Genomic DNA, 55,648 nt, shown 5'->3' on the forward strand with positions numbered 1-55,648 from the left:
CACTGCCCTTTTTGGGGCCAGAGGGTGCGATTGCCCTACGCTTTCTGACCGGCATGGCTCTGGCGGGGGTTTACCCGCCCGCCCTCAAGTTGATGGCAACATGGTTCGTACAGGGGCGTGGACTTGCACTGGGCTTCCTGATTGGCGCGCTGACGCTGGGGTCATCCATGCCGCATCTGGTGCGCGCAATGACCAGTGGGCTGGACTGGCGTGCGGTGGTCTGGGCAACATCGATCTCGGCTCTGGTCGCAGCCCTGATGTTCGCGACCCTGTTACATGAAGGCCCTCATCCTTTTGGCAAGGCCAGCTTCGACCCACGCAAAGCGTTGGCAGTCTTTTCCAACAGGCCGCTGCTTCTGGCCAATATCGGTTATTTCGGGCATATGTGGGAACTCTATGCCATGTGGGCGTGGATTGTGACCTTTGCCACTGCGGCCGAGGCGGGTCTGAATACCTTTCCTTTTGGATCAGCGTCCATGTTCAGCTTTATTGTCATCGCATCAGGTGTCCTGGGGTGCTTGTTGGGTGGCTGGCTGTCCGATCGCATAGGGCGCTGCCTGACCTGCGCAGGGATGATGCTGGTGTCGGCGGGTTGTGCAGCCCTGATCGGGCTGTTCTTTGATGGCCCCACGTTCATCCTCGGGCTTTTGGCTGTTGTCTGGGGAATTTCGGTGGTCGGTGACAGCGCCCAGTTTTCAGCAGCGGTGACAGAACTGGCCGACAGCGCATTTGTTGGCACCGCCCTGACATTGCAGATGGGGATCGGATTTGCGCTGACCGTGCTGGCCATCTGGGGCCTTCCTCTCTTTGCAGAGCTGATCGGCGGTTGGCAATGGGCCTTTCTCTTTTTGCTGCCGGGGCCGCTGGTTGGAGCATGGGCAATGCTGACTCTGCGTGCCCGCCCTGAAGCCAGAAATCTTGCCCAAGGCGCCCGTTAGGCGCAAAACGCCATGGCGTGCGTAAAGCCCTTTGCCAAACGCGGGACAAGATATGTGGGCACAGTCAAAGCCTGCCCTGCCGGATCAAGACCCCTGTCAGCAGAATCCCATGCAGGTCATTGCGACAGGGGTGGCAAAGCCCTGCCGCTGACATCCGGGCATTGAACATGGCCGTCGGTGCAACTGCTGCCTGTTCTGCCTATTGCGGGATTGTTTGATGTGACCCCATTTGCCGCCGCTTTTGCGGGGTACTGACGCCAATTGCAGCCACCGCAAGACGCACCGCAGCTTCCATCGCATCGATGACCACCACACGGTGTTTGCGGCACAAATACGGAACTATGTGAGAAACTTGGTATATCCGAGGTACGTTGGGTCAAGTTCTTGAGCAGAATTTCAGCGTGCGCTGTGCATAGCCCACGAGTTCGGCATCGTTGATCAGCACTGTTTGCCAGGCCGGATTTGTGTCGTGGTGGAAGCGGTTCGCATACCCAAGAAGCTGCTTTAGCTCCCTCACGTTCGCTTCCGACAGTATCTCGTCTTGAGCGCCGAGTTTCCGCTCGCATTCAAGAAGAAAATTGCCGAGAAGGCGCTCGGGCGGACAATGGGCGGGGCATGCAACCCGCATATAGCTCTCGAGGATATGCCGGAGGGCAGCGGCAACCTCGCGCTCCTTGGTGTGATCAGCGGTATGAAGGTAGTCCCGGACGAGCTTGTGCCGCCGGTCATGCTCGGTCACCGCGTCGGCCGAGACGTCCCATGCCAAGATCGTTGACCCCGGGTTTGAGCGTGCGATCCGCGCCGATGATCGGCCATTCTTGTCAGCCGACGCCCACAGGTCGCAAAGGAAGGGCTTCGAGTGGGACAGCACTATTATCTGCCGGACCTTGTCATACAGTTCCCGCATGACCTCCATTGTCGTGAGCGATCGGTGTTCATCCAGACTGGTCATGGGGTCATCGATCACGAGGATCTTGTCGGCCAGGTTGCCTGCCTGCTCCAGCGACGAAAAGAAGAACGCTAGAGCGAGCGTGTTTCGGTCGCCCGCGCTCAGCGTTGTTCGGAACGATGGGCCAGCGTCAGCCGTCAGCGGCACGTTCTCGTTGTTTATCACGACGTGGTAGTTCGCGGCAGAGCCGCCCCGGTTGTTGACCGAGGTCACTGATCCCAGCCGGAACCCCGCGTTGAATTTTGCGAGGTAGGCATTGATTGCGACCTCATAAGCCGGAAAAATCGTCTCGCGGTATCTGTCGAGGGCCTCCCTCGCCTTCGTCCTGGCCGCTTCCGTCCTTGCCTTCTCGGCCTTCTCTTTCAGGTAATCGTCGCACTTCGCCGCCACATCCGGCTCAAAGCGAGCCTTGATCGACTTCAGGCGCACAAGGTCGCCTTCCAGAGCCGATACGTCCGCCGAAGCCGCTTGCTCCTTCACCGTCTTGATCGCCTCATTGCAGGCTAGGAACTTGTCGAACGCCTCGGCTACCGACCTCCGCTGTTCATCGAAAGCGGCGACTGCCTCGACAGCCTGGTCGGGCAGCTTCATGGGCTCCAACGGCGACACTGCTTTGGCCCGTAGGATCTCGAGAACGCTTTCCCGGGCGGCGGTCCATGCCCGGACTACCGCGGCGGTATCGACGTGGATATCCGGAATCGGCGTGAAGGCCTTCCAAAAATCTCGGGTCTCCGAGACGTCCCGAATGGATCGCTCGAAGCCGGCCATCACCTCGCCGCCATGGTCCGCAGCGATCCCTCGGCCGAGGGTTCGAATATCGGCCTTCAACTGGCTGTAGGCATCGCTGAAGTAGGCTTGGTAGTGCGGGATCAGGTTGGAACCCGCGAGGTCTTGAGCGCAAAATGGGCACGCCTTGTGATCAAGCCCCGCTGAGGCCGCCTCTATCCGAGGCATGCCCTCGGCGACCCAGTTCTCTCCGTCCCGGCCGAGCTTCCGCAGATGCTCCCTTACGAGGGCTGCCGCTGCGGCCTCCAGCTCCGGAAGGCTCCGAGCCAGCACGGCGCGAATTCGATCAAGGTCGAAGCCTGGCAGGTTGAGGGACTGAAACGCAGTGCGCTGATGGATCGCACCTGCGGCCTTGGCCGCCGCCAGCCGGCGCTCGGCTTCCTCGATCTCCTGGTCGATGTCCTTTTTCGGGCTAAGGCCGCAGAAGGCGTCGACGCTAAACGGGCCGCGGGCCGCCGCCGGGATCGCATCCTGTTTCGCGCGCAGGTCTTTGTTGTGTTGCTCGATCCGTTCGACGTGGCCCTGAAGTGCTTTGCTCAGCGCCACGCCCTTCGCGCCGAGGATCAACTCGTGTAGATTTTGCCTATGACTGGTCTCGATCTCGATCCCTGAACACACGTTTTCTGCAACAAATGCGTCATCGAAGACATGTATCTCAGGTTGCGTCGCGGACCATGCGCCATTCTGGAAGATTGCCGATGCGCCAGAAAACTGAATTATAACATGCGGTTCATGCTGGGCCTTCAGACGCTTGCGATTCTGGATGAGGGAAGGATCGCCTGACGAGAGCGACTTTAAAATTGCAGATAACGTTGTCTTGCCACGACCGTTTTCCGCGTAAATCACCGAGAAAGGAGTTAGCGGCAACTGTGCGCCAGACGATACATTGTCAAATTGACCCACATTACGAAGTAAAGAAATTCGCTCAATCGTCATTTTTCTCGGTCATGTCCTTCGGCATCTTTCAGCGGCCTCGATGTCTTGAGAGGTGCTCGGTAGCCATAAGTCCCCAGCGGGCGGCCGCTATGTTGGATTGTGTGTGATGCTTGCCAGCGTTTCAAGGGCCACCTGGCGCACCGCCTCGGCCTATTCGCCGCTGATGCAAGACATGAGACGGAGGCAATTTTGGTCCCTCGTCCACCTGGTTGACTTCTAGTTAGCACCGGCAACGGACGACAACTTCTACGCCCTTCGTGTGATGCAACGGCTCGGCATCAACCGACCGGACCGCGCCGCCCCCTTGCTTAAGAAAGCGGCGCGGTCGTCTGCTACAAGGCTCCTACAGGCATCAAGGGCACCCACCTAACCGCTCCTTCCGAAACCCGCGCCCCCTTCCCTCTGCGCCCGCGCATCCAGAACCCTCTCCGCCGCGCTGATGCTGCCCTCGGCCCGCGCCGCCTCGGCCCAGACCGAGATCGGGAACCGCCCCTCGAAGTGCAGATCCCGCTCGATCCCCATGCCGAAAGGCAGCCGGATCGCCGCCATCTCGCTCAGCGACCAGGAGCCCAATTCCGGGTAGCCGAGATCGGCGAGGCCGAAGAGGATGTCGCCGTCTTCATCGAGCTCGGTGGCCAGCCAGGTGCCCTGGCCGAAGGGGTTGAAGAACTTCACGACGGGGAGGTGATCGGCGTCCGGCATCCGGCCATTGGCGAGAAGCCGGGCGCGCTGGCTGGGGGTCAGGAGGATCATGCCGCGACCCTCCCCTGTCCGGTTGCCTCGGCCGCGGCAGGCTCCGGCACATGGGCAAGCAGCCAGTCCGCGGCCTTGCTCGCCTGCGAGGCTGCACGGACGATGGCGCGGTTGTCCTCGCGCAGCACCTCGAGCCAGGAGCCGATGTAATCGGCATGGCGCACGGTGGGCACGATCCCCAGCGAGGCGCAGCAGAAGGCCGCATTCATCTCGGCAACCAGTTCCTCGAAGGCATAGGCCTTGGTCCCGAAACTCCCCGAGAAGTCCCGCCCAAGCCGCGAGGCATGGCCGGTGGCATGCCCGAGTTCATGGAGCGCGGTGCGGTGCCAGTTGATCGGCTCGAAATAGGCCTGCGGAGGGGGAACCTGGACGTAATCCAGCGCCGGGACGTAGAAGGCCCGGTCTCCCCCGATCCGGAAATCGATGCCGGTGGCGCGGATCAGCGCCTCGACCTGCGGCGCGATCATGCCGGGCGGCGGCGGGGGTGCCACGACGGCGATCTCCTCCGGCAGGCCCTCGCATTGGGCGGCGTTGAAGACGGTGAACCGCTTGAGGAAGGGGATCTGACCGGGCGTGTCGCCGGTTTCCCGGGCGCGGCGCTTTTCATCCTCGGGGGTGAAGCGGTCGGCATAGACGACGGTGGTGCCGCGCTCGCCCTTGCGGACATTGCCGCCGAGCGCCAGCGCCTGGCGGAAGGTCAGCCAGGCTTGCGTCGGAAAGCCCTGCTGGACCACGGCGCCCCAGAGGATCAGGATGTTGATCCCGGAATACGGACGCTGGGTCGCCGCGTTCCGCGGCAGGGCGAGCGGCGCCTTGGCCGAGGCCGTGCCCCAGGGCTGGACCCAGGGCAGCCGCCCCGCCTCCAGTTCCGCGATGATCCGGGAGGTGATGTCGTCATAGATGCTGCTGCGGGCGCCGCCGTCGCGGGGCGCGCGGTCCTGTCTGGCCATCGGGGTGATCTCCACGACGGGCGCCGGGGGCCTCTCCCCCGACCCTCAACCCGTCACGGAAATCCCGTCTGCACTCTCCCTCTGAGGGGGCGTTGCGGGGCCCTCCCCGCTCGAAGGGGGTGCGTCGGCAACGCCAGTGCCGACCAGGGGGAAGGCTTTCCCCCACAAACATCTTCGACCCTCATCCTATGGAAACTGTGCCACCTTCCTCCTCATCACGGCCCGGCACTGCCGTTAGCCTTAGCCTTACCGCCAGGGCTCCGGCTCATAGGCAGCCTTGGCCACGACCTTGCTGGCATCCCCGCGCGACCGGTAGCGGCCGATCATTTCACCGTTGGCGGCATCATCGACCGCCTGCACGCGGTAGAGGGTCAGGCTCTTGTCGCTATTGGGTTTGAGCTGGAAGACCCGACCGTTCTTGCGGCAATAGACGAATTTCGAGCCCTTGATCTGGGTCCAGGGACAATCGGCATAGGAGAGGAGCCGCCGCTCCCGCTCAAGCCGCGCCTCTTCCGAACGGCGCTCGTCCTCCGCCCGCTTTTCATCGCGCAGCCGCTGGAACTGCGCGCTGGTGTAATCCGACAGCCGCCCGATGATTGCGGGCATCTCCGTGCCCGCCTCCTTCTCGGCCTGATAGATCGCGAGGCACTCGGTCTCGAGCTTCGGTTCGGGATCCCCGAGATATTCCTCCTCGATCATCGATTTCATGCGCTGCTCGAGATCCGTCATCGTCAGGGCCGGTCCGGGCAGGCTGTTGAGGAAGTCGAGCATGTCCGCCTTAGGGATCCAGCACTCGATGGCAGCGCCGAGGATCTTGTCGCGCGGCCCTTCCCATTTCTTCCAGATGGAACTTTCCCGATCGAGCTTCGTGACGATCTCGAGCGCCAGCTTTGCGAGGGACCGCTCCTCCCGCATGTGGCGCAGAGAGGGGCTGCGCACATACTCGGCCAAAAGGCTGTAAACGACCTGGGTCCGCTGGTTCATGAACATGTCTTCCTCCTTGAATGCGCCATAGGTTCAACCACGGGTTCCCCCCGTTCAACGCCTTGATTCAGGAGTTTTCCGCGCTGACAGAGCAAGACCCCCCAGAAGACGGCCCGACCCAGCCAAGCGAATTCGAGGCGTTTCGCGAAAGCATGGTCTTCGAAGGGCCGGAATTGACCTTCACCCCCCATGGGTCGCCCGACCCAAGATTGATGCGCCTTGTCCGTCTTCTCGCACAGCAGGCGGCGCGCGAATGCTACGAAGAGGAGCTGCGACTGGCGCGGGAAAAGAGGCGCGAGGCTCCCCCCGCCTGAACGCAGGTCAGGGGCGATCGGCCGTCCCGCTTTCTGCGCACTGCAACGACGCGCCGCCGTGGCCACTGACAGGGCACCCGGCTCAACCCGGGCCCCGCATCATGCCATTTTCTGCATCGCGCGTTGTTATGTGCGTATTCCGGGGTGATGCGCCCAGCGATTCCGATTTGATGCGCCCACCCGTTCCGATTTCATCCGCCCATGGATTCCGGGGTATCCGCCCACCTCTGTGACATGCTGCTGCGAGGCAATCTGTAACCGGCTACCTTCTGCCCTTTTTGGCACGAAGGACGCCCGATGAAGAGATTGCCGATGCGGAAGATACGAGATGTTTTGCGGCTATCAGCCGAGGGGCTTTCGACCCGTCAGATTGCTGCGCGCCTTGCGATCGGTCGAACCACCCTGCGGGGTTACCTCGATCGCGCTGCCGAGGTTGATCTGAGCTGGCCATTATCGCCCGACATGTCTGACACTGACCTTGAGCGCCTGATTTACCCACGCATGGCACGTGATATTGCGAAGCGCGCGAGCGAGCCTAACTGGCCCTGCATTCACCGCGAGCTGCGCCGCAAGGGCGTGACGTTGATGCTCCTATGGGAAGAATATCGCGCTGATCATCCTGATGGGTATGGCTACTCCCGGTTTTGCGAGTTGTACACGCGATGGGAAGGCAAGCTGTCGCCGGTCATGCGCCAGCGTCATCCTGCAGGTGAGCGCCTATTCGTCGATTACGCCGGCCATACGATCGATGTGATTGACCCCGAGACCGGGGAGGTGCGCACGGCACAGGTGTTTATCGCTGTTCTGGGGGCATCAAATTATACGTTCGTCGAGGCGACCTGGACGCAATCCCTGCCGGATTGGATCGCAAGCCATGTCCGCGCATTGAACTTCTTTGGCGGGGTGCCTGCCCAGATCGTCTCTGACAACTTGAAAGCAGGTGTCACCAAGGCGTGCTTTTACAACCCCGTAATTAACCGCACTTACGCAGATATGGCCGCGCATTATGACACGGCTGTTGTCCCGGCCAGGCCATATAAGCCCACAGATAAGGCGAAGGCAGAAGGTGGGGTATTGCTGGCTGATCACTGGATACTCGCACGGCTGCGCAATCGTCAGTTCTTCAGCCTTGCTGAGTTGAACGCGGCCATCAAGCCGCTGCTTGACAGGCTCAACGACAAGGTCTCGCGTCATCTGGGTGCCAGCCGCAGACAGCTTTTTGAACAGTTGGACAAACCCGCCCTGAAGTCGCTGCCGGTAGCCTCGTATGTTTATGCTGAATGGAAGAAGTGCCGCGCCGGGCTCGATTACCACGTCGCCATCGACAAGCACTATTATTCCGTGCCCTATCAGCTGCTGAAGAAAGAGCTGTGGGCGCGGATCACTGACCGCACGATTGAAGTCTTCCATGTCGGCGAGCGTGTCGCCTCTCATGTGAGGACGTCCGGCAACGGGAAGCACTCGACGCTGCGCGATCACATGCCAGCACATCACCAATTCCGCGATGACTGGACGCCAGAACGCATCACAGCACGTGCGGCCCGCGTTGGACCAAACGTGGCCACCTTCGTCGAGGTCGTCATGCGTGATCGCAAGCACCCTGAACAGGGATATCGGTCATGTCTTGGGGTGATCCGGCTTGCCGACAAGTTTGGCCGCGACCGACTTGAAGCGGCCTGCAGCCGCGCGCTTGCAATCAACGCCAGATCCTATTCGTCACTCCTGTCCATTCTCAAGAATGGGCTCGAGAGCAGGCCCCGCACCCGCGCCACGGACGAGCCTGCCATCAACCACCCCAACATCCGTGGCGCTGATTACTTCCATTGAAAGGAACACAATGCTTGATCATCCAACTCTTCATCACCTCAAGGCTCTCAGGCTGGACGGCATGGCCCAAGCTTTTGCCGAACTTCAGATGCAGGATAGAGCTGCCGATCTCAGCCCCGCTGAATGGCTTGGCCTACTCGTTGACCGTGAGGTTGCAAGCCGAGAAACAAAGCGGTTTGAAGCCCGCATGCGCACAGCCAGGCTGCGCCATGTGGGCGCCAGCCCAGAAAATGTCGATTACCGCGCACGCCGGGGCCTCGATAAGGCGCTGTTCCAAAGCCTGCTCACAGGCAGATGGATCACCGACAAACGTAATCTGATCATCACTGGCCCCTGTGGCGTCGGCAAGACCTGGCTTGGCTGCGCACTGGCGCAAGCGGCCTGTCGTGACGGCCTGACTGTGGTTTACAAGCGGATGCCGCGCCTCTTTGAGGAATTGGAGCTGTCCCATGGTGACGGACGCTTCCCCCGCTTGTTCCGAAACATCACGAAGGCGCAATTGCTGATCTTGGACGACTGGGGCCCAGACAGGCTGACATCACCGCAACGCCGCGATCTCATGGAGCTTGTCGAAGAGCGTTACGGGCGCGCCTCAACGATGATCACCAGCCAATTACCCATCAAAGCATGGCATGATGTCATCGGCGAACCAACCTTCGCAGATGCCATCCTCGATCGCATCGTACACAACGCCTACCGCCTCGAACTTGAGGGCCAGTCCATGCGCAAGACCATCACCAAAATGGGTGACGAAACACATCAGGACTGATAACCAAAAACGCTGCCTCACGGCAACGCGTCACAGGTGGGCGAATACCCCGGAATAGGTGGGCGGATGTTGTCGGAATGGGTGGGCGCATGCGCCGGAATACGCAGTTATGACGGCTTTTCGACGTTCGTGATTGATTTTCGGCGCGATGGGCGTATAAGGATTTTCGACACTGGCCCATGATTTGCGGCCATAATCCGCGCACATGAGGCCTTTTCGACGCATGAGACCCGAGAGCCTGACGCCCTCCTTCTTCCAGGATGAGCCCCTTCCCGAGGGCGCCAGCCTCGCAGGTTGGGCCGCGCTGGTCTCCGCGTTCGGCATTCCTGCGCCGGTGCGCAACCCCACCTGCATCTCGGAGCGACATGTGCGCGGCAACGTCCGCGCGGATGGGATCTGGCAGGTCTATGACAAGCGATACCTGCCAGATGCAACGCTGGAAGGCCATCTCGGCTTTGCCCTGCGGCACGAGAGCATCGACCTCCTGATCCTCAAGCGTGTGTTCGACGCCGTTCCGCAACAGGACATCGAAGCGATTGTCCGCGCCACGCCGACCGGCGCCTTCTCCCGGCGGCTGTGGTTCTTCTTCGAGACCCTGACAGGACGGAGGCTCGATCTCGAGGATGCGCCGACCGTCACGGCGGTCCCGGCTCTGGACCCCGCCCTCTATTTCACCGGCAAGGAGCGCTTCTCGCAGCGCCACCGCGTCCGGGACAATCTGCTTGGCACCGGCGCCCTCTGCCCGGTGATCCGGCGCACAGAGAAGCTCGAGGCGTTGATCGCGCTCGATCTGGCCGCGCGGGCCAAGGAGACCATCGGCAAGACGGGCGGCCATGTCGTGGCGCGCGCGGCGAGCTTTATGCTGCTGGCCGACAGCCGTGCGAGCTTCGAGATCGAAGGCGAGCGCCCGCCCGTCAACCGCCTGGAACGTTGGGGACGCGCGGTGCTCGAGGCCGGCAAGCGCCCCCTCAACCAAACCGAGATCTACCGCCTGCACCGCATCCTGATCGGCGACGATCGCCTGACCCCGATCGGCTATCGCGACGACGGGGTTTTTCTGGGCGAACGGGACCACAGCAACGACCCCTTGCCCGAGTTCATCGGCGCGCGGCCTGAGGATGTTCCCGACCTCATGACGGCGCTGAACGATTGCAACAACCGGTTGCGGCTGACGGATACCGAAGAGGTCGATCCCGTCTTGCAGGCCGCCATCATCGCCTTCGGCTTCGTCTACATCCACCCATTGGCAGACGGGAATGGCCGCCTGCACCGCTGCCTGATCCATCACGTTCTCGCCGAGCGGAAGTTCACCCCACCCGGGATGGTCTTCCCGGTCTCGTCCGTGATGCTCGACCGCATCGACGATTACCGGGCGGTGCTGCAAGGGCACTCGGCACCGCTGATGGACCACATCGCGTGGCGCGCAACGCCCACCGGCAATGTCGAGGTCCTGAACGACACGGCCGACCTCTATCGCTTCTACGACTGCACGGCGGAGGCCGAATTCCTCTATGACTGCGTCCGCAAGACCATCGAGGAGGACCTGCCGCGCGAAATCGCCTATCTCAAGCGCCACGACGCGGCGATGCGCGGGATCATGAACCGCATCGAGATGCCAGACGCTCTGGCACGGCAGGTGATTCTGTTCGTCACCCAGAATGACGGGCGGTTTCCGAAGCGCAGGCGCGACCGCGACCCCTTCCTCAAACTCACCGATGCTGAGATCGCCGATCTGGAGGAGATTGTGACGACGGCGTTCTCGAATTGAATTCAGCCCGCCCCCCGTACGGTACCCGACCCAAAGACGCGCAAACATCCGATTTGACGGCCCTCGAGAGCACAGGACAGCAGTAATGGCGAGATTCAACCCGCACCAGAAAAGCGCCGCATTGTATCCTGTGGTCTCGGACTTCGCCGACCGCTGCTTGCTGCAGGATGGCTCTATCCTTCAGCCCGACCTTCGTCTTTGGACGGCCGAGAACCTCTCGGAGCTGGACCGCACATTCGTCCAGAATCCCGATGAAGGCACGGACAGCTACTATCAGAAGCTCGAACAGCAGATGTCTTCAGGCACGCCGGAAAGCCGCCAGTTGATGGCTGAGCTGCACTGGATCCTGTTCACCTTTCCGAGCGACATGGGCGCGGCGACCAAAGCGCAGAGGGTCAGAGAAATCTGGTCCTGGTCGGGCACCCCGCTTCCCGAGGGCGTTGCAGCCTTGAGCCCGGAGGTTCTGGAAGGCATCGGGCACGCGGGCACGGCCTATAACACGCACAGATGGCGGGAGCTGAGTTTCCTGATTGAACTGGTTCGTGACTGGAAAGCGCAGCCGCCTGAGATGCAGGCCCAACAGCGCAAGGACCATGAAGCGTTCTGCGCGTTCCTGGACAAGGTGCCCAGTGTCGATGGCCGCCAACTGCGTCAGATCCTTCCTCATCTCCTGTTTCCAGATCACTACGAGCGGATTTCAAGCCCGCGGCACAAGCGAGAGATCCTTGAAGGCTTTGCCGTGGCAACGCGGAAGGACATCCGGAAGATGCGGATTGCCGAGCTGGATGCACATCTCTTTGCCCTGCGGCGCAAGCTCGAGACCGAGCTCGGCCGGGAGATCGATTTCTATGAGCCGGACATTGAACAGCGCTGGCGCGACGGCGACGCAACCTATCTGATCAGCTGGAATCCGTCACGCTGGGACTGGGAGACGTTCGCCGAGGATCGCCAGCAGACCGCGTCCGGAGGCACTGTAGTCCATCGGTGGCGCACGAGTTCGAAAAAGCCGAAGCCTGACGACACGGTCTTCCTGATCCGAACCGGCGATGAACTCCGCGGCATCATCGCAAGGGGACGGGTTGCGAAGGCCGCCTACACCGACCTCCACTGGGACTCAGAGCGCGCCGCCGCGGGTGAGACCACGGATTTCATCGATGTGGAGTTCGAGGACATACGGGACCCAGGGAAGGATGCCTATATCCCGCATGCGACCTTGACGAGCAAGATCAGCGGACAGGACTGGAGTCCTCAGTCTTCCGGAATTCTGATCAAGCCCGCTGCAGCGCGGGCGCTGGAAAAGCTTTGGGAAAACGCGGAACCCGCGAAAACAGACGTCGAAAGGGCCGTGCCGATCATGGGATCAACCCCTCACAACATCATCCTTTACGGCCCTCCCGGTACCGGAAAGACATACCGGACCGCTGAGGAGGCCGTTCGGTTGTGCGGGGAACCTGTCCCGGATGACCGCGCCACTCTGATGTCATCCTACCAACGCCTCTTGGCCGCCGGTCGGATTGAATTCGTCACCTTCCATCAGTCGATGGCCTATGAAGAGTTCGTCGAGGGTCGCCAGCCGATGACCGGCGCAGATGATGGCGAGGACACATCCTCGGCCGGCTTCCGGCTGGAGACGGTGCCCGGCATCTTCCGGCGCATCACGAAACGCGCCGAGACCAGCCGTGGGCATTCATCCGAGGAGGACTCGACACGTGTTGAAGGCCGCCAGGTCTTCAAGATGTCGATTGGCGAAGCGGACAACCCCGAAGACGCACATCTCTTCGAGGAGGCGATCAAGGGCGGTTATACCCTTCTCGGCTTCGAGGACATCGACTGGTCGGATGATAAATTCGCCAACCGTGACGCCATCATCGAGGCCTGTAAGGCGAAGGACCAGCGCCATTCCAACGTCGATGCACGCTCCGGCGTTGTGCAAATGCCCTTCAAGTTCCGGAACGATGTGAAGGAAGGCGACATCGTCATTGTTTCAAAAGGCAATTTGCTGTTTAGAGCCATCGGCGTGTTCACGGGCGGCTACGAATTCGTTCCGCGACCCGAAGGCGGTTATGCCCATCGTCGCTCCGTCCACTGGCTTTGGATCGACCGCGATGGCGTATCTGTGAGCGAAATCTACACACGTAAGTTCTCGCAGAAATCGATTTACGGGATCGATGTGGTCGAACTAAACGTGCCGGCCCTTGAACGCTACATGAACAGCCAGAGGAACGAGGGGCCCTCAGAGCCTGAACCTTTCGTCCTGATCATCGACGAGATCAACCGGGCCAATATCTCCAAGGTGTTCGGCGAACTGATCACGCTCCTGGAACCGGACAAGCGGCTCGGCCAGCCCAACCAGCTCAAGGTGCGCCTGCCTTACTCGGGGGATGAGTTCGGTGTTCCGTCGAACCTGCATATCGTCGGCACGATGAACACGGCAGACCGCTCCATCGCTCTGCTCGATACGGCGCTGAGGCGGCGGTTCACATTCCGGGAAATCATGCCCAATCCGTCCGTGCTGAAGGACGCAGCCGACCGTACGGGCATCGATCTGCCGAGCCTTCTAACCGTCATCAATGAACGCATCGAATATCTATACGATCGCGATCACCAGATTGGTCATGCCTATTTCACCGGCTGCGACACCCGCGCGGATGTCGACGCGGTGATGCGGCACAAGGTGATCCCTTTGCTGGCCGAGTACTTCTTCGAGGACTGGGGCAAGATCGCCGCGGTGCTGGGCGATCTCGAGACGCATGACAGGCCCATCGCGGGGGGCTTTCTGAACAGGTCGGTCCTCAAGGCACCACCGGGGCTCGACAATGGTGAGGCGATGCCGCGTTTCCGGTGGGACGTGCGCGACGACGGCTTCGATTACGCGCGGCTTGTCGGCTCATGATCCGCCGCACGCTCCGCGAATGGCAGCGCATCGGCTATGGGGATGACGACACGACCATCCCGACCGCCGAGGGCGATCAGATCGCCGCCGTGGCGGCGCGCTCGAGCTTCGCGGGGCGTGGCGGCGAAGGCGTGCTCGAACACGGCCGCAAAGGCCTGCGGGCCCGTGGTGTCGTCGGTGTGATTGCTGCGCCCGGCTGTCAGCTGGAGATCCTCCCCAAGATCGAGGGGCTTGGTGAGCATGACGCATCCGACGAAGCTCTTCGTCTTCGCCTCATCCACATGCTCGCGGTGGTCCACGATCTGCGGATCGATGCAGGCGCGCTGGCCCAGCTTGGATGGCAAAAGGATTCGATCCTCGAATTGTTGATCCGCTTGTTTTGCGCCCGCCTGATGGAAGCGGTGCGGATGGGTCTGCCGCGCCTGTATGTGGATCATGCAGACGACCTCCCCGCCCTGCGCGGCAGGCTCGACGTCACCCGACAGTTTTCCCGCCATGCGGTTGCGCCGCAGCGGCTTGCCTGTCGGTACGACGAGCTGTCCTCTGACATCGCGCTGAACCAGGTGATGCGCGCCGCCGTGACCCGTTTGCAGCGTGTGGCTCAGGCCCCCGACAATCAGCGTATCCTGCGCGAGCTGGGCTTTGCCTATGCGGATGTGACCGAGGTTCCGGTCCCTGCGCTGCGATGGGACCAGATCACCCTGGATCGGACCAATCAGCGGTGGCGCGAGCTTCTTTCCTTCGCGCGTCTTCTTCTCGGCGATCGGCATCAGCAGACCAGCGCAGGGGCCATGGATGGTCATGCGCTCTTGTTCGAGATGAATGCCTTGTTCGAGCAATACGTCGCCCGACTGGTCACCCGCGCTCTGGCCGGAAGCGGATACCGGGTTTCATCGCAGGGTGGCCACCGGGACTGCCTGTTCGAAGCCGATACGGGGCGGTTTCGGACCAAGCCGGACCTCATCATCCGGCACGGGGATCAAGCCGTCCTCGTCGTCGACACCAAGTGGAAGCGGATGGCCCCTCGCATCGACGACCCAAAACAGGGGATCAGCCAGGCAGACGTGTATCAGTTGATGGCCTATAGCCAACTCTATGGCTGCCGGGACGTCATGTTGCTCTACCCCCATCACGGCGATCTCCCGCCAGAGCCGATTTGCACCCGCTATGCCATTGCACGTGAAGGCGCCGACGAGGCCCTGCACGTCGCGACACTTGTCATGACCGGTCCCTCGGGATCGCATGTCGATGCGCTGAAGAAGCTGTTTGCCGGGATGTTGCCGGCTGCAGAGCCGGCCTAGCCAAAGCACCGGGCGCGACCAACGAAGTGGCTACCTTCGGGGCGGTCATCATCCCGCCTTCACGATGGGCATGCGCCGCAGGTGTGCGTCGATCGCCGTGACGACTTCTTGGTGCATGGGCAGATGATGCTTTTCGGACGCCCATTTCTCGAGAAAGAGACCGACGGTTTCGCGCGCCGTGGCCAGAACAACGGCTGTCGGCAGCGCTGCTTTTGCCGAGAGGTGCTCCAGCTCGTCCAGCGTAAAGCCTTCGAAATCCTTCGTGCGGCTGAAGTTCAGCGCCGCGCGGTCTCCCGGGATGTAGGGGATCGTCGACACGAAATCATAAGCGGGCGCAAGGCGGGCACGGTGGCCATCTGGGTAGATCAACGACCAGTTCTTCAGATGCATGTCACCATTGCCGATCAGCGCCGTGAAGGTCAGCCGCCGGATGAACTCGGCGGTGTCGGTGACATCCGACTCCGTCGCAATGACGCGAGCGATGTTCGCTGCGCTTGCGCGTTTGTACTTGTCCTCTGCAAAGACCCCAAAGACCTGCGCGAAATCCTCGATATGGACTGCAGCCTTCTCTTGTGTGCGATCGAACCGTTCGATGATGAAGGCCTTGTCGCCGAGCCTCTCGACTCCTGCTGGAAGATTGCCGATCCGCGTCACGTCAATCAGGTCGACAGCCGGGACGTCGATGCCGATCATGCGGGCAAGGGTCATCATCGAGAATTCGTTCTCGGGGACGCCGCGATACTCCTGGGACGGCAGCTTGACGATCCAGTCGCCGCCGACCCCGCTGGCGGGGATGGTCAGGCCGCCAGCCTTGTCGCTGACAGCTGAGAACTTGAGCTGCACACCGGCCAGCGAGAACCGCAAGACGTCGTCATGCGCGCCGACCGGCTCCGCCGCGTCAAGGTCCTCGTCCGTCACCGGTGGCCATGCATCTCCATCCGCCGGCTCGACGACAAGCGCGCCGGGCAGATCACGCCCCAGCACCCACATGAGGAAGAATTCACGGTCGGGGTGGATATCGACCCTCTCGGCCAGATATCTTCGCAGATGACCTTCAGGAAGAAGATTAGAAAAGAACGGTAACAGTTTGATTTTATATGGTCGATGGTCAGTGATCAGATCGCCGTTCTGGTCCTTGAAACTCAGGCTCAGGGTCTGCCGCTGCGGGTTGGCAATGTAGTCGTCAGTAAAGGCAAAGACGGTCCTCTCCCCGCCTAGATAGGTCAGGGTCCCGATCTTATGGCCATGAAGCAGGACGTTGAGGACCGAGACATCAGGCATCGTCTTCGTCCAGCGAATAGGCTGGCCTTGGGCTCGCGTCCTCCGGCGGAACAAACGGTTGGTGCGCCAGCTGGTTGCGCAGCTTCTGCATCGCATCCTGGCTCCGCGTGAGAGCCTCAATCTGGAAGCTCGGCACCTCGATGCGCTCCAGCGCCTTGCGCAGGGCTCTGAGGGTTTCAGGTTCGATCGTGGGGAGCTGAAAGCGCTGAAGGTCAGCAAAGGTCTTCTGCAGACGCATGACCCCATCAAGGTTCGGCATCGCCACCTGCAGCCTGCTCAGGGTTTCCGCGATGCGGGTGATCTCCTTCTGCGACGGGCCGCGCGTTGGGTCCGCCTGCCCGCCGGACTGGCGCACGATGGACTTCACGGCCGGGACGGCCTTCCGTGGAACGAGGGTCAGTTCCAGGTCGAGTGCATTTGCCATAGCGATGAGGCTCGTGACGCGCGGATCTACGGTCCCCGCCTCGATGCGCGAGATCTGAGCCTGCGGGATACCTGCAAGCGCACTCAGATCGCGCTGGCTCAACCCCTTCGCGGTTCGGGCCGCCCGGAGGCTAGCGGCGATGACTTGCGTGGCGTAGCTCATACTTGATGTTCATTTCTGCATCAGACATATATCATGATGCACAATTCTACATCGTCCAGCTTGTCACTTCAAGTTCGATACAGACTAGCACATCAAAATCAAAAATCGATGCATTATTCTACATCGAACACTGTCCACGCCTAGACAGCAGAGACTACCACTCGGAACCGGGCTTGCGTCGTCTTGGTGAGGAACAACTCCGTTGTGGCTAGCAAGCGGAGTATCTCCGGGGTCACGGTCTCTACCGTCGTGCCAGGCTGGACCAGCACAACCTCAAAATCGACGTCAGACCGCCGCGCCTTTTCCTTGAAATAGGAAAGTAACTTCATGTCGCCCTTTAGAAAGCGCGATGCACCTTGTTTCAACCATGTCTCATGGCGCCTCTTTAGGTCTGCATAGAGCCGAGGCAGTCCGCCATGCTTAACCGCCATGCTTTTTTGTGCTTGGCCGCAAAGCGTGTAGAAATTCCGAATGTCGGCCGAGATACGCCCTTCATGGGCATTCTTGCAGTGGACGAGACAAAGCCTAATTCCGCCGTCAGTATCCTTCAAGGCGACAAGGTCGGCGGCTTCACCGTGCCCGTCATCGTTGAAGATCAAGTCAAACTCGTCCTCGATGTTTTGAAAGGCCCGATACTGAATCGTATCCCGGTCAGTGGTTTTGTTCATCGACTCACGGTTGAGTGGAATACCGGTCCAGTCCCACGCCTCAAGTGACTCCCTTGGAAAGGTCGCGGGTTCGAGCGGGGTCGGTATATGGTAGCAGTTGTAGGAGTGCGTTCCGTCAGCATAACGGACGATGAAAGGATCGGTGAGGAGATACTCCTCCAGCGGCACAGCTTCAGCAGAATGCGACTTCTTGAATTTCAGGTGGGGACCTGAGACCCAGTCGTGGCTGTATCCGCCGGGCAGGTCTGCCGCGATGCGTAAACGATAAGTCGAACGGAAGCCCTCGGTTGCGATTTCGATATCGATTGCGCCATCATCGTCCACAGCCGCGATGCCAAGGTCGATCAGAAAGACCGGCAACTCGATGCTATCAAACAGGATGAACTGCCTGTCACTGAAACGCATCTGGGCCTGTTCGCCCCATTGCACCGCGATCGGATACGCGTCGTGTGGAGCGGTCAGCTTCTGTGGTCGTAAGAAGTCACGTGTGATGTTGGAATCCAGTTCGATGTCCGAAGTTACCTTGGTCCAGGTGCGATCGCACCATTCCATCCAAGTGGAGATCGTGCCTGATTTCTGCTGCCAGATTTTCCCTTTGCGCTGCGTGCCACCCCAAAGGACTCGTTCGCCGTCCTCGTAGCCAATACAAGCGATGTTGTTGAGCTGCGATTCCGCCTTCTCGATGCTCGCCAGCCCCTCGGTGACGTTTGGCCCGAAATATGACGTGAAGCTGATTGCGCCAATGCGCGATGATCCCATGCTCTTGACGAGAGGCATCTCAACATTGTTGAGAATGCGAAAGACCGCCGGGCCGCTGAGGAGCTCCGCTTCATCAGAGGTAATCGCCCGGGCCAGGCGTTCCGTGCGGAGCCCCTGGTAATCGCTAGCATAGATAAACAGCGCGCCGGCGGCCTGATTCCAGCGAACAAGGATAAGATCGTAGACCGAGTTCTCTAGGTTTTGGTAGTTTCCCCAGTCTACGGTCGAAGTGCGGTGCACCACCGCGACAAGCAGGTTGTTCTCCTCGTCAAGGGCGTACCAGCTCTCGGCGCCGCTCGGCAGAACCGCCTCATAGGCAAGCGGCGACCACGACTCGCATCTTGTACGGAATATCTGGGTCGACAGAGCCGGGCGAAGATTCCAGAGCGACAGCTGGGAATGAAGGTCGCCCCGTTCCTTCAGGCTCATCACGACATCCTGAAGTCGCAGCTCCTCGCGGATACGCTCTTCGCTGAGCCGCTTGATGAGCAAGTCCCAGTCAGCCCCTTCGGCATATAGAGCTGCTAGTTTGGTTTCCGTTTCGGGGTCCGCGATGTTCGCGACGACGGTTGCTTCCCCGATCGTACCGGTGGCGCCCTTTCGCGTGAACCGTCCGATGAACTGAAGGGTGACCGCCAGTGATTTATGCGTGTCGTGCAGAGCGGCGATCTTCAGATTGGGAAGATCGAACCCCTCACCGAGCATGTCGACGCAGACCACGATGCGCGCGCCGTCCGCACTCCGGTCCAGGACCTTATCTAGCGCGGCGGCATTCATTTGTCGTCGCCCGGGGCCGGAGTAGACGATTACCGGATGAAGCTCAGGCGCTAGCTCCGTGTATAGGGCCCAGACGGCATCCGCGCGATCCTTGTTGCGCGTGCGGGCCATGAGCAGGTGGTCCAAGCCCAGCTCGTCCCGATCCTTGCGCAGGACAGCGACCGCCTTCTCGGCGATCGCGCGATCACGGGTCGCCTCATCACCATATTCTTCGACTGTCCGCAGATTGATGGGCCGGTAGTAGCCGGCCTTCTGAGCGTCACCGAGCTTGTAGTTGAAGATGATTTTGCCATCGACGCGTTTACCGTCTCGACGGAAAGGTGTTGCTGTGAACTGCAGAATTCGCCGGTCGAGAAACCTGTCCCGCACCGCCGCCCAAGTCGAGGCAGTTACGTGGTGGGCCTCGTCAACAAAGATATCGCTGCAACGGTCGAGCAGATACTCGAGAGCTTCTGGCGCAAAGGTGCGTAGGCTGTCGGGCAGCGTCACTATCACATTGGCCTTTTCGACGAGCGAACGGCATTCTTCTAGCGTTTGCAGACCTGTAGTGATTCTTGCGACATGCGGGCCAGGAAGTTGGCCGGGGACGACGCCCGCGGCGGGCAGCACGCCCAAAGAGAGAAACTTTTCGGATATCTGGGTTCGAAGAGCGTCTGACGGCACAAGTACAAGGGTCCGCTTCAACTGCCTGTAGACCAGGGTGGCCAACATGGTTTCAGTCTTGCCGGTACCGGTAGGTAGAACGACTGTGGCAGGCTCGAACCTTTCGCCTACTGCGAAATGCGCTGCAATTGCGTGCAGAGCTCCGATCTGCGGCATGCGCAGCCCCGGTTCGTGCCCGTCCTCGCTCTCGACGCGGAACCGAAACTTGTTTCGCCAAAGCGCCAGAACTTGCTCCGGGGTCTCAGCATAATGCTCAAGCTTTCCCGCAGAGTCCCAAAATAAATCAGTGCTTTCAGTCAAATCGCTAACGTCGGACAGTTGCCTCGTAGTCAGAACCGGAAATGGTGAGTCAACGCGCCGGGCACCCTTTTGACGCAGGAGTATTTGGTCAAATGGCGCAGCTAGGTCCGTCTTTATGAGATCATGCCCCTTGTATTGTGACGGCGCAATCTCCGCTCTACAGCGGGAGCCCCTAAACGGACGCTGGCAAATCATATTTCCGGCTATTTTTTCCCTACGCTCAGGTAGTGGCGGCAGTATCAGGTAACCTTGCCAAGCCGGAAACAGTGTCATGTGCTCTCCACACCAAAAATGATGCCGCAGGAAACCAAGCGCGTCGAAAGGCCGTTAGCCAAATCGCATTGCGCATACCGGAAATTTTGGATCATGCCACACGAAAGGGCTATTGAACAAAACGGAGCAAGCTTATCTCCATTCCCAGTTCAGGGACACAATCGAGCGAAAGATGATCTAGTCTGAGGCGATCAAGACGCTGCGCGAGTGATACTAACATTCCTACTCCTGGGAGATAACGTCCCACATAGCCAGCATTTCCCGCATCACACGTTTGTCCGCATCGGATACAACGTAATCATCGTAGAACTGTTGCCCATTGAAGCGCACCACGACGCGGTCGGCTTCGGCAATTCGGCGCGCAAGGGACACGGCCGCATCACCGCGCAAGCTCGCGAACTCCCAAATCTCGGTATCGTTGTCGCGAAACCACTGACCGACCGGTACCCGGGTTGTCTCGCCATCGATATTGATCGATGCGCTGTCCACAAACAGCCAACCACTCCGGGAGGTGTAGTTGAAGAACAGTTCCATGGTCTGCTGACCGGTGCCGGATTCAATCAGGTACAGGGTCACGTAGTTTCGGATATCCTGATAGCGCGGCGAAGACGGATGCCGAGCCCAGGAGGATCCATCGAACTCGGCAGTTGTCCTGACCAAGCGCCCCTCCAGCGCTCTGGCGGTTCTTTGCAACTGCTCGCGTTCGGCTTCGATGGCCTGCTCGTAACGCGCAACTCTGTCTCGGTAGGTCTGGTCTTCTGGATCGATCCTTGCCAGCGCCTGATAGGCGACCAAATTTCGCTCAGCCTGAGCGGCGGGAATGGGCCGGACGTAAGCGGTGACGGCCGCCTCAAGCGCGTCACGCTCAGGACTTGGGGATGGGGCGAACGTCTGATCTGCCGCGATCTCGCGCACAACCGCGTCGATGTCTGCCCCATCTGCCTGAAGCCGAGTTAGGTAATCTGCAAGCCGGGAATCGGCCTCAGGCAATTCTGCAGGTGATGCAGGCGCCTCTGTCGCGAACGTCCGGTCCCCCTCGTTGGCCAGAGCGGCGGCGCGTTCGCGAGCCGTTTCTAGGTTCGCTCCTTCAATTGTCTCGGCAAACGCGAGGCACAGTTCAACTTCTCTCGTCCACTCAGGGTTCTGGAGCGCGCCCCAAGCAATCATGGATGCTGCCGCGTCCATATAGGCTTCAGCATCCCGAGCAAGAAACGCGTCGCGGCACTCTGAACGAGCAGCGTCGATATCGTCCTGAGAAGGATTTGCGCCAGCAGGAAACGCGAGAAACGCCATCGCAGGCATTGAAAGCATGAACTTGCGCATCGCTCTAACAACTCTTCTTTTTCCGATCCCTCGTCAGGCTAGCGACGCCGGTTTCAACCATCAAGCGAACATGGCCGTTCGGGCGCGGGTCCCTGTCCGAATTTGTCACCCATCTCGTCATGGTGCATCCCTCGGCCGGAACGAGGCCAAGGGTCGGTGTTCGCCCCCCGCCTATCGCATGAGACAGGTTGACCAGCCGTCTCGGCAGGACAGCGCGGCTTCGCAATCCACCCGGTCCGTTTCGTAGGAACATCACTCGGGTCGGAAGCGGGAAAACCGGGTCGGAACTACCCATCTCTCGGCCTTCACAAAAGCCCGGAAATGCCGGTCGGTCCAGTCATCCAAAAGACCTACTCTTGCCTACGCCAGAGCGCGAAATTATGCGATCAAAACGGGAACATCCAGTGCACACGCCGCTTTGCAAAGCATTGTTTTTTATATGAAATCCGTCCAGTCCATCATGGGCGCAACCGACAATCGATGCGCGTGATCCGCGGTCATGGCTCCGGCGCCCTTCCTGCCTTTTGCCCGGAACCTGCGCCCGGGCCTGCCGCCTGCATCCCGCAGGCCCGCCCCCTATAGCCGAACTCCGCCCGGCAGGAAAACCACCCCCGCCACCCTCCGCGCGGCTCAGCCCGCCTCGCGCGCGGGCCAGCGAAAGGTATTGCCCCGCACGATCACCGGCGCGATCTCCACCGCCTGCGCCGCCTCGCGCTCGGCCTGCGTGCCGATGGCCGCGCAGGCCGCCGCCTCGCCGACCCGCCGCACCGGCACCTCGAAGGTGGTCAGCCGCGTGCGCAGGGCATTCTGCAGCGACGTCCCGTTGAACCCGATCACCGACACCGCCTCCGGCACCGAAAGCCCCGCCGCGAACAGGCTCCGCAGGCCGCCGATCGCCATCGCATCGTTCAGATAATGGATCACCTGCGGCAGGTCCCCCGCCCGCAGCAGCCGCTCGGTCAGGATCTGCCCGCCTTCCGCCGTCCGCGTCAGCTCCGGATCCTCCACCACCTGGCAGGCGACGCCCGCCATGCCAAGCTCTGCCACGAACCCATCCCGCCGCCGCGCGGCGCACAGATCGCGCTCCAGCTGCGCCCCGACATAGCAGGCGCGCGAAAACCCCGCCTCAAGGCAGATCCGCGCCGCCGCGCGCCCCGCCGCCTCATGCGACAGCCCCACCGTCACATCCGGCCCCGCCCTGTCCCCATCCCAAAGCCGTACCGGCCGCAGCCCGCATTTGCCCAGAAGATGCGCCGTGGCCCCCGTCCGCGGCAGCCCGCCCGCCAGGATCAGGCCTGCGGGTTTCATCGACAGCATCATCCGCACCAGCCGCTCTTCGGTTTCGCCATCGAAGAAGGTCTCGCCGATCAGGCTGGAAAAGCCGCGCGGGGTCAGCACGGCATTGATCCCCGCCAGAACCCCCGAATAGACCTGATCGCTGACCGAAGGGATCAGCACCCCCACCAGCGAACTGCTCTGCTGCGACAGCGCCCCCGCCAGCGAACTGGGCACATAGCCCATCGCATCGGCGATCTCGGTCACGCGCTGGCGGGTGGCGGCGCTGATCCGCCCGGTGCCGCGCAGCACCTTCGAGACCGTCATCCGGCTGACATTTGCCGCCTCGGCCACGTCCGAAAGCGTGGCGGGGCCGCGGCTCGATTGGGATTGACTCATGGATTTGTTATCGTTACCACCGTGGATTAACGATAACCCAAAACGACCAGGCGCGCAAGATGAGGAGGCGCCGGTCGGTCGGGGTCACGGGGGGAACTGCCAATGAAACGCCTTGCCAGGCGCTTGTGGTCGATTGTCGACATCGTCATCGCCACCCTGCTTGCGGCCATGATCGCGCTCGTCTTCGCCAATGTCGTGCTGCGCTACGGCTTTGCCTCGGGCATCCGGCAATCGGTGGAACTGGCGCGGCTGTGGTTCGTCTGGTCGGTCATGCTGGGGGCCGCGGTCGTGCTGCGCCGGGGCGAGCATCTGGCGCTGACCGAGGTTTCCGAGGCGCTCTTTCCCCGCGCCATCCCCCTGCTCAGGCGGCTCTGCTGGGCGGTCGTGATCCTTGCCGTCGTCATGCTGTTCATCGGCGCGCTGAACCAGACCATCGCGAACTGGTCCAACATCTCGCAACTCACCGGCCTGCCCTCGGGGCTGTTCTACCTCGCGGGCGTGGTCTCGGCGGCGATGATGGCCGCGATTGCCCTCCTGCGCCTGATCGACCCGATGCAGACCGGCATCGCCCGGCTGGAGGACGGGGAATGACCCTGCTGCTTTTCCTCGGCGTCCTCTTCCTCGCCATCCTCGCGGGGCTTCCCGTGGCCTTTGCCCTGCTGCTCGCCGCCATGGCGCTCATGCTGCAACTGGACACGTTCAGCCCCGACATCCTGGCCCAGGGCCTGATCAACGGCGTCGACAACTTCCCCCTTCTCGCCATTCCCTTCTTCCTCGTGGCGGGCGAGGTGATGTCGAAGGGCGGCCTGTCCGAACGCATCGTCCGCCTCGCCATGTCGCTGGTCGGCCATCGCCGCGGCGGTCTGGGCTATGTCGCGGTGCTGACGGCCATCGTGCTGGCAGGCCTGTCCGGCTCGGCCGTGGCGGATGCCGCGGCGCTGGTCTCGATCCTCTATCCCATGATGCGCAATGCGGGCTATCCCGAAGGCCGCAGCCTGGGCCTCCTGGCCTCGGGCGGCATCATCGCCCCGATCATCCCGCCCTCGCTGCCGCTGATCCTCATCGGCGTCGCGGGCAACATCTCCATCGCCAAGCTCTTCATGGCGGGCATCGCGCCGGGCCTGATGATGGGCCTCACGCTCATGCTGGTCTGGACGCTGATGATGCGGAAGGAAGACATCGCCACCCTGCCCCGCGCCACCGGCGCCGAACGCCTGGCGGCGCTGCGCGATGGCATCTGGGCGCTGCTGCTGCCGGTCATCATCATCGGCGGCATCCGCACCGGCATCTTCACCCCAACCGAGGCCGCCGTCGTCGCCGCCGTCTATGCCATCCTCGTCTCGGCGCTGGTCTACCGGACGCTGACGCTGGCGATGCTCTATGACGTGCTGCTCGCTGCCGGGCGGTCCACCGCGATGGTCATGTTCCTCGTCGCCGCGGCCATGGTCGCCGCCTGGCTGATCACCGTCGCGCAACTGCCCCAGCAACTGGCCCTGACCCTGCAACCGCTGATCGACAGCCCGCGCCTGCTGATGCTGGTCATCATGCTCATCGTTCTCGCGGTCGGCATGGTGATGGACCTGTCGCCCACCATCCTGATCCTCGTGCCCCTGCTCATGCCCGTCGTGCAGATGGCCGGGATCGACCCGGTCTATTTCGGCCTGATGTTCGTGATGAATTGCTCCATCGGCCTGCTGACCCGGCCGGTCGGCACCGTCCTCAACGTCATCTGCGGCGTGGGCAAGGTGCAGATGAGCGTGGCCGTCCGCGGCGTCACGCCCTTCGTCGCCGCCTATGCCGCACTTCTGGGCCTGTTCATCCTTGTTCCGGAACTGATCACCGTTCCCGCCGCTTTCCTCGGCGGATGACACTGCATCTCAAAGGGAGGACCACAGCATGAAACTCTTCAAGACCCTCGGCCTGGCCTCGGCCTTCGCCCTCGCCGCCTTCGCGGCCCAGGCGCAGACCGAACTGAAACTCGCCCATGCCGCCCCGGAAACCGATCTGCAGCAGACGCTCTCGCTCTTCTTCAAGGAACAGGTCGAGGCGCGCACCAACGGCTCCGTCACCGTGACGATCTTCCCGCAGGGCCAGCTCGGCAATGACGCGGCCATGATCGACGGCGCGCGCTCCGGCATCATCGACATCGCCATGTCGGGGCTGAACAACTTCACCGGCCTCGTGCCGCAGGCGGGCGCGCTGGAACTGCCCTTCATGTTTCCCAGCCGCGACACCGCCTATGCCGCGCTTGACGGCGAAATCGGCCAGGGCATCTCGGCCGAATTCACCCAGCACGGGCTCAAGGTGCTGGGCTTTCCCGAAAACGGCTACCGCAACATGACCAACAACCGCGGCCCGATCCGCGTTCCGGCCGATCTGGCCGGGCTGAACATGCGCGTGAACAACTCCAAGGCGCTGAACGACATGTTCGCAGCCCTCGGCGCAAACCCGCTGCAACTGCCGGTCGCCGAACTCTATACCGCGCTGGAAACCGGCGTCGTCGATGCGCAGGACCATCCCATCGGCATCGTCCTCTCCTTCAAGTTCAACGAGGTTCAGAAATACCTCAGCCTCACCCAGCATGCCTATTCGGCCCTGGCGCTGGTGATGAACGATGCAAGGTTCAACGCCCTCACCGCGGAAGAACAGAAGGTCATCGCCGAAGTCGCCGCCGAAGCCATCGCCATGCAGCGCAAGGCGGTTCAGGAAAAGGAAACCGGCATGATCGAGGAACTGAAGGCCGCCGGGATGGAGGTGAACACCGATGTCGATGCCGCCGCCTTCCAGGCCGCGGTCAAGCCGGTCTGGGACAGCTTCATCGCCGAAAACGGCGATGCCGTGGTCAATGCCATCATGGCCGCACAGCAGTAACCGCCCCTCACGGGTCAGAATCATCGGGGGGGGGCAGGCAACTGCCCCCCTCTCGCCCTTCCGGCCCCGCGCGGCTCAGCCCAGGGCCTGCGTTCCCGCCCAGACCAGCCCGATCAGCACCGGCTGATGGATCAGATAGAGCAGCAGCGAATGCCGCCCCGGCCAGGCCAGCCGCCGCAGCCCCGGCCCCGCCCGCAACCCCGCCGCCCGGGTCCAGAGCCCCGCCCCCGCCGCGATCTTGGCCGCCCCCATCCCCGCCAGCACCGCCCCCAGCCAGGGAAAGACCGGCACGAAATCCACCGCCAGCGGCGCCACGCTGCCAAGGCCCGTCCAGGCCAGCCAGCGCGGGTTCATCACCTCCAGCGCCACGCTGCGATCCACCGCCACCACCGCCACCGCCAGCGCCAGCAGCACCAGCCCCGGCAGCCGGATCAGCGCCAGCCCGATCAGGCTGCACAGCGCGATGGAATGCAGGATGCCAAAAAAGACGAAGGCCTGCGGAAAGGCCAGCCATGTCGCCCCCGAAACCAGCGCCGCCGCCGCCGCCAGCCGCCCCAGCCGCCGCCAGACCCCGGGCCAGCGAATCGCCTCGCCATGGGCCAGCACAAGGCTCACCCCCGACAGGAACAGAAAGCTTCCCGCCACCAGCCGCGCAAAGATCGCCCAGCCGCCGCTGACCGTCGTTCCCGGGGCAAGATGGCCGAACATCTCCAGATCAAAGGCCAGATGGAACACCGCCATCCCCAGCAGCGCCGCCGTCCGCGCCAGATCGACCATGACCAGCCGATCCCCCGTCCCTGCCGCCATTTTCCGCCCCTTCACACCGCCCGACGCGCCCTTTCTGGGCGCAAACCGCGCCCCCGGCAAGCCATGCCGGCAGGCCCTGCCCCGGCAGGGCGCGACCATTCGCTGATTGACTTCCGGACCTGCCTATGCGCCCATCATGCAGGGAACCGGAACGGGGCAGGCGTGCCCCTCATATAAAAACAAGCTCATGTCGGCCGAATACGACGATCAGGGAAGAGGTGCGGGGCTGGCGGAGACCGGCCTTCTCGGCATGGTCAAGGTGGATCACCGCGACCACGTCACCGCGCTCGCCTCCGAAGTGCTGCAGCAGGTCGCCCGCCGCGCGGGCGAGGTGCGCCGCAGCCGGGATCGCCAGGCCATCGTCACCGCAGCCTTCGCCCTCACCTCCGGAACCGAGGACGAGGCGAATGCCGCGCTTGAAGCCGTCGATGATCCGCTGCGCGAACTGGACTGGTTCCTGTCCGAACGGCTTGGCCCCATCGCCAAGGAAATCGGCGATCTGTGGAATGCCGACAAGATCTCCTTCCTCGAAGCCACGGTCGGCGCCGCGCGGATCTATTCCTTCCTGCGCTATCGCCGCCGCCCGCCGCTCCTGGCCGATCACGGATTGCGCAAGTCGGCCACCTTCGCGCTCGTGCCGGGCGACATGCACAGCCTCGGGATTTCGGCCGCCACCGATGTCTTCCGCGCCCGCGGCTGGGACATCACCCTTCTCGTCGGCCACAGCCATGCCGAACTGACCGCCCATTTCGAAACCTCGCGCGACGTGATCTTCGGCTTCTCGGCGGGCTCGCTCCATTCGCTCGAACCGCTGGGCAGGCTGGTCGTCGCGCTCACCGTGGCGCGGCCGGTCTGTTCGGTGCTGGTCTCGGGCCAGATCGCCACCGATCCCGGCGCCGTGCTGGCCCTGCCGGGCATCGACCATTGCGATGCCGATCTCGAAGCCGCCTATCGCTGGTTCGAGGCGCGCACCCTCGCCCAGGCCGCGCCCTCAACCTGATCACGCCCCGGCCTGATCCGGCCTCACGCCTCTGCCGCCGATGCCCCGCCATGCCGCGCCGAAAGCCGCCGGGGCGACACGCCATAACGCGCCCGGAACGCCTTGGTGAAGGTATTCGTCGCGTTGAACCCGCAGCCATAGGCCACTTCCGCCACCGGCAGATCCGTCTCCGTCAGCAATCCCCGCGCCCGCTCCAGCCGCAGCCCGTTCAGATACTGCTTCGGCGACATGCCCACATAGCGCTGGAACAACCGCTCCACCTGCCGCCGCGACACCCCGAGCGAGGCCGCCAACCCCTCGATATCCACGCCCTGTTCCAGGTTTTCCTCGAACTGCCGGATCACCTCCACCAGAACCGGATTGCGGATCCCCAGGGTCGAGGACAGCGACATCCGCTGCCGCAGGTCCGCCGGGCGCTGCTGGCCATGCAGGCACATCTTCAGCACCGCATCCGCCAGCCGGTCACCGAAATTCTTGGCCACGATCTCGATGAACAGATCCGTCGCCGCCGCGCCCCCGGCACTGGTCAGGATGCGCCCGTCGATGCAGTAAAGCTGCTCCAGCGGGCGCAGATGGCCGAAGGTTTCCATGAAGGGCGGCAGGTTCTCCCAATGCAGGGTGAAACTGCGCCCCTCCAGGATCCCCGCCTTGGCCAGCGCATAGGCCCCGGTGCAAAGCCCCCCCACCGTCCGCCCCTGCCGCCATTGCCCGCGCAGCCAGTCCGCCACCCTGCGGCTGGCCGATTTCTCCGGCTCCACCCCGGCGCAGACAAAGACCATCGTCTTGGGCCGCGTCTCCCCCAGCGCCCCGTCCACCTGCAGCTTCACCCCGTTGGAACAGGCCACCGCCGCCCCCGTCTCGGACAGCACCTCCCACTGGAACAGCGCCTGCCCCGCCAGCTGATTGGCAATCCGCAGCGGCTCGATCGCCGAGGAGAAGGCAATCAGCGAGAAATTGGGCAGCAGCACAAAGGTCATGCGCAGCGGCTCCGCCACCGGGGCCACGGCCACATGCGCTACCCCCTTGGGAATGAAATTCGCCGTCATGCCCTTCTCCGTCACCCCCGCCTCCATCACCCCCGTCTCCATCACGCCTGCCCGATCCCGTCCCGCGCCGCGAAGGCCCAGTCGCGAAAGGCCCGCGCCGCCTGCGCCTGCCCCGCCTCCACCCTCTCCCCCGTCACCAGATGATAGCCGTGATCCTCAAGCACCGACAGGTCCGACAATTGCACCAGCCGCCCCGCCTCCAGATCCGGGCGGATCATCGCCAGCGGGCACAGCGCCACCCCCTGCCCGGCCAGCGCCGCCGCGCGCAGCAGGTTGAAATCCTCGAACACCGCCGCCCCCTGCTCCACCGGCATCGGCACCCCCGCCCGCCGGAACCAGGCCGCCCAGCCCGTCAGGTCCGTATCATGCAGCAACCCCAGAGACAGGAATTCCGAAGGTCGCCCCGGCCGCGTCCCGCCCAGGATCGCCGGGCTGCAGACCGGCACGCTCGCCCCCGGCAGGAAGGGCTCCGTCATCGCCCCCAATCCCTCGGGCCGCCCGCGCGCAAAGACAAAGGCCATATGCACATCCCGAAAATCCACGTCCCGCCCATGCATCGCGTAAACCACCCGCGTCTCCACCTCCGGATGCGCCGCCCGGAACCCCGCCAGCCGCGGGATCAGCCAGCACACCGCCACCGACGGGATCGCCGCAATCACCAAAGGCCCCGCCCGCAGCCCGGCCCGCGCCCGGTTGCAGGCCGCCTCCATCTCGGCCAGCGACAGGCTCAGCGCCCGCGCCAGCTCCGCCCCGTGCGGCAGCAGCCTCGGCCGCCCGCCCGCCCGATCGAACAGCGGGCCGCCCAGCCAATCCTCCAGATGCCGGATCTGGTGGCTGACCGCCGACTGCGTGACGAAAAGTAAATCCGCCGCCGCCTTGAAGGAACCCGTCTTCACCACCGCCTCGAACGCACGCAAGGCATTCAACGGAATCTGCATCATGCCCCTCCCCGCGTCGAATGAGTATTCCTCACCCTTTCCATGAAAAACCCTCCTTTGACAATCCCGCCCCGCGGCCCGACCTTCCGCGCCACAAACAGCCGCGACGCGGAACAGACAGAGGGCCTCCGATGGAACGTGAAAGACTGCAGAACTACGTGGGCAACGGCGACCGCCCCACCCCCACCTTCTCGGATGCCGAAATGCAGCGCCGGCTTGACGCGATCCGTAAGGTCATGGCCGAGCGGGGCATCGACGCGGCGCTCTTCTCCTCCTACCACAACATCAACTACTACTCCGATTTCCTCTTCTGCCAGTTCGGCCGCCGCTATGGCCTTCTGGTCGATCACACGATCTCCACCTCCATCTCGGCAGGCATCGACGGCGGCCAGCCCTGGCGGCGCACCTTCGGCGGGCGCAACGTCACCTATACCGACTGGCAGAAGGACAACTACTTCCACGCCATCCGCCAGCTGACGGCGGGCGTCAAACGGCTGGGCATCGAATACGATCACATCACCATCGACACGCTCAACCTCTTGAAATCCGAATTCCCCCAGATGGAATTCGTCGACATCGCCGCCCCCGCCATGCGCCTGCGCATGATCAAGTCGGCCGAAGAAATCGCCCATATCGAAAAGATGACCCGCATCGCCGATATCGGCGGCGCCGCCTGCGTCGAGGCAACCCAGGTCGGCGTCCCGGAACATGAGGTGGCGCTGCATTCCACCGCCACCATGGTGCGCGAAATCGCCAAGGTCTGGCCCGCGGGCGAACTGCTCGATACCTGGACATGGTTCCAGTCCGGCATCAACACCGATGGCGCGCATAACCCGGTGACCTCGCGCCGGATCGAACGCGGCGACATCCTCTCGCTCAACTGCTTCCCGATGGTCGCGGGCTATTACGTGGCGCTCGAACGCACGCTTTTTGCCGAAACCGCCACCGACGAACATATCCGGCTGTGGGAATTCAACTGCAAGGTCCATGATCGCGGCAAGGAACTGCTGGTTCCGGGCAACCGCTGCTCCGACATCGCCAAGGAACTCAACGCCATGTATGCCGAGGCGGGCCTGCTGCAATATCGCAGCTTCGGCTATGGCCACAGCTTCGGCGTCCTCTGCCACTACTATGGCCGCGAGGCGGGCCTCGAACTGCGCGAGGATTGCGACACCGTCCTCGAACCCGGCATGGTCATCTCGATGGAGCCGATGATCACCATCCCGAACCACCTGCCCGGCGCGGGCGGCTACCGGGAACACGACATCCTCGTGATCACCGATGACAACAACAAGGGCAACCGCAACATCACGGGCTTCCCCTACGGTCCCGAACATCTGATCGTCGGCAAGCGCGGCTGATCCCGGCCCATTCACGCCCGGAAGGGGCCGCGCCCGGCGCGGCCCCTTTTGCCATCCCGGGGCCGAATCATGGCATGGTTAACGCCCGCTTCGTGCAGCGTGCGTCTGCACCGGCTGCTGCACTGCGCCGCTGCACCGGCCGCGGCACGCCCATTTGCCGTGCAACCCGCCTGTTAATCCAGCGTTCTCAGGGGCTTGGCCCGGATCACTCCAGCCAGACCGGCGTCACGCCCAACCCTTCCAGGAACCGCAGCAGATCCGCGGGCCGCATCTCCAGCGTCCGGTCATTGACCAGCGGATGTACATAGACCACCTCCGCCGCCCGGATCGCCGCATCCAGCACCAGCGTCACCCCGGTTTCCGCCCCCGTCACCATCGCCAGCGGCGTCACCGCTCCGGGCCGAATTCCCAGGAATTCCAACAGCCTGTCCGCCGATCCGAAGGACAGGTTCACCGCCCCGATCCGCTCTCCCAGCGCCTTCAGGTCGATGGGGCGGTCCTGCTCCACCGTCACCAGAAAATTGCGCTTCTTGCGGTCGCGCAGATACAGGTTGCGCACATGCAGCCCGCCCTGTGAACGGTCACGCATAACCCCTTGAACCTGCTTGGAATCCTCAACCGTCATCAGGGGCACATGGTCAAACCGCCGATAGGGGATCCCCGCCGCATCCAGCCGCGCCAGCAGCGCATCCGATGACACCGGCAGGTCTGCCCCGCCCGCCCCGGATCCCGCCATTTCCGCCCTGTCCATTCCCCGCCCCCGCCTTGCAACGCTGCCTCAACCGGCTGAAAACCATAAGGATTTCCGCGCCCCGCACAAGCCCGCGCATCCCCCCGGAACGCCCCGCGCAAATCAGTTGACAGGGCGCCCGACCCGCCCGCAAACTCATGTGCATACCAACAATCCCGGTCCCGGCATGAGCTATGCACGCCCCCAGACCCTGACCGAAGCGATCCGCCTCCTCGCCGGATCGCAGATCAGGCTTCTGGCCGGCGGCACCGATCTCTATCCCGCCACCCAATCCGCCGCCCTGTCCGGCCCGATCCTCGATCTGGCCGATATCGCCGAACTGAACGGCATCACCCCATGGAATGGGGGCCTGCGCATCGGTGCCACTACATCATGGTCCACCATCGCCGAAGCACCCCTGCCGCCAGCCCTGCGCGCCCTGCAGCAGGCGGCGCTTCAGGTGGGCGGGCGGCAGATCCAGAACGCCGGCACAATCGGCGGCAATCTCTGCAACGCCTCGCCCGCCGCCGATGGCGTGCCGCCGCTTCTGGTGCTGGATGCCCGGGTGGAACTGGCAGGCCCGCTAGGCCGCCGCGACCTGCCGCTTGCGGCCTTCCTCACCGGCCCGCGCCGGACGGCGCGCGCGCCCGATGAAATCGTGACCGCGATTTTCATTCCGGAACAATCGCTTGCCGGTCACTCCTCGTTTCTGAAACTGGGCGCGCGGGCCTATCTGGTCATCTCCATCGCCATGGTCGCCGCCCGCCTGACCCTTGCCGCCGATGGCCGCATCGCCAGGGCCGCCCTCGCCGTGGGCGCCTGCGGCCCGGTCGCCACCCGCCTTGCGGCGCTCGAACCCGCGCTGACCGGCCTCACCCCGGCGCAGGCCGCGCAAAGCATCACGCCCGAAACCCTCTCCCCCCCTCTCGCGCCCATCGACGACATCCGCGCCACCGCCGCCTATCGGCTTGAGTCTGCGGCAGAACTTCTGCGCCGCGCCCTGCTGGATTGTGCCCCATGACGCGCTTCATCCTGAACGGCACCCCCCGCCATTGCGACAGCCCCCCCACCCGCCGCCTGTCCGATGTCCTGCGCGAAGACCTCGGCCTGACCGGCACCAAGGTGGGCTGCGATGCCGGGGATTGCGGCGCCTGCACCGTGCTGATCGACGGCCGCGCCACCTGCGCCTGCCTCACCCCCGCCGCCCGGGCCGAGGGGCGGCATATCCAGACGGTCGAGGCCCAGACCCCCGAACTAACCCGCCTCCGCGCCGCCTTCCTGCGCCATGGGGCTGCGCAATGCGGCATCTGCACGCCCGGCATGCTGATGGCCGCCGCCGAACTTATCGCCCGCAATCCCGCCCCGACCGAGGCAGAGGCCGAAGCCGCCATCGGCGGCGTCCTCTGCCGTTGCACCGGCTATCGCAAGATCCTTGCCGCCATCTGCGACGCGACCGATGCCCCCGCGCCAAGCCTGCCCCAGGGCCGCGCTACCGGCCAGCCCATCCCCCGCCTTGACGGGGCGGAAAAGGTGGCCGGCGATCTCTTCGGGGCCGATGTCCTGCCGGAAAATGCCTGTGTTCTCAAGGCGATCCGCTCTCCCCATCCGCATGCGGCCTTTACCTTCGGCGATCTCGCCGCCTATGCCGCGCGGCCCGGGATCGCGGCCGTCTTCACCGCCGCCGATATCCCCGGGCGCAATGCCTTTGGCGTCATCCCCCCCTTCGCCGATCAGCCCGCCCTTGCCGAAAGCCCCGCCCGCTTCCGGGGCGAGGCGGTCGCCCTCGTCGCCTTCGCGCCCGGCCATGATCCGGCGACCGATGATTTCCCGATCACATGGCAACCGCTTCCCGCGCTGACGGATCCCGATGCCGCGCTGCAGGCAGCCCACCCCCTGCATCCCGGTCGGCCCGACAACATTCTCGTCCAGGGCCTTGTCCGCAAAGGCGATTCCGCCACAGCCATGGACCGCGCCGCGCATGTCGTCTCGGCCGAGATCACCACCGCCTTCGTCGAACATGCCTATATCGAACCCGAGGCCGGCGCCGCCTGGCTTGAGGGCGAAACCCTCTGCATCCGCGCCTGCACCCAGGCCCCCGTGATGGATCGCGACGAAACCGCCGCCATCCTTGCCCTGCCGCCCGACCGTATCCGCATCCTGCCCAGCGCCGTGGGCGGCGGCTTCGGCTCCAAGCTCGATCTCAGCCTGCAACCGCTGCTCGGCCTTGCCGCGCTGCGGCTGCGCCGCCCGGTGCGGATGGTCTACAGCCGCGCCGAAAGCATGGCCTCCACCACGAAACGCCACCCCGCGCGGATGCGTGGCCGCATCGGCTGCGACGCGCAAGGCATTGTCACGGCGCTGGAATTCGACGGAACCTTCGATACCGGCGCCTATGCCAGCTGGGGGCCCACCGTCGCCAACCGCGTGCCGGTCCATGTGACCGGCCCCTATCACACCCCCCATGTCACGGCCATCGCCCGGGCCGTGCATACCCATAATCCCGTCTCGGGCGCCTTCCGCGGCTTTGGCGTGCCGCAGGCCGCCATCTGGCAGGAAACGGCCTATGACCGGCTCGCCGACAGGCTCGGCCTCGACCGGCTGGAATTCCGCCTGAGGAACGCCCTGCGCGATGGCCAGAGCAGCGCCACCGGCCAGGTCCTGCAGGCCACCGGCATCGCCCCCTGCCTGACCGCGCTCCGCCCCCACTGGCGGCGCGCGCTGGCCGAGGCATCGGGCCAGCCCGGCCGTGGCGTGGGCCTTGCCTCCTGCTGGTATGGCTGCGGCAACACCTCGCTTCCCAATCCCTCCACCATCCGCATCGGCATCACCGCGCGGGGGGAACTGGTCCTGCATCAGGGGGCCACCGATATCGGGCAGGGCTCCAACACCGTGATCGCCCAGATCGCCGCCGATGCGCTGGGGTTGCCCGTCGGGCAGATCCGCCTGATCGGCCCCGATACCGCCCTGACGCCGGATGCGGGCAAGACCTCGGCCAGCCGCCAGACCTTTGTCACCGGCCGCGCGGCGCTGGCCGCCGGGGCCGAACTGCGCGCCGCCATCCTGCGCCGCGCCAATGCCTCCGACGCGGCCCGCCTGTCGCTCGACGGCCCCCTCCTTGCCGTCACCGAAGGCGCCACCCGGCACGAGATCGCGCTTGCGGGCCTGCCCCCCGATGACATGGGCTATGTGCTGATGGCCGAAGCAAGCTATGATCCCCCCACCGCGCCGCTGGATGAAAACGGTCAGGGTCGCCCCTACGCCCTTTACGGCTATGGCGCGCAAATGGTTGAACTTTCCGTCGATCCCGCGCTGGGAACGGTGCGCCTGCACCGCATCACCGCGGCGCATGACCTTGGCCTTGCGATCAACCCGCTGCTCGCCACCGGCCAGATCGAGGGCGGCATCGCCCAGGGCATCGGCCTTGCCCTGATGGAGGAATACCTCCCCGGCCGGACCGAGAACCTGCATGACTACCTCATTCCCACGGCGGGCGACGTGCCCCCGATCACCTCCCTCCTGATCGAGGTGCCCGATCCCGAAGGTCCCTTCGGGGCCAAGGGCCTTGGGGAACATGTGCTGATCCCCACGGCCCCGGCCATCCTGAACGCCATCCGCCATGCCACCGGGGCCGAGATCACGCAGCTTCCCGCCCTGCCGCACCGCATCCTTGCCGCGATGAGGGCTGCCCGGCCATGACCCTGATCCCCGATCCCGCCGCACCCCCGGCAACCGGGGCCGCCCCCGAAAAGATCCGCTGCGATGCCTGCCCGGTCATGTGCTACATCGCCCCCGGCCAGACCGGGGCCTGCGACCGCTATGCCAACGATGCGGGCCGCATCATCCGCACCGATCCCGTCACCCTGCTGACCAGGGCGCTTGACCATGGCGGCCGCATCATCCCCTTCGCCGCCGCCACCTGGACCGATGGCCTTGTCCCCGAGGATAGCACCGTCACCGGCATCGGCTCCGGCACCACCTATCCGGACTACAAGCCCGCCCCCTTCATCGTCAGCCAGCAGATCGACGGGGCCGACATGGTCACCGTGGTGACAGAGGCGATCTTTTCCTATTGCGGCGTCAAGGTGAAGATCGACACCGACCGCCACCTTGGCCCCGAAGGCGCCACCGTCCGCCATCAGGGCGAACCCGTTGGCCATGTCACCACCGCCGAATACGGCTCGCAGATGCTGTCGCTCGGCGGCGTCCATCACCTGACGGGCGGCAGCAAGGCCGAAGGCCGCCTCACCTGCGCCGCCCTCCTTGCGCTCTGCAATGGCGAGGCGGTGGATTTGACCATCGACGAAGGCTCCACCGTCACCGTGCAGGCAGGCAAGCCCCCCATCGTGGACGGCATCCCCGAACGGCGGATGCGCGTCGGCTGCGGTTCGGCCACCATCGGGATGTTCGCCAGCCAGTGGAAGGGTCTTGTCGACGAAGTCGTCGTCGTGGACGACCACATCACCGGCGTCGTGTCGGAACATCAGGCGGGCAAGGTGATCGGCTGGGAACCGACAGGCATCCGCATCAAGGGCCACCGCTCCACCCCCGGCCGCTATTTCCGCGTCTCCGAACCCGGCCTGGGCTGGGGCGGCACGCGGCTTTCTGATCCGCTGGAGATATTGGGCGACTGGAACCCCAAGAAAGGCGCGCGGCCCGGCCTGCGGCTGCTGATGGTCTCCACCACCGGCGAGCAATATGCCTATTACGAACTCGACGACGAATTGAACCCCCGGGCCATGCCCCTGCCCCCGGCGCTGCTGCCCACCGTCGCCCTGATCGACGAGAATTGCGAACCCTCGCTCTGCACCGTCCTCTTCATGGGCGGTGCGGGCGGGTCGCTGCGGGCGGGCGTCACCCGCAACCCCGTAAGGCTGACCCGCTCGGTCCAGTCGGGGGAAACCCGTCTCACTTCGGGCGGGGCCGAGTGCTTCATCTGGCCGGGCGGCGGGATCACCTTCATGGTCGATGTCACGCGCCTGCCGCAGGGCGCCTTCGGCCATGTCCCGACCCCGGCCCTTGTCGCGCCGCTGGAATTCACCCTGCCCCGCGACGCCTATCTGCGCCTCGGTGGCCATGACGATGCGATCCGGTCGCTGCCCGACATCATCGAGACGGGCGGCGAATACCCCATCGCCGCGAAGCTCCACCCGAAAGGCGGCCCGGTATGACCGCCCAGATCGCATGGCTGCCCGGCAACCGCCTGCACCTGAACCACGGCCCCATCGACGTGATCCTGCAAGGCTGGGGCGATCCCCGCGCGCTGGCGCAGGGCTACGCCGCCGTGGCGGATCGCTTTCCCGCGATCCTGCCCGAACTCTGCGCCGAACTTCCGGCGCTGCGCGCGCCCGATGCCGCCCTTCACGGCCCCGTCGCCCGCCGCATGGCCGCCGCCGCCGCCCCCTTCCGCCCCGCCTTCATCACCCCCATGGCCGCCGTCGCCGGTGCCGTGGCCGAAGAGATCCTGCGCGCCTTCCTCCGCCCCGGCATCACCCGCGCCTATGCCAATAACGGCGGCGACATCGCGCTGCATCTCGACCCCGGCGAAAGCCTGACCTGCGCCATCGCAGCCCGCCCCGGCATGACCGACCGGCTCACGATCCGCCACGCGGATCCCGTCCGCGGCATCGCCACCTCCGGCTGGCGCGGCCGCTCGCATTCGCTAGGCATCGCCGATGCCGTCACGGTCCTTGCCGCCACCGCCCCCATGGCCGATGCCGCCGCCACCATGATCGCCAATGCCGTCGATCTACCGGGCCATCCCGCCATCACCCGCCGCCCCGCCCGCGACCTTGCCCCCGACAGCGACCTTGGCCCGCGCCGCGTCACCACCGCAGTCGCGCCGCTTGACCCCACCGAGATCGCCGCCGCCCTTACTGCCGGCGAGGCCGCCGCGCGCGCCTTCCGCCAACAAGGACTGGTTGAGGCCGCCGCCCTTTTCCTGCACCCTGAATTGCGCATCCTCGGTCCCTTCGCGCTGACCGCCCAATCACCGGAGCCCGCCCTTGCCTGACGCCTTCCCCCTTCGCCGCATCACCCTCCAGATCGAAGAGGTCCATCACGAAGGCGGCCCGCCGGCCGCGACCCCGCATCTGAAGGGCGCGATCATGGCCGTCTGCGCCAATCCCTTTGCCGGCCGCTATGTCGAGGATCTGCAACCCGCGATGGAAACGCTCAAGCCCCTGGCGCTGATGCTGACCGACCGCCTCGTCGCGGCGCTTGGCGGGCGCGAGGGGATAGATGCCTATGGCAAGGGCGCGATGGTGGGCGAGAATGGCGAGGCCGAACACGGCGCGATCTGGCATGTCTCGGGCGGTTACGGGATGCGTGAACGCCTTGGCGAATGCCGGGCCATCGTGCCCTCGGCAATGAAGGTGGCGGGCGTGGGCGGGATGCTGGACATCCCGCTTGGCCATCTGAACGCGGCCTATGTCCGCTCGCGCTTTGACAGCATCAACATCCGCATCGACGATGCCCCCCGCGCCAATGAGGTGGTCTTTGCCCTCGCCATGGCCAAGGGCGGGCGCATCCACAGCCGGATGGGCGGGCTGGAGATCTGGCAGGTCAAGGGCGAGGACGGGCTGAGATGACGGAACGGCGGCAGCCATGCGGCCCTGACGGCCCGCGTCCCGGCCTTTCCGGGATGCTGGGTCGGTCAGCGCTGCCCGCTGCCGCCCTGCTGCTGCCCACGGCCGCCTTTGCCTGCGCCCTGCCGCCCTCGGTCATCCTGACGCTGCCGACCGGCTGGTATATCACCGGGGCGGCCATCACCGTGGCCCTGACGGCCCTTCTGGGTGGCATGGCCCGCACCCTGCCCGATCCGCAACCCCGCCTGATCCTTGAACGCCCGGTGCTGCTGCCGGTCACCCTGACCTCCTACCTGTCCTGCCTTGCCTTCCTGGGCCTTGTCTTCGTCGGCTGGTATGGCTCGCGCGATCCGATGCACAACCTGATGACGCTGGTCTTCTGGACGGGCATCTGGATTGCCCTGCCGCTCGGCTCGCTGCTCTTCGGTCATCTCTGGCGCCCCATCAACCCCTGGACCGGCCCGGTCCGCATCGCGCGCCTGCTCCTGGGCCGTCAGGGCGGCATCGGCCTGTCGCGCCTTGGCCATCTGCCCGCCCTTGCAGGCTATGGCGGCTTTGTCTGGTTCCAGATCGTCTCGATGTCGCCCGATGATCCGGCGGTCCTCGCCACGGTCGCGCTTGCCTATTGGGCGGTGATCCTGGCCCTCGCCATCCTCGAAGGCGAAGACTGGCTGGAGCAGGGCGAATTCCTGACCGTCCTCATGGGCTATCTCGCGCGCATCGCGCCGCTCTGGCTGGAATTGCGGGGAACACGCGCCCGCCTCATGCTGGGCTGGCCCGGGGCACAGGTCCTGCGCATGGCCCCGCTCGGCCCCAGCGCCATCGCCTTCGTCACCATGGCGCTGGCCGCGCTGACCTTCGACGGGTTGGCCGAAACCTTCTGGTGGCTGGGCCTGATCGGGGAAAACCCGCTGGAACCAACCGGGCGATCCGCCGTCATGGGGGTGAACACGCTGGGCCTGCTGGCCGTCTGGGCGCTGACGGCGGGCACGATCCTGGGCGCGATCCGGCTGGGTCAGCGGCTGGGCGGCGGCTTTGCCACGGGGCCCGTGATGCTCTCTTTCCTGGCCATCGCCGCGGGCTATCACGCCGCGCATTACTTCGTGACGCTGCTCACTGCCGGGCAATACACCCTAGCCGCGCTGAACGATCCGCTCTTTCGCGGCGACAGCTACCTCGGCCTGTCGGAATTCTTCGTCTCCTTCGGCTTCCTCACCGATCCCACCCTCATGCCCGCCATCTATGGCACCCAGTTCGCCGCCATCCTGCTGGCCCATCTCCTTGCCGTCTTCCTGACGCTGAAACTGGCAGGCCCCGTCACGCGCGCGCTTTCGCATCTGCCGATGACGGCGCTGATGGTGGGCTATACCAGCCTCGGCCTCTGGCTCCTGTCCACGGCCCGCAGCCTATGACGCCCCCTTTCACCACCCCGAGACGCGCAACAGACGCGCCCGGCCAACAGCGGAGAGAACGACCATGACGAAACACCTGATCGGACACGCGCCGAGCCGTCGCTCGGTCCTCAAGGGGATGGGGGCGGGCCTTGTCGCCGCCTCGGCCTTCCCCGGCTATACCTGGGCGCAATCCTCGGCCCCCATCAAGCTGGGCTTCCAGTTGCACCGCACCGGCATCGGCGCGGCCTATGGGCGCTGGTACGAACGCACCGCGCAGGCCGCGCTCAAGGTGCTGAACGATGGCGGCGGCATCAATGGCCGCCCGGTCGAGATCGTCTTCGAGGATGACGCCACCGATCCCAAGCGCGGCGCGGAAGTGGTGGAAAAGCTGGCCTCGCAGGCCGGTTGCGACGCGATCTTCGGGCCGCTCTTTTCCCATGTCGTCATCGGCTCCGCCCCCCGGGCGGGCGAATTGAAGATCCCCTATCTGGTCTGTTCCGAAGGCTATCACGTGGCCTCGGGCATGCTGAACCGCTGGACGCTGCAGCCCGGCATCACCGATGTCCGCGCGCAGGTGTCGTCCATGGCGCCCTGGGTGATGCAGAACCTCGGCAAGAAGGTGACGATGGTCTATCCCGACTACGCCTTCGGCTATGACCACCGCGATTTCTTTACCGAAGCCGTCAAGGCCCAGGGCGGCGAGGTGATCGCCCAGATCGCCATCCCGCCGACCGAGACCAGCTTCACCCGCTATCTGCCGCAGATCCCGGCCGAGACGGAGGTTCTCTATCACGTCATGGTCGGCCCCGCCGTGCTGACCTTCGTCAAGGAACTGGGCGATTTCTACGGATCGGGCGCGCGGCCGCAGATCTTCGGCTTCATCGACAGCCTGGAGGCCGTCGACACCGCCACGCCCGGCCTTGAATTCCTCGAAGGCACGCATTTCTGGGAAGGCCACAACCGCGTGAAACAGGCCGATGCGTCCGAGGCGGAAACCTTCTACCGCGCCGCGGTGGGGGTGGATGACAACGGCGCCTCGGTCAGCGATGCCAAGGATGTCTCCACCTATGCCCATATGTTCAGCTGCTGGGAGACGCTTTTCATCATCAAGCAGGGGATGGAGGCGGCAGGCTATCAGGGCCCGGCAGACCGCCAGAAATTCGTCGAGGCGATCGAGGCGATGACCGCCTTCGAGGCCGGCAACGACCATCCGCAGGGGGCAAAGATGTTCAACGGCAAGACCCATCAGGTCTTTGGCCATCAGTTCATCTCAAAGGTGGAAGGCGGCAAGCTGATCCGCGTGCATCAGACCGCGATCGAGGACGGCATGTATCCCGACGCGGTGGATTACACGACCCAATCCTTCTGATCCGCGGTCGATCCTGCCCATCGGGGGGGCGCCCCGCGCCCCCCCGAGCCCCCCCTTGCGCGGAGTGCGATCCTTGGGTTTCGGTCCCTTCCTGTTGCTGGCGCTGATGGAAAGCGCCGTCACCGCGGCGACACTGGCGCTGACGGCGGTCGGCCTGTCGCTGGTCTTTGGCGTGATGCGCGTCGTGAACGTGGCGCATGGCGAATTCTTCATGCTGGGCGCGGTCGCGGCCTGGTTCATCACGAATTTCATCGGCGGCCCGCCCTGGTTCGCCTTCCTCATGGCGCTTGCCCTGGCGCCGCTGGCCGTTGCGGCCATCGCGGCCCTTGCCGACCGGCTGATCCTGAAGCGGCTGGATTACGAACCCGAAGCCACCATCGTGGCCACCATCGGCCTGCTCTACATCTTCCAGCAGGCGGCGCTCTCCTTCTACGGCCCGCAGGCCATGCCGGTGGAGCCGCCCTTCAACTTCCGCATCCAGCTGCCCTGGTTCGGCTATTCGGCCTACAAGCTTTCGGTGATCCTTCTGGCCGCACTGGTGCTGATCGGCGTCTGGCTGTTCCTGACCCGCAGCAAGGCGGGCCTCGTGATGCGGGCAACCCAGGTGGATCGCGAAACCGCCCAGGCCTTCGGCATCGACACCGACCGCGTCTATGCCGCCGTCTTCGCCCTTGGCGCGGGCCTGGCGGCCATCGCCGCCGTGCTGATCGTGCCGATTGCCCAGGCGCATTACCTGATGGGCCATGATCCCCTGCTGCTGGCCTTCATCACCGTCATCGTGGGTGGCCTCGGCTCGCTGCGCGGCACGGTGATCGCGGCCATCCTGATCGGGCTGTCGGACGGGCTGATCGCCTTCTTCTGGTCGCCCACCCTGGCCAAGATCCTGGCCACCCTGCTGGTCGCCATGGTGCTGGTCTTCCGCCCGCAGGGCCTGTTCGGGGCCAGGACGACATGAAGGTCTGGATCCTGCATGTCGCGGTGCTGCTGGCGCTTCTGGTGCTGCTGCTGGTCCTGCCCGCCTATCACGCCACCAATCTGGCGCGGATCATGGTGCTGGCGGTCTTTGCCATCGGCTACAACCTTGCCTTCGGCTATACGGGCCTGCTGTCGCTGGGACATGCGCTGTTCTTCGCGGCCGGGGTCTATGGCGCGGCGCTGCCGGTCACCTATCTGGGCTTTGCGCAACTGCCTGCGCTGATCGCGGGGCTTGTCGCCGGGGCCGTCATGGCCGGGCTGACCGGCCTTCTGGCCCTGCGCACGGCGGGCGTCAGCTTCATGATCGTCACCCTGATGTTCGCGCAGGCCGGCTATCTGTCGCTTCTTTACTTCGGCGAGGTGACGGGCGGCGACGAAGGCCTCGTCCTGCCCGGTGCCGCGGGCCTGATCCCCGGGCTTTCCGCCGATGCCGCCCGCACCACCATAGCCTATGGCCTCTTTGCCCTTGCCCTGATCGCCTCGCTCCTTCTGGTGCGGGGCCGCTTCGGGCGGACCATGGTCGCCATGCGCGAGAATGAGGAACGCTCGCGCATGCTGGGCTACAACCCCTTTGCCGTGAAACTGGCCGCGCTGGTGCTGTCGGGCCTTTTCGCCGGGGCCTCCGGCGCGGCCTATGCGCTGCTTTTCGGCTATGCCGGGGCCAGCTTCGCCACCATCCAGTATTCCATCCTGCCCATGCTCTGGGTGCTGATGGGCGGGGCAGGCACCGTGCTGGGGCCGCTGATCGGCACGGCGGCGATGTTCTACCTTGTCGACATCGCGGGCAGCTATACCACGGCCACGCTTCTCTTTGTCGGGGTGGCGCTGGTGCTGCTGATCCTCTTCGCGCCCAGGGGCATCCTCGGCACGATCCGCGAAAGGTGGCTGCCATGGCTGCCGTGATCCTTTCCGCCCGCGCGCTCACGCGGCATTTCGGGGGCCTGCGTGCCGTGGACGGGGTAGATTTCGACCTGCATCAGGGCGATATCCACGCCCTGATCGGCCCAAATGGCGCGGGAAAGACCACCTTCGTGGGCCTGCTGTCGGGCCGCATCCCCGCCCAATCCGGCACCATCACCCTGGCGGGCGAGGATATCACCAGGCTCCCCGCCCATGCCCGCGTCCGGAAGGGCATCGCCTATACCTTCCAGATCACCTCGGTCTATCCGCGCCTGTCGGTCTTCGACAATGTCGCCCTCGCCGTGCAACAGGGGACAGACCGCGACCTCGGCCCCGCCGTGATGGCGGCGCTTTCCCGCGTCAACCTTGCCGACCGCGCCGAGCAGACCGCAGGCACCCTGTCCTATGGCCACCAGCGCCTGCTGGAAATGGGCATGGGCCTTGCCCTGCGCCCGCGCATCCTGATCCTGGACGAGCCGACACAGGGCCTTGCCAGCGGCGAGATCGCCAATTTCAAGGCCCTGATCCGCAGCCTCGTTCCCGAAACCACCGTGCTGCTGATCGAACACAACATGGACGTGGTCATGGACCTTGCCACCCGCATCACCGTCCTGAACCTGGGCCAGCACCTCGCCACCGGCACCGCGGCCGAGATCCGCGCCAATCCGGCCGTGCAGGATGCCTATCTGGGGGGCCATCATGCTGCGGATTGACGGCCTCTCGGCAGGCTATGGCCCCGTCGGCGTCCTGCATGACCTGACGCTGGAGGCGCGGGCGGCGCAGATCACCTGCATCATGGGACGCAATGGCGCGGGCAAGTCCACGCTGATGAAATGCATCATGGGCCTTGTTCCGGCCTCGCGCGGGTCGATCACGCTGGACGGCGTCGCCCTGCACAGCCTGCCCGCCCATCGCGTGCCGGGCCATGGCGTGGCCTATGTCCCGCAGGGGCGCAGGCTCTTTGGCCCGCTGACCGTGGCCGAGAACCTGCAGATCGGCCTGATGACCCGCAACATGGGCGACGAGACGCGCGACCGCGTCCTCGACCTCTTCCCCCGCCTGCGCGAAAGGCTCGATCAGGTGGCGGCCACGCTTTCGGGGGGCGAGCAGCAGATGCTGGCCATCGGGCGCGCGCTCTGCCTTGAACCCAAGGTGCTGCTCCTCGACGAACCGACCGAGGGGCTGCAACCCTCGATGATCGCGCTGATCCGCGATGTCGTGCTGCGGCTGAAGGAGACGGGCGTGGCCACCATCCTTGTGGAACAGCGCCCCGATGCGGTGCTGCAACTGGCCGATCGTGTGGTCTTCATGGCGAACGGAACCGTGGCCGATTGCAGCGAAAGGGCCGATCTGTCGCCCGACGCACCGCAATTCATGGCCTATGTGGGGGTTTGAATGGGCAATCTCGTCGCCGGGGTCGATGTCGGCGGAACCTTCACCGATCTCGTGATCCTGAACCCCGATACAGGCGCGGTCCGGCTTGCCAAGGTGCCGACCAGCCTGCCCAATCAGGCGCCCGGCGTGCTGAACGCCTTCGATACCGCTGGCGCAGACCTGGCCGATCTTGCCCTGATCGTTCACGGCACCACCACCACGACCAATGCGGTGCTGGAACGCGCGCTCTGCAAGACGGGGCTGATCACCACGCTCGGCTTCCGCGACGTGCTGGAACTGGGCCGCCGCACCCGGCCCCATCCCTATGGCATGACCGGCACCTTCACCCCCGTCATCCCGCGCGACCTGCGCCTTGAAATCCCCGAACGGATGGATGCACAGGGCCGCGTCCTGACACCGCTCGACGAAACCGCGCTGCGCGCCGCCATCGCCAGCCTGCTCGACAAGGGCTGCGAAAGCCTCTGCATCCATTTCCTGCACGCCTATGCCAATCCGGCCCACGAAATCCGCGCCGCCGAAATCGCGCGCGAGCTCTGGCCCAACCCCTACATCACCTGCGGCCATCACCTTCTGTCGGAAAGCCGCGAATTCGAACGCGGCGTCACCGCCGCCGTCAACGCCGCCGTGCAACCCCTGCTGGAGCGCTATGTCTCGCGCCTTGCCGGCGAACTTCGCAGGCGCGGCTATCCCCGCGACCTTCTGGTGATGAACGGCAATGGCGGAATGGTCGAAGCCTCGAAGGTCAGCCGCGAGGCGGTGAAAACCGTCATGTCCGGCCCCGCCTCCGGCGTCATGGCCGCCCTTGCCACAGGCCGCCGCGCCGGTTTCCCCAACCTTCTGACCTATGACATGGGCGGCACCTCCACCGATGTCGCCATGATCCGCAATGGTCGCGCCCCCGTCTCGAACGAAATCGAGGTGGAATATGCCATGCCTATCCATGTCCCCATGGTCGATGTCCGCACCGTGGGCGCGGGCGGCGGGTCCATCGCGCGGGTGGATGCGGGCGGCATGCTGCGCGTCGGCCCCGAAAGCGCAGGCTCCACCCCCGGCCCCATCTGCTATGGCCGGGGCGGCACGCGCGTCACCATCTCGGATGCCAACCTGATCCTTGGCCGCCTGCCGCCCGACCGTTTCGGCCAGGCGGCCGAAGATGCCCGCCGCGCCCTGCAGGACCAGATCGCTGCCCCCCTTGGCCTGTCCGTCGAAGCCGCCGCCGAAGCCGTCATCCGCATCGCCAACACCCATATGGCGGGCGCGATCCGCATGGTCTCCATCTCGCTCGGGGCCGACCCGCGCGACTTTGCCCTCTTCGCCTTCGGCGGCGCGGGGCCCCTCCATGCCACCGCCCTTGCCCGCGAACTCGCCATCCCCCGCGTGCTGATCCCCGCCCGCCCCGGCATCACCAATGCGCTGGGCTGCGTCGTGGCCGACCTGCGCCACGATTTCGTGCGCACGATCAACCGCCCGCTCGACAGCGCCGACATGGACGCCGTCCACGCCATCCTTGCCGCGCAGGAACAGGAAGGCCGCCGCCTGATCGCGGCCGAACGCATCGCGCTGACGGGCGTCACCGCCGAATTCTCGGCCGACATGCAGTTCGTGGGGCAGACCCACCTCCTGCGCATCCCCCTCCCCTCGGCCACCCCCACACGGGCAGAGTTGCAGGAGCGTTTCGAAGCCGCCTATCACGCCCGCTTCCGCGTCAGCCTCCCCTCGATCCGCGCGAACCTCGTGAACCTGAACTGCTCCGTCATCGGCCACCGCCCGGAAACCGATCTTTCCCGCCTGATCGACCCCGCCCACCGCCGCGCCATTGCGGAACCGACAGGCCACCGCACCGTCTGGTTCGGCACACCCCACGAAACCCCCGTCTACTGGCGCGACCACCTGCCGCTTTCCGCCACGATCCACGGCCCCGCCATCATCGAACAGATGGACACCACCACCCTCATCGACCCCGGCTGCACCGTCACGCTGGATGCCGAGGCCAACCTCATCGTCAGCGTGCCGCAATGATCGACCCCGTCACCCTCGCCGTCATTCAAGCGGGCCTGCAACAGGTCTGCGACGAGATGGACCTGACCTTCTCGCGCGCCGCCTTCTCGCCCGTGATCGCCGAGGCCGATGACCGCTCCGATGGCATCTATTCCGCCACCGACGGATCGCTGATCGCCCAAGGGTCGCGCGGCCTGCCGGTTTTCGTCGGCACCATGCAATTCTCCACCCGCCATCTGGTGGAACGGATCGCCAGCGGCGAAACCCTGCCGCCAGAGCCGGGCGACATCTACATCGTGAACGACCCCTATCTTGGCGGCACCCACCTGATGGATGTCCGCTTTGCCATGCCCTTCTGGCGGAATGGCGAAATCTTCTGCTGGCTGTCGAATACCGGCCACTGGCCCGATACCGGCGGCGCGGTTCCCGGCGGATTCTCTGCCTCCGCCATCAGCGCCGAACAGGAAGGGCTGCGCCTGCCGCCCGTGAAACTGTTCAAGCGCGGCCAGATGGATGCCGAAATCTACCAGATCATCTGCTCCAACATCCGCGTGTCCGAACAGCGGATCGGCGATGTGCAGGCGCAGGCCTCGGCCCTGCTGGTGGGTGCTGACCGCCTGACCCAACTCCTCGACCGCTACGGCGACGCCACGGTGTCAGAGGCCATCGCCCATATGCGCGCCCTTGCCGCCCGCCAGATGCGGGCCAACCTCGCCCTCATCCCCGAAGGCCGCTACCACGCCACGGCCACCGTGGATTCCGACGGCGTCATCAACGAACCCCTCACCATCGCCCTTTCCGTCACCCGCGCAGCCGAGAGCCTGACCTTCGACTTCGCCGGATCATCGCCCCCCTGCATGGGGCCGATGAACTCTGTCCGCGCCACCACGCTCTCCTCCGTCTACCTCGCCATGCGCCACATCTTCCCCGATGTGCCCATCAGCGCGGGCGCCTTCGAACCCCTCGTCATCACCGGCATCGAAGGCACCTTCCTCGATGCCCATTACCCCCGCCCCGTCTCGGGCTGCGCGGCCGAAGTGTCCCAGCGCATCGCCGAAGCCGTCTTCGCCGCGCTGGTGCAGGCCCTCCCCGACCGCGTCACCGCCGCCCCTGCCGGAACCTCGGGCAATTTCGGCCTCGGCGGGCATGATCCCGAAAAGGGCCGCGACTATGTGATGTATCAGATCTCGGGCGGCGGCTATGGCGGCAATCTCCATCACGACGGCCTGTCCAACGGCTGCTCCACCATCGGCATCTCCAAGGCCCCCCCGGTCGAGATCATGGAACAGTCCTTCCCCGTCCTCTACCGCCGCTACGCATTGCATGAGGGGTCGGGCGGCGCGGGCCAGCATCGCGGCGGCTTCGGCCTCGACTACGAAATCGAACTCCTGCGCGGCAGCGCCCGCGCCTCCTTCGTCATGGATCACGGCCGCACCGGCCCGCAGGGCGCGCAGGGCGGGCAGGATGGCGCGGTCAACCGGGTAGAGGTGATCCGCAACGGCGAAACCCTCATCCCCGAACACCTGTCCAAGGCGCAGGACATCCCCCTGTCGCCCGGCGACCGCGTCCGCGTCCGCACCCCCGGCGGGGGCGGCTACGGCAACCCCGCCGACCGCGACCCCGCGCTGGTGGCCGAAGACATCCGCCTTGGCCGCTACGATCCTGCCACCGCACGGCGGCTCTGGCCCGGAAAGGCCTAGCGCGTCTATCCGATCCGTTATCAGTCTGATTGCCCCGGCACGGCAGCGCCGTTATCCTGCCGCCCAGGATCGGCCCCGGCGCAACAAGCCCGGCCCCCAGGAAACAGGACCCGGCGCTTGAAGAATATCCTGATCGTCAGCTTCGATGACGCCGTCGCCCCCTGGCCCTATCGCAGCTGCTTTGGCGAACCCCTGCAGATGCCCAATCTCGACGCGCTCTGCGAACAGGCGACGGTCTTCCTCTCGGCCTATGCCCAGGCCCCGATCTGCGGGCCGTCCCGCGCCTCGATGATGTCCTCGCGCCTGCCGCATCAGCTGGATATCCTGAACAATTCCACCTTCCTCTTCGACAGGGTCAAACCACAGGCCTGCTGGATCCACGATCTGAAGGCGGGCGGCTATTTCTGCTCCTCGGGCGGCAAGATCCACCACAAGCCCACACTCATGCGCGGCCATCACCGCAAGCTCTATTCCGATGACCGCAAGATCTTTGACGGCGACATGCGCCTGCCGCGCGAATTGCGCAAACGCTCCCGCTCTTTCGGCGGGCACCGCCTTGGCCGCGGAACGGTCGATGGCACAGATGACGCCTTCTTCTTCGATCATCAGGTGGCCGAATCCGCCATCGAATTCCTCGACAGCTACCAAGGCGACCAACCCTTCTACCGCGAGGTGGGCTTCTACAGCCCGCATGGCCCCTTCATCACCCCCGCCCGCTTCAAGGAGGCCTATGACGCCACCAATCTCCGCCCGCCCGGGGATTGGGCAGGCTATGTCGCCGACAGCCCCCATGTGATCCGCAACATCCCCGAGAACACGGATCTCCGCGATCTCGACTACTGGCAGAAAAGCGTGCGGAACTACTTCTCCGCCTATAGTCACGGCGATTACCATCTGGGCCGCGTCCTGGCCGCGCTCCGCGCCTCGCGCCATGCCGACAACACCATTGTCGTCGTCCTGTCCGATCACGGCTTCCACCTTGGCAACCGCAATCTCTTCCGCAAGTCGACGCTGTGGGAACAGACCTTGCACGTCCCCCTGATCATCCATGACCCATCCCGCAAGGGCGCGCAGGTGATCACGGATCCCGTGGCGCTTGTGGATGTCGGGCCGACCCTTCTCGATCTGGCGGGGATTCCCTGCCCGGAAATGGCGGCGGGCCGCTCGCTCCGCCCGATGATGGAGGAAGGCAGCCGCGATCCAGACCGGATCATCCCCTCCTTCTATGGGCGGATCCTGTCCATCCGCAAAGGCGACTATCGCCTCATCCGCTATGCGGGCGATGATCTGCAACTCTTCGATCTGCGCAGCGATTACTGGCAGTTGCGCGATCTGGGCCGGGATCATCCCGCCTTTGCACCGATGCTGCGCGCCATGGATGACTGGGCGGCCTCCGTCGGCTATTCCTATCCCGAAGCCGAAGCCGATCCCGCCCTCGCCCCCGCGGATGAGGAAGAATGACCTCCTCCCCCAAGGATCCCTGCTGCGCGCCCTCCTCCGGCCTGACCGTGCCCAGGGAAACAACGCCCCTCCCACCCGAAGGTGGTGCCTCAACGGAATTGCGCGCCGAGATCCGCGCCCTGATGCGCCCCATCCCCGGCGGTTTCTGCGAGATGGGCAGCCCGCGCGCGCGCTATGCCGTGGATCGCGACAGCCCGCGCCGCCGTGTCCGCCTCGATGAATTCCGGATGACGGCAACCACCATCACGAACCGCCTCTTCGCGCGCTTCGTGCAGGAAAGCGGCCATCGCAGCACCGCCGAACGGGCGGGCTGGTCCTTCGTCTTCCACCTGCATCTGGCCCGGCCCGATCGCCACCTGGCCCATCCCCCCGGCACCCCCTGGTGGCGGCAGGTGCAGGGCGCGGACTGGGCCCATCCCGAAGGCCCCGACAGCAGCATCGCGGATCGCCCCGATCACCCGGTCGTGCATGTCTCATGGGAGGATGCGGCAGCCTTCGCCCGCTTCACCGGCACCGCCCTGCCGACCGAGGCGCAATGGGAACATGCCGCACGCGGCGGCCTGCGCCGGATGCGCTTTCCCTGGGGCAACGAGATGGCCCCCGCGGGCCAGCACCGCCACAACACCTGGCAGGGCGATTTCCCCCTGCGCGACACGGGCGAAGACGGCTTTGCCGGCACCGCCCCGGCCCTCAGCTTCGCGCCGAACGGATACGGGCTTTACAACATGACGGGCAATGTCTGGGAATGGGTGGCCGACTGGTTCGGCGACCTGCCACCCAGCCGCCTGCCCCCGGTCGCCAACCCGTCAGGCCCGCCCCAGGGCACGGCGCGCGTGATGCGGGGCGGATCGCATCTCTGCCACGCCTCCTATTGCGAACGCTACTTCGTCCATTCCCGCAGCCACAACACGCCCGACAGCACGACAGGCCATATCGGCTTCCGCCTCGCCCTTCCCGCGGAAGGCTGACCCGGCTTTCCAGATTTGGGATGATGGTGCCCCCAGAGGGGCTCGAACCCCCGACCCCCTGATTACAAAACACAATCTGGCCGTTGTCCTAGGTGATGCGGAAAAGTCCAACAAAGGCCACGGAGGTTTTCATCTACCAATAAAAACAAGGGCGTGAGTGCTTTCTCGCACGCACGGCACGTCCCGGGTCGTCCATTGCCGTCCACCAAGAGCCACCCGTCCCGTGCAAGATTTCTGCAAGAGATGGAAGCCATGAAGACCAACCTAACGGACACCTTCATCAGGGGCATCAAACCTCCAAAGGCCCGCTACGACACCTACTTCGACGCCAAGCATCCGGGTCTTTGCCTTCGCGTCAGCTTCACCGGATCGATGGTCTGGGTTGTCCAAAAGAAGGTGAAGGGTGGCCCGCGTATCCATGTCACCCTTGGCAGCTACCCTGCCGTTTCGCTCAAGGCGGCACGGGAACAGGCGTATGCCATTCAGGCGGAGGCAGAGGCCGGGATCGACCGCGTGGCAAAGGCCAAGGAAGCTGCCGCAGCGAAAGAGGCCGCAAAGCTTGCTGCACGAAGCGTGAAGGACATTCTGGACATCTACATCGCCTCGCACCTTGAACAGAACCTGAAGCCCGGAAAGGCACGGGAAGATCGGATTGCCCAACTGCGCCGTCACTTGGGGCCGCTCATGACTACGCGCATCAACAGTGTCACCCGCGCACAGTTGCAGATGATCGTCGATGCCAAGGCAGCCGAAGGCAAGCCGGTGATGGCGAACCGCATTCGCGCTGCCTTTACGGCCTTCTTCGGTTGGGCAGAGAAGCGCGGGCACATTGACCAAGACCCTTCGCAGCGCTTGCAGAAGGCGGCGAAGGAAAAACCTCGGACGCGTACCCCTTCCATAGAAGAGGTCCGGGAAATCTGGGCCGCTACGTTCGAACAAGGCCCGCTGTGGGGGGCCTACTTCCGGCTTTGCATCCTTACCGGCCAGCGTTCGCGGTCCGATGTCATGGCGATGCGATGGGAATGGATCGACTGGGAAAAGACCCGTTACTGCATTCCCGACCCGAAAAACGGACAGCCGCACGTGGTGCATCTCAGCCCCGCTGCCCTAAAGGAAATCTTGACGCTTCGCCCCGACGGGATCACCCCGAAGACAGGGTTGGTTCTGTCGACAAACGGAAAGACCCCCATGTCGGGCTTCGCCAAACCCAAGCACCGTCTGGACACCACCGTGAACGCTGAAAGGGCGAAGCTTGGAAAGCCTGCGATGCCTGAATGGTGGATGCACGACCTACGGCGCGCCCAAGCGACTGCCTTGGCTGAGGCGGGTGTCGATGAAGGTGTGGTCGACCGCATTCAGAACCACGTCGCCGTTGGAAGCCGTGCAAGCGCTGTGGCGGGGGTCTACAATCGCGCCCAAAAGCTGGTCGAACGCGCCAAGGCGCTGGACCTGTGGGCGGACATGGTCACAGGAGATCGTGCTGTTGTCGTCAGCCTTGGCGAAAGCAAACATCACCTAAGCGCATAGCATAACGGCCCCGGATGCCGGGGCCGAAGATAGGTTTCTGACAGCCTATAAAAAGGAACTATCGCCCCACAGAAACCCGCTCGGGCTGAGCAATCTAGGCGACAACACCGTTTTACCCGCCGTTCCTTTTTGGCTCACGATCTGCGCGGTGAGTAATGGGCTGCAAGCGCCAGTGCGACCGCAGCCAACCAAAGAACCGCTGCTAGAAACTGGTCACCGAAAGCTAGGGGCCTCGACCCTGCCCAAGCCAGAGCGACCACACAAAAGCCGAGCAAACAGATGACCCCGAGGGTTGCCCAAAGGTCGCGGGCTCGAATGGCAAATGCCAACGGTAGAACCAGCGACGGCAAGCCGAAGACAAGGGACAACAAGAAAAGCAAGTCAGTAGCACCACTGTGCATGTTTCATCTCCTGTAGTTGATGAGTTGGGTTGGCTTTTCCGGCTTAGCGGCGACGGATGGTCAACAGCGCTTCGGCCAAATCCAGTGCGTCGTCTGCCCAGAACGTCGATGGGCGCGGATGCGCAACTCCTTGCCCCCGAACAGCGCGACACGACAGCACGCGAAGCAGCCACGCTTGGGGAACGGCTTCCCGACCTAGGGCAGCCCCCAGCAACGCACCTGCAATGGCGGCGTTTGTGTCCGTGTCCCCTCCAGACATCACCGTTTCCACAAGTGCTTCGGTGAAGTCCTGCTCGCCCCACAGCCTATGGAAGGCGTTGCCGAAGGCGATCAGTACCCAGCCCTGCTGACGGGTGAAACTGGCAGGCAAGCTGTGCCGGGCCTCAAGCAAGGTCCGTCGGATTTCTGCAGCACCTGCATCGTCGCCTGCGTTCGCGTAAGCCTCGGCCCACATGGCTCGCCGGTTCGCCCCGGCCACGCCTGCTGCGATGGCTGCCGCGAAGGCGGCAGAGGCCGCTTGGCACACAGGATGGGGATGGGTCATCGCCGCGTCCTGCCGCGCCCATGCAGCTGCCTTCGAGGGATCGCCTGCTGATGCAATCCCGATAGGCGCGACCCGCATCAATGCCCCATTCGCCTGACTTGGGGACTTCCCCTTACCTCGACCCGCCAAAGCCTTGATGCCTTCTGCGGTGGTGGACCCCGCGTCGAATGGGTGTGAAGCCAGCCAGTCGATGTACCCCTTTGCTACACGCTCCTGTTCAAAACCATCGCCAGCAACCAAGGCACGGGCCAAAGTCAGCGCCAACTCGCCATCGTCGGTCGGCTGCCCTGCCAGCAGGTTCCATGTCCCGCCCGGCAGCAGGTGGCGTAGGCCGCCCGGATGGCGTGAACGGATCGTCGAAGGGTCCAGGAACTCTACCTGCGACCCTAGCGCATCGCCTGCCAGCAGGCCCACCAGAGCCCCCTGTGCCCGCCGCAGCGGGCCAATGGCCGCAGTTCGAACCTTGGGCAGCACAGGATGCCGTTCCACGCGAGAACCACCTTTTACGCCACGCTCCTGCACCACCTGCACGATCTCTGGCCGACCACCTATGCAGCCGTGGACATGCAGTTTCTGACCGTGGCTGATGGGCGCACCGTTCAAGTCGACCAATGTCCCGCCCACAGCGTTCAGCAGCGCGTGGCCAGCGGCAACATCGTAGCTGTCGAGAGCCGGTGTAAGGCTGACCGCCACATCGACCTCCCCCGCAGCAGCCAGCGCTAGACGGTAGGCAATGGACGGCATGGCCAGCACGCCTGCCGGTGCGAAGGTGGAATGGTTGTGGGCGGCATAGTCGCCCGCCTGTTCGTTCAGGCAGATCAGCGTGGAGTGGTCATAGCCTTTGGCGGTCGCGGGTTGGGCGGGCCAAGGTGCACGGGTTGTGGGCACGTACGGCGCAGGACGCGGACCGACAGGCAGCATTGGCTTGCCGTTCCGCGTCGGGACCATGCCTTCCGCCCAGACGAACAGGTCGCCTCCATCATCCGGCGCAGTCGGTGCGTACACGACACCCAGCACCGGCTGCCCTTGCCGCACAAGCGCAACGGACATAGCAGAGCCACGAAGGCCCCTCTGGAAGGCCGTGGTGCCGTCCTGCGGATCGACCATCCAGCAGTCGGCGTGGCCCTGTTTACGACGAGGCAGTTCCTCTCCATGCCAGTCGCAGGGATGCAAGGCCAGAAGGGCCTGCATCAATTCGGCTTCTACCTGCATGTCGACAGGACATTTGCCGGGCGTCCCGCGCGGGCCACCAGGACGGTGGAACTCCGCTCGGATCAGCGCGCCCGCAGACACCACGGCCTGCACAACAGCAGGCAGAAGGTGGGCGGGATGGGGAACGTTTTCGTTTGACATCGGGGCATCCTTTCCGGTTTCTGGATGACACCTTTTGCACCTTCCCCTGACGTGCCCGACCTTCCGTCGGAATTTTCCGCATTGGAGCTATATGGACTACCTAGGCTTTTACTGGACATTGCCCGTCAACTGGGCAGGCTTCACTTCACTACCCAAAGACGCCGATGAAGCCGCAAAGGCCAGCCGCACGATCCGTTACCAAGTGGAACGTGTGAGGCGCTGGGTTAAGGACAATAAGGGCAACCTCTTGCGCGAAGTGGTCTTTATGGATGTCCGGCCCGACAGAGGAACTAAGGCCATACAGTCAGAGATTGGCAAACTGCTTACCGAAGCCGGAAAGAGATCCGCTGGGCTTGTTCTTGTTGACTTCACACAGGCCTTCGGCTGGCGACCGCACGGACCGTTGTTTGACATGATCCTGCAAAAGGATAACTGCGTGCTGTTGCCACCCGAACCGATGCTTCTTGAGGGAAAGCTCTGGGACCCGGTTGAACACTTTCGTGCATGGCGAGAGGTGGACTTCGCCCACCGATCCGCGAAACAACAGGCCAAGGACACCGTGCTCGCTGCAATGACCGACCTCAAGGTCGATGGTGCTAGCTATGCAAGCATAGCCCAAGAGTTGAATGGTATGGGCGTCAAAACCGTCAATGGCCGGCCTTGGACAGCTGATAACGTCAGAAAATTCATGGCACAGGCCTAACGCCAATATCACGTTTTCGTGATTTGGATGGGCGCGCTTGTATCACACCCATGATAACGTCGAAGCGCATTTATCGGGTAAACCCCCGCCAGAGCCATGCCGGTCAGAAAGCGTAGGGCAATCGCACCCTCTGGCCCCAAAAAGGGCAGTG

Annotated in this window: 43 protein-coding genes; 29 read left to right on the plus strand and 14 right to left on the minus strand. The window is 64.3% G+C overall.

Annotated elements, in window-relative coordinates; all coding sequences use genetic code 11:
* On the plus strand, window positions 1-938 hold a 938-nt coding region (locus G5V65_RS17445), incomplete at its 5' end, for an MFS transporter (protein ID WP_165052611.1).
* A gap of 376 nt (window positions 939-1,314) precedes the next feature.
* Here G5V65_RS17445 and G5V65_RS17450 read toward each other — a convergent pair.
* From G5V65_RS17450 to G5V65_RS17465, 4 genes are all read right to left on the minus strand, one after another.
* The gene (locus tag G5V65_RS17450; protein WP_165052614.1) at window positions 1,315-3,609 is read right to left on the minus strand and encodes an AAA family ATPase; all 2,295 of its coding nucleotides are present in this window, start codon (window positions 3,607-3,609) and stop codon (window positions 1,315-1,317) included.
* A gap of 366 nt (window positions 3,610-3,975) precedes the next feature.
* On the minus strand, window positions 3,976-4,362 hold the full coding sequence (locus G5V65_RS17455; RefSeq protein ID WP_165052616.1) for a DUF2958 domain-containing protein: 387 nt from the start codon (window positions 4,360-4,362) through the stop codon (window positions 3,976-3,978).
* Window positions 4,359-5,312, minus strand: a complete 954-nt coding sequence (locus tag G5V65_RS17460) for an ArdC family protein (protein WP_165052618.1) — start codon at window positions 5,310-5,312, stop codon at window positions 4,359-4,361. The genes G5V65_RS17455 and G5V65_RS17460 overlap by 4 nt, the downstream gene beginning before the upstream one ends.
* A gap of 246 nt (window positions 5,313-5,558) precedes the next feature.
* Window positions 5,559-6,302 (minus strand): hypothetical protein, encoded by a 744-nt coding sequence (locus G5V65_RS17465; protein WP_206526861.1) that lies wholly within the window; start codon window positions 6,300-6,302, stop codon window positions 5,559-5,561.
* Window positions 6,303-6,316: 14 nt separating this feature from the next.
* Here G5V65_RS17465 and G5V65_RS17470 point away from each other — a divergent pair, with 14 nt between their 5' ends.
* From G5V65_RS17470 to G5V65_RS17495, 6 genes are all read left to right on the plus strand, one after another.
* Complete coding sequence (locus tag G5V65_RS17470) at window positions 6,317-6,610, plus strand: hypothetical protein (RefSeq protein WP_241250626.1); 294 nt, start codon at window positions 6,317-6,319, stop codon at window positions 6,608-6,610.
* A 297-nt stretch (window positions 6,611-6,907) separates the two neighbouring features.
* Window positions 6,908-8,437: an IS21 family transposase gene (gene istA / locus G5V65_RS17475; RefSeq protein ID WP_165052620.1), complete on the plus strand. Its 1,530-nt coding sequence runs from the start codon at window positions 6,908-6,910 to the stop codon at window positions 8,435-8,437.
* Window positions 8,438-8,447: 10 nt separating this feature from the next.
* On the plus strand, window positions 8,448-9,206 hold the full coding sequence (gene istB, locus G5V65_RS17480; protein WP_165052621.1) for an IS21-like element helper ATPase IstB: 759 nt from the start codon (window positions 8,448-8,450) through the stop codon (window positions 9,204-9,206).
* Between the two features lie 223 nt (window positions 9,207-9,429).
* Window positions 9,430-10,974 carry a Fic family protein gene (locus G5V65_RS17485; RefSeq protein WP_165052623.1) on the plus strand — a complete coding sequence of 515 codons (1,545 nt, stop codon included), beginning with the start codon at window positions 9,430-9,432 and terminating at the stop codon, window positions 10,972-10,974.
* 85 nt (window positions 10,975-11,059) lie between these two features.
* Window positions 11,060-13,867 (plus strand): AAA family ATPase, encoded by a 2,808-nt coding sequence (locus tag G5V65_RS17490; RefSeq protein WP_206526862.1) that lies wholly within the window; start codon window positions 11,060-11,062, stop codon window positions 13,865-13,867.
* On the plus strand, window positions 13,864-15,168 hold the full coding sequence (locus G5V65_RS17495; protein ID WP_165052625.1) for an McrC family protein: 1,305 nt from the start codon (window positions 13,864-13,866) through the stop codon (window positions 15,166-15,168). The genes G5V65_RS17490 and G5V65_RS17495 overlap by 4 nt, the downstream gene beginning before the upstream one ends.
* 48 nt (window positions 15,169-15,216) lie before the next feature.
* Here the strand turns inward: G5V65_RS17495 and G5V65_RS17500 are convergent, their stop codons facing one another.
* The 5 genes from G5V65_RS17500 to G5V65_RS17520 form a co-directional block, all read right to left on the minus strand.
* On the minus strand, window positions 15,217-16,449 hold the full coding sequence (locus G5V65_RS17500) for a type II toxin-antitoxin system HipA family toxin (RefSeq protein WP_165052627.1): 1,233 nt from the start codon (window positions 16,447-16,449) through the stop codon (window positions 15,217-15,219).
* Window positions 16,442-17,035, minus strand: coding sequence for a helix-turn-helix domain-containing protein (locus G5V65_RS17505; protein ID WP_165052629.1), 594 nt, complete (start codon window positions 17,033-17,035; stop codon window positions 16,442-16,444). Before G5V65_RS17505 ends, G5V65_RS17500 begins: the two co-directional genes overlap by 8 nt.
* A gap of 140 nt (window positions 17,036-17,175) precedes the next feature.
* A complete protein-coding gene (locus G5V65_RS17510; protein ID WP_165052631.1) occupies window positions 17,176-20,475 on the minus strand; it encodes a DEAD/DEAH box helicase in 3,300 nt (1,099 codons plus the stop codon).
* 222 nt (window positions 20,476-20,697) lie between these two features.
* Window positions 20,698-21,798: a hypothetical protein gene (locus G5V65_RS17515; protein ID WP_165052634.1), complete on the minus strand. Its 1,101-nt coding sequence runs from the start codon at window positions 21,796-21,798 to the stop codon at window positions 20,698-20,700.
* 630 nt (window positions 21,799-22,428) lie between these two features.
* Window positions 22,429-23,472 (minus strand): LacI family DNA-binding transcriptional regulator, encoded by a 1,044-nt coding sequence (locus tag G5V65_RS17520; protein WP_165052637.1) that lies wholly within the window; start codon window positions 23,470-23,472, stop codon window positions 22,429-22,431.
* Between the two features lie 102 nt (window positions 23,473-23,574).
* Between G5V65_RS17520 and G5V65_RS17525 the strand changes: the two genes are divergently transcribed.
* The 3 genes from G5V65_RS17525 to G5V65_RS17535 are packed head-to-tail and all read left to right on the plus strand — an operon-like array spanning window position 23,575 to window position 26,343.
* The gene (locus G5V65_RS17525) at window positions 23,575-24,063 is read left to right on the plus strand and encodes a TRAP transporter small permease (protein ID WP_165052640.1); all 489 of its coding nucleotides are present in this window, start codon (window positions 23,575-23,577) and stop codon (window positions 24,061-24,063) included.
* Entirely contained in the window at window positions 24,060-25,340 is a 1,281-nt protein-coding gene (locus G5V65_RS17530) for a TRAP transporter large permease subunit (RefSeq protein ID WP_165052642.1), read from the plus strand. The genes G5V65_RS17525 and G5V65_RS17530 overlap by 4 nt, the downstream gene beginning before the upstream one ends.
* Window positions 25,341-25,368: 28 nt before the next feature.
* Window positions 25,369-26,343, plus strand: coding sequence for a DctP family TRAP transporter solute-binding subunit (locus G5V65_RS17535; RefSeq protein WP_165052645.1), 975 nt, complete (start codon window positions 25,369-25,371; stop codon window positions 26,341-26,343).
* Between the two features lie 75 nt (window positions 26,344-26,418).
* On the opposite strand, the gene G5V65_RS17540 is transcribed toward G5V65_RS17535, so the two are convergent.
* Window positions 26,419-27,150 carry a heparan-alpha-glucosaminide N-acetyltransferase gene (locus tag G5V65_RS17540; RefSeq protein ID WP_165052648.1) on the minus strand — a complete coding sequence of 244 codons (732 nt, stop codon included), beginning with the start codon at window positions 27,148-27,150 and terminating at the stop codon, window positions 26,419-26,421.
* A 187-nt stretch (window positions 27,151-27,337) separates the two neighbouring features.
* Here G5V65_RS17540 and G5V65_RS17545 point away from each other — a divergent pair, with 187 nt between their 5' ends.
* Window positions 27,338-28,150 carry a cobalamin B12-binding domain-containing protein gene (locus G5V65_RS17545; protein WP_165052651.1) on the plus strand — a complete coding sequence of 271 codons (813 nt, stop codon included), beginning with the start codon at window positions 27,338-27,340 and terminating at the stop codon, window positions 28,148-28,150.
* 23 nt (window positions 28,151-28,173) lie between these two features.
* Here the strand turns inward: G5V65_RS17545 and G5V65_RS17550 are convergent, their stop codons facing one another.
* Both G5V65_RS17550 and G5V65_RS17555 read right to left on the minus strand, forming a co-directional pair.
* The gene (locus G5V65_RS17550; RefSeq protein ID WP_241250627.1) at window positions 28,174-29,238 is read right to left on the minus strand and encodes a GlxA family transcriptional regulator; all 1,065 of its coding nucleotides are present in this window, start codon (window positions 29,236-29,238) and stop codon (window positions 28,174-28,176) included.
* On the minus strand, window positions 29,238-30,137 hold the full coding sequence (locus G5V65_RS17555) for a LysR substrate-binding domain-containing protein (protein WP_165052654.1): 900 nt from the start codon (window positions 30,135-30,137) through the stop codon (window positions 29,238-29,240). The genes G5V65_RS17550 and G5V65_RS17555 overlap by 1 nt, the downstream gene beginning before the upstream one ends.
* Before the next feature lie 128 nt (window positions 30,138-30,265).
* Between G5V65_RS17555 and G5V65_RS17560 the strand changes: the two genes are divergently transcribed.
* Window positions 30,266-31,495, plus strand: a complete 1,230-nt coding sequence (locus G5V65_RS17560) for an aminopeptidase P family protein (protein ID WP_165052656.1) — start codon at window positions 30,266-30,268, stop codon at window positions 31,493-31,495.
* 205 nt (window positions 31,496-31,700) lie between these two features.
* Here the strand turns inward: G5V65_RS17560 and G5V65_RS17565 are convergent, their stop codons facing one another.
* Window positions 31,701-32,231, minus strand: a complete 531-nt coding sequence (locus G5V65_RS17565) for a prolyl-tRNA synthetase associated domain-containing protein (RefSeq protein ID WP_394352254.1) — start codon at window positions 32,229-32,231, stop codon at window positions 31,701-31,703.
* 181 nt (window positions 32,232-32,412) lie between these two features.
* Here G5V65_RS17565 and G5V65_RS17570 point away from each other — a divergent pair, with 181 nt between their 5' ends.
* The 16 genes from G5V65_RS17570 to G5V65_RS17645 all read left to right on the plus strand — a co-directional run bounded on the left by G5V65_RS17570 (window position 32,413) and on the right by G5V65_RS17645 (window position 52,496).
* Window positions 32,413-33,246: an FAD binding domain-containing protein gene (locus tag G5V65_RS17570; protein WP_165052675.1), complete on the plus strand. Its 834-nt coding sequence runs from the start codon at window positions 32,413-32,415 to the stop codon at window positions 33,244-33,246.
* Window positions 33,243-35,921 carry a molybdopterin-dependent oxidoreductase gene (locus G5V65_RS17575; protein ID WP_165052678.1) on the plus strand — a complete coding sequence of 893 codons (2,679 nt, stop codon included), beginning with the start codon at window positions 33,243-33,245 and terminating at the stop codon, window positions 35,919-35,921. The genes G5V65_RS17570 and G5V65_RS17575 overlap by 4 nt, the downstream gene beginning before the upstream one ends.
* Complete coding sequence (locus tag G5V65_RS17580; RefSeq protein WP_165052680.1) at window positions 35,918-37,393, plus strand: 6-hydroxynicotinate reductase; 1,476 nt, start codon at window positions 35,918-35,920, stop codon at window positions 37,391-37,393. Before G5V65_RS17575 ends, G5V65_RS17580 begins: the two co-directional genes overlap by 4 nt.
* Complete coding sequence (locus tag G5V65_RS17585; protein ID WP_165052683.1) at window positions 37,390-38,235, plus strand: UPF0280 family protein; 846 nt, start codon at window positions 37,390-37,392, stop codon at window positions 38,233-38,235. Before G5V65_RS17580 ends, G5V65_RS17585 begins: the two co-directional genes overlap by 4 nt.
* Window positions 38,228-38,812 (plus strand): amino acid synthesis family protein, encoded by a 585-nt coding sequence (locus G5V65_RS17590; RefSeq protein ID WP_165052685.1) that lies wholly within the window; start codon window positions 38,228-38,230, stop codon window positions 38,810-38,812. The genes G5V65_RS17585 and G5V65_RS17590 overlap by 8 nt, the downstream gene beginning before the upstream one ends.
* Window positions 38,813-38,865: 53 nt before the next feature.
* The gene (locus tag G5V65_RS17595; RefSeq protein WP_165052688.1) at window positions 38,866-40,221 is read left to right on the plus strand and encodes a hypothetical protein; all 1,356 of its coding nucleotides are present in this window, start codon (window positions 38,866-38,868) and stop codon (window positions 40,219-40,221) included.
* 64 nt (window positions 40,222-40,285) lie between these two features.
* Window positions 40,286-41,572 carry an ABC transporter substrate-binding protein gene (locus G5V65_RS17600; protein WP_165052691.1) on the plus strand — a complete coding sequence of 429 codons (1,287 nt, stop codon included), beginning with the start codon at window positions 40,286-40,288 and terminating at the stop codon, window positions 41,570-41,572.
* Between the two features lie 73 nt (window positions 41,573-41,645).
* On the plus strand, window positions 41,646-42,527 hold the full coding sequence (locus tag G5V65_RS17605; RefSeq protein WP_165052694.1) for a branched-chain amino acid ABC transporter permease: 882 nt from the start codon (window positions 41,646-41,648) through the stop codon (window positions 42,525-42,527).
* On the plus strand, window positions 42,524-43,450 hold the full coding sequence (locus G5V65_RS17610) for a branched-chain amino acid ABC transporter permease (RefSeq protein ID WP_165052697.1): 927 nt from the start codon (window positions 42,524-42,526) through the stop codon (window positions 43,448-43,450). Before G5V65_RS17605 ends, G5V65_RS17610 begins: the two co-directional genes overlap by 4 nt.
* Complete coding sequence (locus G5V65_RS17615; protein ID WP_165052700.1) at window positions 43,438-44,160, plus strand: ABC transporter ATP-binding protein; 723 nt, start codon at window positions 43,438-43,440, stop codon at window positions 44,158-44,160. The genes G5V65_RS17610 and G5V65_RS17615 overlap by 13 nt, the downstream gene beginning before the upstream one ends.
* Window positions 44,147-44,842 carry an ABC transporter ATP-binding protein gene (locus G5V65_RS17620; RefSeq protein ID WP_165052701.1) on the plus strand — a complete coding sequence of 232 codons (696 nt, stop codon included), beginning with the start codon at window positions 44,147-44,149 and terminating at the stop codon, window positions 44,840-44,842. Before G5V65_RS17615 ends, G5V65_RS17620 begins: the two co-directional genes overlap by 14 nt.
* Window positions 44,843-46,861 carry a hydantoinase/oxoprolinase family protein gene (locus G5V65_RS17625; RefSeq protein WP_165052704.1) on the plus strand — a complete coding sequence of 673 codons (2,019 nt, stop codon included), beginning with the start codon at window positions 44,843-44,845 and terminating at the stop codon, window positions 46,859-46,861.
* Complete coding sequence (locus G5V65_RS17630) at window positions 46,858-48,540, plus strand: hydantoinase B/oxoprolinase family protein (RefSeq protein WP_165052707.1); 1,683 nt, start codon at window positions 46,858-46,860, stop codon at window positions 48,538-48,540. Before G5V65_RS17625 ends, G5V65_RS17630 begins: the two co-directional genes overlap by 4 nt.
* Window positions 48,541-48,657: 117 nt before the next feature.
* Window positions 48,658-50,001, plus strand: coding sequence for a sulfatase-like hydrolase/transferase (locus tag G5V65_RS17635; protein WP_165052710.1), 1,344 nt, complete (start codon window positions 48,658-48,660; stop codon window positions 49,999-50,001).
* A complete protein-coding gene (locus G5V65_RS17640; protein ID WP_165052712.1) occupies window positions 49,998-50,969 on the plus strand; it encodes a formylglycine-generating enzyme family protein in 972 nt (323 codons plus the stop codon). Before G5V65_RS17635 ends, G5V65_RS17640 begins: the two co-directional genes overlap by 4 nt.
* Before the next feature lie 243 nt (window positions 50,970-51,212).
* The gene (locus G5V65_RS17645; protein WP_165052715.1) at window positions 51,213-52,496 is read left to right on the plus strand and encodes a tyrosine-type recombinase/integrase; all 1,284 of its coding nucleotides are present in this window, start codon (window positions 51,213-51,215) and stop codon (window positions 52,494-52,496) included.
* A 444-nt stretch (window positions 52,497-52,940) separates the two neighbouring features.
* On the opposite strand, the gene G5V65_RS17650 is transcribed toward G5V65_RS17645, so the two are convergent.
* On the minus strand, window positions 52,941-54,794 hold the full coding sequence (locus G5V65_RS17650) for an inositol monophosphatase family protein (RefSeq protein ID WP_165052718.1): 1,854 nt from the start codon (window positions 54,792-54,794) through the stop codon (window positions 52,941-52,943).
* A 91-nt stretch (window positions 54,795-54,885) separates the two neighbouring features.
* On the opposite strand from G5V65_RS17650, the gene G5V65_RS17655 reads away from it, so the two are divergent.
* On the plus strand, window positions 54,886-55,497 hold the full coding sequence (locus tag G5V65_RS17655; RefSeq protein ID WP_165052721.1) for a recombinase family protein: 612 nt from the start codon (window positions 54,886-54,888) through the stop codon (window positions 55,495-55,497).
* The last annotated feature ends 151 nt before the right edge of the window (window positions 55,498-55,648 follow it).

The organism is Paragemmobacter kunshanensis (genome assembly GCF_011059185.1).
GTDB lineage: Bacteria > Pseudomonadota > Alphaproteobacteria > Rhodobacterales > Rhodobacteraceae > Paragemmobacter > Paragemmobacter kunshanensis.

What these genes read in the sequence shown, in the direction of transcription:
- G5V65_RS17450 (WP_165052614.1), bottom strand. Translation starts at nt 3,609, where the DNA reads ATGACGATTGAGCGAATTTCTTTACTTCGTAATGTGGGTCAATTTGAC.
- G5V65_RS17455 (WP_165052616.1), bottom strand. Translation starts at nt 4,362, where the DNA reads ATGATCCTCCTGACCCCCAGCCAGCGCGCCCGGCTTCTCGCCAATGGC.
- G5V65_RS17460 (WP_165052618.1), bottom strand. Translation starts at nt 5,312, where the DNA reads ATGGCCAGACAGGACCGCGCGCCCCGCGACGGCGGCGCCCGCAGCAGC.
- G5V65_RS17465 (WP_206526861.1), bottom strand. Translation starts at nt 6,302, where the DNA reads ATGTTCATGAACCAGCGGACCCAGGTCGTTTACAGCCTTTTGGCCGAG.
- G5V65_RS17470 (WP_241250626.1), top strand. Translation starts at nt 6,317, where the DNA reads ATGCGCCATAGGTTCAACCACGGGTTCCCCCCGTTCAACGCCTTGATT.
- istA (WP_165052620.1), top strand. Translation starts at nt 6,908, where the DNA reads ATGAAGAGATTGCCGATGCGGAAGATACGAGATGTTTTGCGGCTATCA.
- istB (WP_165052621.1), top strand. Translation starts at nt 8,448, where the DNA reads ATGCTTGATCATCCAACTCTTCATCACCTCAAGGCTCTCAGGCTGGAC.
- G5V65_RS17485 (WP_165052623.1), top strand. Translation starts at nt 9,430, where the DNA reads ATGAGACCCGAGAGCCTGACGCCCTCCTTCTTCCAGGATGAGCCCCTT.
- G5V65_RS17490 (WP_206526862.1), top strand. Translation starts at nt 11,060, where the DNA reads ATGGCGAGATTCAACCCGCACCAGAAAAGCGCCGCATTGTATCCTGTG.
- G5V65_RS17495 (WP_165052625.1), top strand. Translation starts at nt 13,864, where the DNA reads ATGATCCGCCGCACGCTCCGCGAATGGCAGCGCATCGGCTATGGGGAT.
- G5V65_RS17500 (WP_165052627.1), bottom strand. Translation starts at nt 16,449, where the DNA reads ATGCCTGATGTCTCGGTCCTCAACGTCCTGCTTCATGGCCATAAGATC.
- G5V65_RS17505 (WP_165052629.1), bottom strand. Translation starts at nt 17,035, where the DNA reads ATGAGCTACGCCACGCAAGTCATCGCCGCTAGCCTCCGGGCGGCCCGA.
- G5V65_RS17510 (WP_165052631.1), bottom strand. Translation starts at nt 20,475, where the DNA reads ATGACACTGTTTCCGGCTTGGCAAGGTTACCTGATACTGCCGCCACTA.
- G5V65_RS17515 (WP_165052634.1), bottom strand. Translation starts at nt 21,798, where the DNA reads ATGCGCAAGTTCATGCTTTCAATGCCTGCGATGGCGTTTCTCGCGTTT.
- G5V65_RS17520 (WP_165052637.1), bottom strand. Translation starts at nt 23,472, where the DNA reads ATGAGTCAATCCCAATCGAGCCGCGGCCCCGCCACGCTTTCGGACGTG.
- G5V65_RS17525 (WP_165052640.1), top strand. Translation starts at nt 23,575, where the DNA reads ATGAAACGCCTTGCCAGGCGCTTGTGGTCGATTGTCGACATCGTCATC.
- G5V65_RS17530 (WP_165052642.1), top strand. Translation starts at nt 24,060, where the DNA reads ATGACCCTGCTGCTTTTCCTCGGCGTCCTCTTCCTCGCCATCCTCGCG.
- G5V65_RS17535 (WP_165052645.1), top strand. Translation starts at nt 25,369, where the DNA reads ATGAAACTCTTCAAGACCCTCGGCCTGGCCTCGGCCTTCGCCCTCGCC.
- G5V65_RS17540 (WP_165052648.1), bottom strand. Translation starts at nt 27,150, where the DNA reads ATGGCGGCAGGGACGGGGGATCGGCTGGTCATGGTCGATCTGGCGCGG.
- G5V65_RS17545 (WP_165052651.1), top strand. Translation starts at nt 27,338, where the DNA reads ATGTCGGCCGAATACGACGATCAGGGAAGAGGTGCGGGGCTGGCGGAG.
- G5V65_RS17550 (WP_241250627.1), bottom strand. Translation starts at nt 29,238, where the DNA reads ATGGAGACGGGGGTGATGGAGGCGGGGGTGACGGAGAAGGGCATGACG.
- G5V65_RS17555 (WP_165052654.1), bottom strand. Translation starts at nt 30,137, where the DNA reads ATGATGCAGATTCCGTTGAATGCCTTGCGTGCGTTCGAGGCGGTGGTG.
- G5V65_RS17560 (WP_165052656.1), top strand. Translation starts at nt 30,266, where the DNA reads ATGGAACGTGAAAGACTGCAGAACTACGTGGGCAACGGCGACCGCCCC.
- G5V65_RS17565 (WP_394352254.1), bottom strand. Translation starts at nt 32,231, where the DNA reads ATGGCGGGATCCGGGGCGGGCGGGGCAGACCTGCCGGTGTCATCGGAT.
- G5V65_RS17570 (WP_165052675.1), top strand. Translation starts at nt 32,413, where the DNA reads ATGAGCTATGCACGCCCCCAGACCCTGACCGAAGCGATCCGCCTCCTC.
- G5V65_RS17575 (WP_165052678.1), top strand. Translation starts at nt 33,243, where the DNA reads ATGACGCGCTTCATCCTGAACGGCACCCCCCGCCATTGCGACAGCCCC.
- G5V65_RS17580 (WP_165052680.1), top strand. Translation starts at nt 35,918, where the DNA reads ATGACCCTGATCCCCGATCCCGCCGCACCCCCGGCAACCGGGGCCGCC.
- G5V65_RS17585 (WP_165052683.1), top strand. Translation starts at nt 37,390, where the DNA reads ATGACCGCCCAGATCGCATGGCTGCCCGGCAACCGCCTGCACCTGAAC.
- G5V65_RS17595 (WP_165052688.1), top strand. Translation starts at nt 38,866, where the DNA reads ATGCTGGGTCGGTCAGCGCTGCCCGCTGCCGCCCTGCTGCTGCCCACG.
- G5V65_RS17600 (WP_165052691.1), top strand. Translation starts at nt 40,286, where the DNA reads ATGACGAAACACCTGATCGGACACGCGCCGAGCCGTCGCTCGGTCCTC.
- G5V65_RS17610 (WP_165052697.1), top strand. Translation starts at nt 42,524, where the DNA reads ATGAAGGTCTGGATCCTGCATGTCGCGGTGCTGCTGGCGCTTCTGGTG.
- G5V65_RS17615 (WP_165052700.1), top strand. Translation starts at nt 43,438, where the DNA reads ATGGCTGCCGTGATCCTTTCCGCCCGCGCGCTCACGCGGCATTTCGGG.
- G5V65_RS17620 (WP_165052701.1), top strand. Translation starts at nt 44,147, where the DNA reads ATGCTGCGGATTGACGGCCTCTCGGCAGGCTATGGCCCCGTCGGCGTC.
- G5V65_RS17625 (WP_165052704.1), top strand. Translation starts at nt 44,843, where the DNA reads ATGGGCAATCTCGTCGCCGGGGTCGATGTCGGCGGAACCTTCACCGAT.
- G5V65_RS17630 (WP_165052707.1), top strand. Translation starts at nt 46,858, where the DNA reads ATGATCGACCCCGTCACCCTCGCCGTCATTCAAGCGGGCCTGCAACAG.
- G5V65_RS17640 (WP_165052712.1), top strand. Translation starts at nt 49,998, where the DNA reads ATGACCTCCTCCCCCAAGGATCCCTGCTGCGCGCCCTCCTCCGGCCTG.
- G5V65_RS17645 (WP_165052715.1), top strand. Translation starts at nt 51,213, where the DNA reads ATGGAAGCCATGAAGACCAACCTAACGGACACCTTCATCAGGGGCATC.
- G5V65_RS17650 (WP_165052718.1), bottom strand. Translation starts at nt 54,794, where the DNA reads ATGTCAAACGAAAACGTTCCCCATCCCGCCCACCTTCTGCCTGCTGTT.
- G5V65_RS17655 (WP_165052721.1), top strand. Translation starts at nt 54,886, where the DNA reads ATGGACTACCTAGGCTTTTACTGGACATTGCCCGTCAACTGGGCAGGC.